General features: G+C 66.2%; 44 protein-coding genes and 4 pseudogenes. 25 read left to right on the top strand and 23 right to left on the bottom strand.

Translation table 11 applies throughout. The annotated features are described in order from the left end of the window. The 4 genes and pseudogenes from ABNX41_RS16755 to gmd form a co-directional block, all read left to right on the top strand. Positions 1-438, top strand: a pseudogene (locus ABNX41_RS16755) (hypothetical protein); the annotation flags it as partial. 224 nt (positions 439-662) lie between these two features. Further along, entirely contained in the window at positions 663-2,414 is a 1,752-nt protein-coding gene (locus ABNX41_RS16750) for a type I secretion system permease/ATPase (RefSeq protein ID WP_438670860.1), read from the top strand. Next, on the top strand, positions 2,414-3,727 hold the full coding sequence (locus tag ABNX41_RS16745; RefSeq protein ID WP_438670859.1) for an HlyD family type I secretion periplasmic adaptor subunit: 1,314 nt from the start codon (positions 2,414-2,416) through the stop codon (positions 3,725-3,727). Before ABNX41_RS16750 ends, ABNX41_RS16745 begins: the two co-directional genes overlap by 1 nt. A 163-nt stretch (positions 3,728-3,890) precedes the next feature. After that, entirely contained in the window at positions 3,891-5,012 is a 1,122-nt protein-coding gene (gene gmd, locus ABNX41_RS16740; RefSeq protein WP_438670858.1) for a GDP-mannose 4,6-dehydratase, read from the top strand. A 50-nt stretch (positions 5,013-5,062) separates the two neighbouring features. On the opposite strand, the gene ABNX41_RS16735 is transcribed toward gmd, so the two are convergent. The 3 genes from ABNX41_RS16735 to fcl are packed head-to-tail and all read right to left on the bottom strand — an operon-like array spanning position 5,063 to position 7,276. After that, positions 5,063-6,079, bottom strand: coding sequence for a glycosyltransferase family 10 domain-containing protein (locus ABNX41_RS16735; RefSeq protein WP_438670857.1), 1,017 nt, complete (start codon positions 6,077-6,079; stop codon positions 5,063-5,065). Next, a complete protein-coding gene (locus tag ABNX41_RS16730) occupies positions 6,076-6,312 on the bottom strand; it encodes a hypothetical protein (RefSeq protein ID WP_438670856.1) in 237 nt (78 codons plus the stop codon). The genes ABNX41_RS16735 and ABNX41_RS16730 overlap by 4 nt, the downstream gene beginning before the upstream one ends. Positions 6,313-6,334: 22 nt before the next feature. Next, positions 6,335-7,276, bottom strand: a complete 942-nt coding sequence (gene fcl / locus ABNX41_RS16725) for a GDP-L-fucose synthase (RefSeq protein WP_438670855.1) — start codon at positions 7,274-7,276, stop codon at positions 6,335-6,337. A 476-nt stretch (positions 7,277-7,752) separates the two neighbouring features. Here fcl and ABNX41_RS16720 point away from each other — a divergent pair, with 476 nt between their 5' ends. The 5 genes from ABNX41_RS16720 (at position 7,753) to ABNX41_RS16700 (ending at position 12,763) form a co-directional block, all read left to right on the top strand. Beyond that, positions 7,753-9,189, top strand: a complete 1,437-nt coding sequence (locus ABNX41_RS16720) for a mannose-1-phosphate guanylyltransferase/mannose-6-phosphate isomerase (protein WP_438670854.1) — start codon at positions 7,753-7,755, stop codon at positions 9,187-9,189. A gap of 287 nt (positions 9,190-9,476) precedes the next feature. Next, positions 9,477-10,241 (top strand): ABC transporter ATP-binding protein, encoded by a 765-nt coding sequence (locus ABNX41_RS16715; RefSeq protein ID WP_438670853.1) that lies wholly within the window; start codon positions 9,477-9,479, stop codon positions 10,239-10,241. Positions 10,242-10,266: 25 nt separating this feature from the next. Continuing rightward, on the top strand, positions 10,267-11,127 hold the full coding sequence (locus tag ABNX41_RS16710; protein WP_438670852.1) for an ABC transporter permease: 861 nt from the start codon (positions 10,267-10,269) through the stop codon (positions 11,125-11,127). Between the two features lie 56 nt (positions 11,128-11,183). Then, positions 11,184-12,245, top strand: coding sequence for an ABC transporter substrate-binding protein (locus ABNX41_RS16705; protein WP_438670851.1), 1,062 nt, complete (start codon positions 11,184-11,186; stop codon positions 12,243-12,245). Positions 12,246-12,310: 65 nt separating this feature from the next. Next, the gene (locus ABNX41_RS16700; RefSeq protein WP_438670850.1) at positions 12,311-12,763 is read left to right on the top strand and encodes an allophanate hydrolase-related protein; all 453 of its coding nucleotides are present in this window, start codon (positions 12,311-12,313) and stop codon (positions 12,761-12,763) included. 78 nt (positions 12,764-12,841) lie between these two features. Here the strand turns inward: ABNX41_RS16700 and ABNX41_RS16695 are convergent, their stop codons facing one another. The 8 genes from ABNX41_RS16695 to ABNX41_RS16660 form a co-directional block, all read right to left on the bottom strand. Beyond that, the gene (locus tag ABNX41_RS16695; RefSeq protein WP_438670849.1) at positions 12,842-13,525 is read right to left on the bottom strand and encodes a GntR family transcriptional regulator; all 684 of its coding nucleotides are present in this window, start codon (positions 13,523-13,525) and stop codon (positions 12,842-12,844) included. A gap of 65 nt (positions 13,526-13,590) precedes the next feature. Further along, positions 13,591-15,750 carry a bifunctional mannitol-1-phosphate dehydrogenase/phosphatase gene (gene mtlD / locus ABNX41_RS16690; RefSeq protein ID WP_438670848.1) on the bottom strand — a complete coding sequence of 720 codons (2,160 nt, stop codon included), beginning with the start codon at positions 15,748-15,750 and terminating at the stop codon, positions 13,591-13,593. A gap of 307 nt (positions 15,751-16,057) precedes the next feature. Further along, entirely contained in the window at positions 16,058-16,951 is an 894-nt protein-coding gene (rfbA, locus tag ABNX41_RS16685; RefSeq protein ID WP_438670847.1) for a glucose-1-phosphate thymidylyltransferase RfbA, read from the bottom strand. Then, positions 16,948-17,793, bottom strand: coding sequence for a dTDP-4-dehydrorhamnose reductase (gene rfbD / locus ABNX41_RS16680; protein ID WP_438670846.1), 846 nt, complete (start codon positions 17,791-17,793; stop codon positions 16,948-16,950). The genes rfbA and rfbD overlap by 4 nt, the downstream gene beginning before the upstream one ends. Next, positions 17,790-18,839 (bottom strand): dTDP-glucose 4,6-dehydratase, encoded by a 1,050-nt coding sequence (gene rfbB, locus ABNX41_RS16675; RefSeq protein ID WP_438670845.1) that lies wholly within the window; start codon positions 18,837-18,839, stop codon positions 17,790-17,792. The genes rfbD and rfbB overlap by 4 nt, the downstream gene beginning before the upstream one ends. Then, positions 18,836-19,414, bottom strand: coding sequence for a dTDP-4-dehydrorhamnose 3,5-epimerase (rfbC, locus tag ABNX41_RS16670; RefSeq protein ID WP_438670844.1), 579 nt, complete (start codon positions 19,412-19,414; stop codon positions 18,836-18,838). Before rfbC ends, rfbB begins: the two co-directional genes overlap by 4 nt. Positions 19,415-19,536: 122 nt before the next feature. Then, positions 19,537-20,703: a nucleotide sugar dehydrogenase gene (locus ABNX41_RS16665; protein WP_438670843.1), complete on the bottom strand. Its 1,167-nt coding sequence runs from the start codon at positions 20,701-20,703 to the stop codon at positions 19,537-19,539. A gap of 164 nt (positions 20,704-20,867) precedes the next feature. After that, positions 20,868-21,878, bottom strand: coding sequence for an NAD-dependent epimerase/dehydratase family protein (locus ABNX41_RS16660; RefSeq protein ID WP_438670842.1), 1,011 nt, complete (start codon positions 21,876-21,878; stop codon positions 20,868-20,870). A 354-nt stretch (positions 21,879-22,232) separates the two neighbouring features. On the opposite strand from ABNX41_RS16660, the gene cysD reads away from it, so the two are divergent. The 5 genes from cysD to ABNX41_RS16635 are packed head-to-tail and all read left to right on the top strand — an operon-like array spanning position 22,233 to position 27,804. Beyond that, the gene (gene cysD / locus ABNX41_RS16655; RefSeq protein WP_438670841.1) at positions 22,233-23,141 is read left to right on the top strand and encodes a sulfate adenylyltransferase subunit CysD; all 909 of its coding nucleotides are present in this window, start codon (positions 22,233-22,235) and stop codon (positions 23,139-23,141) included. After that, positions 23,141-25,084, top strand: coding sequence for a sulfate adenylyltransferase subunit CysN (gene cysN / locus ABNX41_RS16650; RefSeq protein WP_438670840.1), 1,944 nt, complete (start codon positions 23,141-23,143; stop codon positions 25,082-25,084). Before cysD ends, cysN begins: the two co-directional genes overlap by 1 nt. Positions 25,085-25,134: 50 nt before the next feature. Then, on the top strand, positions 25,135-26,151 hold the full coding sequence (locus ABNX41_RS16645) for a KpsF/GutQ family sugar-phosphate isomerase (RefSeq protein ID WP_438670839.1): 1,017 nt from the start codon (positions 25,135-25,137) through the stop codon (positions 26,149-26,151). 13 nt (positions 26,152-26,164) lie between these two features. Then, entirely contained in the window at positions 26,165-26,992 is an 828-nt protein-coding gene (gene kdsA, locus ABNX41_RS16640; protein ID WP_438670838.1) for a 3-deoxy-8-phosphooctulonate synthase, read from the top strand. Further along, the gene (locus ABNX41_RS16635; protein WP_438670837.1) at positions 26,992-27,804 is read left to right on the top strand and encodes a 3-deoxy-manno-octulosonate cytidylyltransferase; all 813 of its coding nucleotides are present in this window, start codon (positions 26,992-26,994) and stop codon (positions 27,802-27,804) included. The genes kdsA and ABNX41_RS16635 overlap by 1 nt, the downstream gene beginning before the upstream one ends. A gap of 25 nt (positions 27,805-27,829) precedes the next feature. On the opposite strand, the gene ABNX41_RS16630 is transcribed toward ABNX41_RS16635, so the two are convergent. The 3 genes from ABNX41_RS16630 to ABNX41_RS16620 all read right to left on the bottom strand — a co-directional run bounded on the left by ABNX41_RS16630 (position 27,830) and on the right by ABNX41_RS16620 (position 31,223). Then, positions 27,830-28,513 (bottom strand): sugar transferase, encoded by a 684-nt coding sequence (locus ABNX41_RS16630; RefSeq protein WP_438670836.1) that lies wholly within the window; start codon positions 28,511-28,513, stop codon positions 27,830-27,832. A gap of 225 nt (positions 28,514-28,738) precedes the next feature. Further along, positions 28,739-29,740 carry a ParB N-terminal domain-containing protein gene (locus ABNX41_RS16625; RefSeq protein WP_438670835.1) on the bottom strand — a complete coding sequence of 334 codons (1,002 nt, stop codon included), beginning with the start codon at positions 29,738-29,740 and terminating at the stop codon, positions 28,739-28,741. 109 nt (positions 29,741-29,849) lie between these two features. Beyond that, on the bottom strand, positions 29,850-31,223 hold the full coding sequence (locus ABNX41_RS16620; RefSeq protein WP_438670834.1) for an AAA family ATPase: 1,374 nt from the start codon (positions 31,221-31,223) through the stop codon (positions 29,850-29,852). Between the two features lie 510 nt (positions 31,224-31,733). Here ABNX41_RS16620 and ABNX41_RS16615 point away from each other — a divergent pair. After that, a complete protein-coding gene (locus tag ABNX41_RS16615; RefSeq protein ID WP_438670833.1) occupies positions 31,734-32,720 on the top strand; it encodes a replication initiator protein A in 987 nt (328 codons plus the stop codon). A gap of 52 nt (positions 32,721-32,772) precedes the next feature. Here the strand turns inward: ABNX41_RS16615 and ABNX41_RS16610 are convergent, their stop codons facing one another. From ABNX41_RS16610 to ABNX41_RS16595, 4 genes are read right to left on the bottom strand one after another with little or no spacing between them, the layout of a single operon-like run. Then, the gene (locus tag ABNX41_RS16610) at positions 32,773-34,986 is read right to left on the bottom strand and encodes a GumC family protein (protein ID WP_438670832.1); all 2,214 of its coding nucleotides are present in this window, start codon (positions 34,984-34,986) and stop codon (positions 32,773-32,775) included. A gap of 14 nt (positions 34,987-35,000) precedes the next feature. Next, a complete protein-coding gene (locus ABNX41_RS16605; protein WP_438670831.1) occupies positions 35,001-35,945 on the bottom strand; it encodes a metallophosphoesterase in 945 nt (314 codons plus the stop codon). Next, the gene (locus ABNX41_RS16600) at positions 35,942-37,417 is read right to left on the bottom strand and encodes an O-antigen ligase family protein (RefSeq protein WP_438670830.1); all 1,476 of its coding nucleotides are present in this window, start codon (positions 37,415-37,417) and stop codon (positions 35,942-35,944) included. Before ABNX41_RS16600 ends, ABNX41_RS16605 begins: the two co-directional genes overlap by 4 nt. Further along, entirely contained in the window at positions 37,410-38,093 is a 684-nt protein-coding gene (locus tag ABNX41_RS16595) for a hypothetical protein (RefSeq protein ID WP_438670829.1), read from the bottom strand. Before ABNX41_RS16595 ends, ABNX41_RS16600 begins: the two co-directional genes overlap by 8 nt. Positions 38,094-38,256: 163 nt before the next feature. Here ABNX41_RS16595 and ABNX41_RS16590 point away from each other — a divergent pair, with 163 nt between their 5' ends. From ABNX41_RS16590 to ABNX41_RS16580, 3 genes are all read left to right on the top strand, one after another. Continuing rightward, positions 38,257-38,787, top strand: coding sequence for a hypothetical protein (locus ABNX41_RS16590; protein ID WP_438670828.1), 531 nt, complete (start codon positions 38,257-38,259; stop codon positions 38,785-38,787). 317 nt (positions 38,788-39,104) lie between these two features. Then, complete coding sequence (locus ABNX41_RS16585) at positions 39,105-39,620, top strand: hypothetical protein (RefSeq protein WP_438670827.1); 516 nt, start codon at positions 39,105-39,107, stop codon at positions 39,618-39,620. Between the two features lie 213 nt (positions 39,621-39,833). Beyond that, the gene (locus ABNX41_RS16580; protein ID WP_438670826.1) at positions 39,834-40,037 is read left to right on the top strand and encodes a hypothetical protein; all 204 of its coding nucleotides are present in this window, start codon (positions 39,834-39,836) and stop codon (positions 40,035-40,037) included. Positions 40,038-40,082: 45 nt separating this feature from the next. On the opposite strand, the gene ABNX41_RS16575 is transcribed toward ABNX41_RS16580, so the two are convergent. Further along, complete coding sequence (locus tag ABNX41_RS16575) at positions 40,083-40,340, bottom strand: type II toxin-antitoxin system Phd/YefM family antitoxin (protein ID WP_438670825.1); 258 nt, start codon at positions 40,338-40,340, stop codon at positions 40,083-40,085. A gap of 197 nt (positions 40,341-40,537) precedes the next feature. Between ABNX41_RS16575 and ABNX41_RS16570 the strand changes: the two are divergent. The 3 genes and pseudogenes from ABNX41_RS16570 to ABNX41_RS16560 all read left to right on the top strand — a co-directional run. Beyond that, a pseudogene (locus ABNX41_RS16570) lies at positions 40,538-40,733 on the top strand (IS110 family transposase); the annotation flags it as partial. Between the two features lie 314 nt (positions 40,734-41,047). Then, entirely contained in the window at positions 41,048-41,374 is a 327-nt protein-coding gene (locus ABNX41_RS16565) for a type II toxin-antitoxin system RelE/ParE family toxin (RefSeq protein WP_438670824.1), read from the top strand. After that, on the top strand, positions 41,371-41,703 hold the full coding sequence (locus ABNX41_RS16560) for a hypothetical protein (protein WP_438670823.1): 333 nt from the start codon (positions 41,371-41,373) through the stop codon (positions 41,701-41,703). The genes ABNX41_RS16565 and ABNX41_RS16560 overlap by 4 nt, the downstream gene beginning before the upstream one ends. A 50-nt stretch (positions 41,704-41,753) precedes the next feature. On the opposite strand, the pseudogene ABNX41_RS16555 reads toward ABNX41_RS16560, so the two are convergent. The 3 genes and pseudogenes from ABNX41_RS16555 to ABNX41_RS16545 form a co-directional block, all read right to left on the bottom strand. Further along, positions 41,754-43,094 (bottom strand): annotated as a pseudogene (locus ABNX41_RS16555) (IS5 family transposase). Between the two features lie 138 nt (positions 43,095-43,232). Further along, positions 43,233-43,355 (bottom strand): annotated as a pseudogene (locus tag ABNX41_RS16550) (IS66 family transposase); the annotation flags it as partial. A gap of 450 nt (positions 43,356-43,805) precedes the next feature. Further along, positions 43,806-44,030 carry a hypothetical protein gene (locus ABNX41_RS16545; RefSeq protein ID WP_438670822.1) on the bottom strand — a complete coding sequence of 75 codons (225 nt, stop codon included), beginning with the start codon at positions 44,028-44,030 and terminating at the stop codon, positions 43,806-43,808. A gap of 317 nt (positions 44,031-44,347) precedes the next feature. Between ABNX41_RS16545 and ABNX41_RS16540 the strand changes: the two genes are divergently transcribed. Further along, on the top strand, positions 44,348-47,932 hold the full coding sequence (locus ABNX41_RS16540) for a glycosyltransferase (protein WP_438670821.1): 3,585 nt from the start codon (positions 44,348-44,350) through the stop codon (positions 47,930-47,932). 95 nt (positions 47,933-48,027) lie between these two features. Here the strand turns inward: ABNX41_RS16540 and ABNX41_RS16535 are convergent, their stop codons facing one another. Next, positions 48,028-49,143 carry a glycosyltransferase family 61 protein gene (locus ABNX41_RS16535; RefSeq protein WP_438670820.1) on the bottom strand — a complete coding sequence of 372 codons (1,116 nt, stop codon included), beginning with the start codon at positions 49,141-49,143 and terminating at the stop codon, positions 48,028-48,030. A gap of 274 nt (positions 49,144-49,417) precedes the next feature. Here ABNX41_RS16535 and ABNX41_RS16530 point away from each other — a divergent pair, with 274 nt between their 5' ends. The 3 genes from ABNX41_RS16530 to ABNX41_RS16520 all read left to right on the top strand — a co-directional run. Further along, positions 49,418-50,620, top strand: a complete 1,203-nt coding sequence (locus ABNX41_RS16530; RefSeq protein WP_438670819.1) for a class I SAM-dependent methyltransferase — start codon at positions 49,418-49,420, stop codon at positions 50,618-50,620. Beyond that, positions 50,613-51,563 (top strand): sulfotransferase family protein, encoded by a 951-nt coding sequence (locus ABNX41_RS16525; RefSeq protein WP_438670818.1) that lies wholly within the window; start codon positions 50,613-50,615, stop codon positions 51,561-51,563. Before ABNX41_RS16530 ends, ABNX41_RS16525 begins: the two co-directional genes overlap by 8 nt. A gap of 112 nt (positions 51,564-51,675) precedes the next feature. After that, positions 51,676-52,387 (top strand): hypothetical protein (locus tag ABNX41_RS16520; RefSeq protein ID WP_438670817.1); only part of this gene is annotated, 712 nt, incomplete at its 3' end.

Here is a 52,387-nt window from a genome sequence, read left to right as displayed (position 1 = left end):
GAGCGCGGGCTGCAACGCGAGACCATGGGGTTGCAGGTCAGCGAGATCGAGCGGCAGGCCCGTGGGCTTGTCGCCGCGAAGACGGAAGCACAGGCGCAGGCCGCCCGTTTCGCGGCGCTGGAGGAGGAATTGCGGGCCGAGATCGCCCTGCGCGGCGCGCTGCTGGCCGAAAACGAGCGTGAGCGCGGGCTGCAACGCGAGACCATGGGGTTGCAGGTCAGCGAGATCGAGCGGCAGGCCCGTGGGCTTGTCGCCGCGAAGACGGAAGCACAGGCGCAGGCCGCCCGTTTCGCGGCGCTGGAGGAGGAATTGCGGGTCGAGATCGCCCTGCGCGGCGCGCGGCTGGTCGAGCTGGAGGCCGAACTCGCACTTGTCTATGCCTCGACTTCCTGGCGGGCCACCGGCCCCCTGCGGCGTCTCCGGCGTAAGCGGGCCTGAGGGGCGATCCCGGGGCTCCCCCGCGCCGGGCCCCATGCGGCGCAGGGCGCGAAAACCGGGCTTCGTGAAAAAGCCTCCGCACAGGATGGCGGATCTGGTAGGAATCGCCCGAAGCGGGTGACCGCCCCGGACAACATGCATCGCGGGCGCTGTCCCGCCCGTCGCACGGGCCTCGACAGCGCTGCCGCCAGCCCGGCCCCGTTCCGGCCGGAAGGAGTGTGACAGTGGCGAAGGACCAGGCCGTCGACGGACACAAGGAGTTGCGGTCGGCAAGCTCGATCACGCGCGGCGCGCTGGTCGCGGCCTTCCTGTTTTCGACCTTCGTCAACCTGCTGATGCTGACCTCGCCGGTCTATATGCTTCAGGTCTATGACCGGGTGCTGGGATCGCGCTCCGAGGCGACGCTGATCGCGCTGTCCCTGCTGATGGCCTTCCTGTTCCTGACCATGGGGCTGCTGGATTATGCCCGCGGCCGCATCCTCGCGCGGATCGGGGCCCATGTGCAGGAGGCGCTCGACCGCCGGGTGCTGTCCGCGGCCTTCCGCCGCCTGACCGTCGCGCCGCGCGACGTCGCCGCCCATGCGGCGCAGCGCGACCTGGAAACCGTGGGGCGGTTCTGGGCCTCGCCGATCCTGACCGCGCTGATGGACCTGCCCTGGGCGCCGCTTTACGTCGCGGTCCTCTTCGTCTTCCATCCCCTGCTGGGCTGGTTCTCGGTGGGGGCGGGGGTCGTGCTGGTGACGATCACGCTGCTGAACCAGCGCGGAACCGAGGCCGTCACCAATGACGCCACGCTGGCGACGCTGGCCGCCGACCGCCAGGCCGACAATCTCAAGGCGGAATCCGAACTCGTCCGCTCCATGGGGATGACCGGCCATGCCTTCCGGCGCTGGCAGGCCTTGCGCCACAAGGCCCTGGCCGGCAGCATGACCGCCGCCGATACCGCGGGCACCTTCTCGGTGACCACGCGGACGCTGCGGATCTTCATGCAATCGGCCATCCTCGGCCTGGGGGCCTGGCTTGTGCTGAACAGCAACCTTTCCCCCGGCGCGATGATCGCGGGCTCGATCCTGATGGGGCGGGCGCTTCAGCCGATCGAGGTCTCGATCAGCCAATGGTCGATGCTGACCCGGTTCCGCGCCTCGCGCGACCGGCTGGCTCAGTTGCTCAGCGATGTGCCGCCCGAGCCCGAACGCACGCCCCTGCCGCGCCCCAAGGGCCGGCTCGAGGTGCAGGGCCTGGTCATTGTCCCTCCCGGCGAAAGCCAGCCCGTGCTGCGCGGCGTGGCCTTCCGGCTGGAACCGGGCCAGGCCATGGGGGTGATCGGCGCCTCGGGTTCGGGGAAATCCTCGCTGGCGCGGGCGCTGACCGGCGTCTGGCGGCCCTCCGGGGGGCATATCCGCCTGGATGGGGCCACGCTCGACCAATATGATCCCGACACGCTTGGCAGCTATATCGGCTATCTGCCGCAGCGGGTGACCCTGTTCGACGGCTCCATCGCCGAAAACATCGCCCGGCTGGACGATACGGCGGATCCGGCGAAGATCGTCGAGGCGGCGAAGAAGGCCGCCGCCCATGACCTGATCGTGCGCCTGCCAAAGGGCTACGACACCCCGGTCAGTTCCATGGGCGGGCTGCTGTCGGGCGGGCAGATCCAGCGCATCGGCCTGGCCCGGGCCTTCTACGGCAATCCGGTCCTTCTCGTGCTGGACGAGCCGAATTCGAACCTCGACAACGAAGGGTCGATGGCGCTGAACCATGCGATCAAGACGGCCAAGGCCTCGGGCTGCGCGGTGCTGATCATGGCGCACCGCCCGGCGGCGATCCAGGAATGCGAGTTGCTGATGGTGATGAAGGACGGCATGGTCCAGACCCTTGGCCCGCGCGACCAGGTCCTGCGCGAGGCGGTCCGGAATTCGGGCGATGTGGCGCGGTCGATCAAGCCGGGCGCCGCCGCCCCCGGGGGGGTGCAATAATGGGCAAATCCGCTGATCCACGCCAGGTCTGGTCGATGCGCGGCCCGCTGGTGGTGGGTTTTCTGTCGCTGGCGCTTCTGGTCTTCGGCTTCGGCGCCTGGGGTGTGATGGCCTCGATCTCGGGGGCAGTCATCGCCTCGGGCCAGGTCGAGGTGGAGCAGAACCGCCAGGTGGTCCAGCATCCCGACGGGGGCGTGGTGGCCGAGATCCTCGTCATCGAGGGCGGCAAGATCGAGGCGGGCGACGTGCTGATCCGGCTGGACGGCACGCTGCTGGTCTCTGAGCTGGTCATCGTCGAGGGCAGGCTGTCCGAGATCCAGGCCCAGCGGGCGCGGCTTGAGGCCGAGCGCGACGGCGCCGCTGAGGTCACCTTCCCGGTCGGCCTGCTGGCCGAGGCCGAACGCCGCCCCGAGGTGGTCGAGCAGATCGAGGGGCAGCGCGGGCTCTTCGAGGCGCGGGCGGCGGCGACGGCCAAGGAGGCCGAACAGCTCGCCCGCCGGATCGACCAGATCGCCAACCAGATCGAAGGCGTGGATGCCCAGCTCAAGGCGCTCGAGATCCAGGTCGGGCTGATCCGCAAGCAGCTGGAGGATCAGCAGAGCCTTCTGGACAAGGGCCTGACCCAGGCCTCGACTGTGCTTGCCCTGCAGCGCGAGGAGGCGCGGCTGATGGGCCAGGCGGGCGAGCTGACCGCGATCCGCGCCCAGTCGGGCGAGCGGATCACCGAGATCGAGGTGCAATTGGTGCGCCTTGACCTGAACCGCCGCACCGAGGCCGCGAACGGGCTGCGCGAGATCGCCCCGGTCGAGCTGGAACTGGCCGAGCGGCGCAGCGCCCTGCGCGAGCGGATCGACCGGCTGGACATCCGGGCGCCGGTTTCGGGCCTGGTGCTGGGGCTTACCGTCAACACCCCGCGCGCCGTGATCCGCCCGGCCGATGCGGTGCTCTACATCGTGCCGCAGGACCGACCGCTCGTGATCGCGGCCCAGGTCTCGCCGATCCATATCGACCAGATCCATGCGGGCCAGTCGGCCGAACTGATGTTCTCGGCCTTCTCGGCCCGCACGACGCCGCATCTGAAGGGCAAGGTCACCGTGGTCTCGGCCGATGCCCTGACCGACCAGCAGACCCGGGCCAGCTATTACCGGATCGAGATCGTGCTGGACGAGGGCGAGATCGAGAAGCTCGAAGGGCTGACCCTGCTGCCCGGCATGCCGGTCGAGGCCTTCATCCAGACGGATTCGCGCTCGCCCCTGACCTATCTGATGAAACCGTTCATGGATTACTTCAACAAGGCCTTCCGCGAAAGCTGAGGCGGATCGCCGGGTCCGGCGGCAGGGTGGCGCGCGGGAATCCGGTTGCGGTGGGGCACGGCCCCATGCACAAGGTCAATTTGCAAGAGCGGGCGGCCCGGGCCGCCCAGACGGAAATGCCCGGGCGGGATGCCCAAGGTGCGTGCAGGATCGGGAGATCTGGATGAAGAAGGCCCTTATCACGGGGATCACGGGTCAGGACGGGTCCTATCTGGCGGAATTCCTGCTGGAAAAAGGCTATGAGGTGCATGGGATCAAGCGCCGCGCCTCGCTCTTCAACACCCAGCGGGTGGACCACATCTACCAGGACCCGCATATCGACAACGCCCGTTTCAGGCTGCATTACGGCGATCTGACCGACACGTCGAACCTGACGCGGATCCTGCAGGAGGTGCAGCCCGACGAGGTCTACAACCTCGGCGCCCAGTCCCATGTCGCGGTTTCCTTCGAGGCGCCGGAATATACCGCCGATGTGGACGGGATCGGCACGCTGCGCCTGCTGGAGGCGATCCGTTTCCTGGGGCTGGAGCAGAAGACCCGTTTCTACCAGGCCTCGACCTCCGAGCTTTACGGCCTGGTGCAGGAGACCCCCCAGCGGGAAACCACGCCGTTCTGGCCGCGCTCGCCTTACGCGGTGGCCAAGCTCTATGCCTATTGGATCACGGTGAACTACCGCGAGGCCTACGGGATCTATGCCTGCAACGGCATCCTCTTCAACCATGAAAGCCCGCGGCGGGGCGAGACCTTCGTCACCCGCAAGATCACCCGGGGCCTCGCCAATATCGCCCAGGGGCTGGAGGGCTGCCTCTACATGGGCAATATCGACAGCCTTCGCGACTGGGGCCATGCCAAGGATTATGTGCGGATGCAGTGGATGATGCTGCAGCAGGACGCGCCCGAGGATTTCGTGATCGCGACCGGCGTGCAGTATTCGGTGCGCCAGTTCATCGTCTGGTCGGCGGCGGAGCTGGGGATCGAGCTGGAATTCTCGGGCGAGGGGGTGGACGAGATCGGCACGGTGGCTGCGGTCGCCGGCGACAAGGCGCCCGCGGTGAAGCCCGGCGACGTGCTGGTACGCATCGACCCGCGCTATTTCCGCCCGGCCGAGGTCGAGACCCTGCTGGGCGATCCCTCGAAGGCGAAGGCCAAGCTGGGCTGGGTGCCCGAGATCACCGTGCAGGAGATGTGCGCCGAAATGGTGGCCGAGGATCTGAAGGCCGCGCGGCGCCACGCCCTTCTCAAGGCCCATGGCCATGAGATCCCCGTCAGCCAGGAGGGGTGGTGAGGCTCCAGATCCTGTGGGCCTGACCTTTCCCCAAGACCTGCCGGACGACCTCAGCCAAGCGCCCGTTGCAGATCATGCCGCAGGGCCGCGCCAAGGCGTTCATATTCGCGCATGATCAGCGATTCATCGGCGAAAAGCGCGGCCAGCCGCGCCTGCACCCGGGCGTAATCCGCCGGATCGGGCCACAGGTCGCGCGCCGACGGGTCGAAGGGCCGGTCCAGCCTGTCCTGCAGGTTGATCCATCCCCGCGACCCGACCAGCCGGTGAACCGCATGGCCCGCCGAGGCGGCATAAAGCGGGATCGCCCCCACCGCGAAGGCGTCCCAGATCTTTTCCGACACGTAATCCGGCTGATGGGTGTTCTCGACCGCCGACATGATGCGGCAGCTCAGGTCGAACCGTTCCAGCTTGTCCAGATGCCAGTCCGGCAGAGCCTGGCGGAGCGGCGCCGTGGTCCAGCCCCGGCCCTCGCGGATCACGCGGGTCCCAAGGCAGGTCTCGGCCAGGCGGCTGCGGCGCACCGACAGCCCATGGAAATCCACCTCGGGGAAGTCGCGCTCCAGCGCCGGGTCGAGGCGGCGCTCGGCCAGGAAGACCGCCTCGTGCCGGGCCTCGGCGAAATGACGCCGCCAGTCTGCGGCGCTCCATCCGGCATTGCGGTCGAAGAGCGGGCGGTAATGCGCGATATAGCGCCGGTCCGTCAGCAGGAAATAGGGGATGGCCAGGCTGCGGAAGATGGTCGAACTGTGGTGGTTCAGCACCGTGAGGTCGAATTCGGCGCCCGAGACCGCCACCCGCTGCCGCAGGGACAGGGGATCGGGCAGCGCGGAAATGTCCCACAAGGGCTCTTCCGACAGCAGCACCAGCCGCGATTGCGGCGCCCGCGCCAGAAGCCCCCTGATCTCGGGGCCGAAAAGCGTGAAATCCCAATGATGGCTGACCAGCAGGATATCGGCCTCCTCGGGCCCCGCGGCCAGCCCGATCGCATCCCCTGCGGCGGCGCGGATCGGCGCATAGGCCAGGGGCTGGCGGTTGCGCCAGCCCCCGAAGGGCAGGACGCGGATCATCGCCCCAACCCTGCCCGCAGCCGGTGGAGCGCGCCCGAGACCCATCGCAGCGGCGCGGTGATCCGCCAGGACTGCGAGCGGCGCAGCGCGTCGATTTCCGCCGCAAGGGCCGCGCGCTCGGCCAGGGCCAGGTCCAGCCGCTTTTGCAGATCCAGCCGCACATGGGCCAGATCGCGCAGATCGGCCAGGAGACGCGACGTCTCGCGGTCCTGAAGCAGGGTCTCGTCCGGCATCCGGCCGGGGCTGTCCCCGGCGCTATCCCCGGTCCCGTCCGTCGAGGAAGTCTGCATAGGCATCTGCGATCCCGTCTTTGAGGGGGCGGGCCCGGTTCCAGCCCATGGCATGCAATCTGGAACTGTCCATCAGCTTGCGCGGCGTGCCGTCGGGCTTGGTGGCGTCGAAGACCAGCTCGGCCTTATAGCCGACCACTTCGGCGATGGTCTGCGCCAGTTCCCGGATCGTCACCTCGACCCCCGAGCCGACATTCACATGGTCATGGCCGGAATATTCCTTCAACAGGAAAACCAGCGCATCGGCCAGGTCGTCGCAATGCAGGAATTCGCGCAAGGGCGTGCCCGAGCCCCAGACGGTGACGGTCCCGGCCCCGGCGACGCGGGCCTCGTGGAACTTGCGCAGAAGCGCGGGCAGGACATGCGAGGAATTCAGGTCGTAATTGTCGCCCGGCCCGTAAAGATTCGTCGGCATGGCCGAGATCCAGTCGCGGCCATATTGCTGGCGATAGGCCTGGGTCAGGCGGATGCCCGCGATCTTGGCGATCGCATACCATTCGTTGGTGGGCTCCAGCGGGCCGGTCAGCAGGCTGTCCTCCGGGATCGGCTGGGGGGCGAGCTTGGGATAGATGCACGAAGACCCCAGGAACAACACCCGCGCGACATCCGCCTCATGCGCGGCCTGAAGGATATTCGCCTCGATCATCAGGTTCTGATACAGGAAATCGACCGGATAATCGCTGTTGGCCTTGATGCCGCCGACCTTCGCCGCCGCCAGAACGATGGCATCGGGCCTTTCCCTTGCCATGAAGTCGCGCACCTGCGCCTGTTCGACCAGATCGACCCGGTCGCGCCCGGCGGTGATCACCTCGCAGCCCTCGCTTGCCAGCCGGCGTGCGACGGCGCCGCCGACCATGCCCCGGTGACCCGCGACCCAGATGCGCTTTTGCGAAAGATCGAAGGTCATTTCCCGGTTCCCGTCATGATGTCTTCCTGCAAGATGCGCCCCCTGCGCCGTGACCCGGCGACAGGCCTTTCCCGGACATGGCCCATGCCCGCCAGGGCTTTCCGGGGCGCGCCGCGAGGCCGCCCGCAAGCCGTTCGTTCCAGGCGACCCACGCGCCCCGTTTCCGCCGATACGATTAACCGCTGTCACGATCGCATGGCAACCACCCCCGGAGCCAACCGCCCGCGATATAGTCCAGAATATTCTTCCGGGATGACGGCATACGAAGACCCGGCCCGGCGCTTTGCGGTAGAAGCCCGCGATGGGGCCGCTGCGCAAAGCCGACGCAAAGGTTGGAAATGGTATGGCGGGGTGCTGGACGGCACCCCCGGGATGCGCCATCTTGGCGCGACTTCGCCAACTTCGTTCCTCGGGCCTGCCATGCATGAAGCGCCTGACCTGGGGCGCGCAACCTCCCGGACCCACAGGGACACGACATGATACATCCCCTTCTCCTGTGCGGCGGCTCCGGCACCCGGCTCTGGCCGTTGTCGCGCAGATCCTTTCCCAAGCAATTCGTGCCGCTGACCGGCGAGGAAAGCCTGTTCCAGGCCGCCGCGCGCAGGCTTTCGGGCCCGGATTTCGCCGCGCCACTGGTGATCACCGGCAATGATTTCCGCTTCATCGTGCTTGAGCAACTGGCCACCGCGCGGATCCAGCCCTCGGCCGTGCTGATCGAACCCGAGGGGCGCAACACCGCCCCCGCCGTCCTGGCCTCGGCGCTGGCGCTGGCCAAGACCGATCCCGGGGCGCTGATGCTGGTCGCGCCCTCGGACCATGTCGTCCCGGATGCGGCGGCCTTCCGCGCCGCCGTGCTGGCCGCGGCGCCCCGGGCCGAAGCGGGGGATCTGGTCACCTTCGGCATTGCCCCCACCCGGCCCGAGACCGGCTACGGCTATCTCGAACTCGCCCCCGGCGGCGATGCGGGGGCCGATACGCCCCAGCCGCTGGCGCGCTTCGTCGAAAAGCCCGATGCCGCGCGGGCGGTCGAAATGATCGCCTCGGGCAATTACCTGTGGAACGCCGGGATCTTCCTCTTTTCGGTCGGCGCGCTGATCGAGGCCTTCCGCCACCATGCCCCCGACGTGCTGGAGCCGGTGGCCCGCGCCGTCGAGAATGCGGCGCCCGACATGGCCTTCACCCGGCTTTCGCCCGAAGCCTGGGCGGCGGTGCCCGATATCTCGGTCGATTACGCGATCATGGAAAAGGCGCCGAACCTTGCCGTGATGCCGTTCAAGGCGGGCTGGTCGGATCTTGGCGGCTGGGATGCGGTCTGGGCCGAGACCGGGCCGGATGCGGATGGCAATGTCGTCTCAAGCCATGCCACGGCGATCGATTGCGGCGATACGCTGCTGCGCTCCGAGACCGGGCGGGTGGAGCTGGTGGGCATCGGGCTGAAGGACATCATCGCGGTCGCGACCGGCGATGCCGTCCTGGTCGCGCATAAATCCGAAAGCCAGCGGGTGAAGGAGGCGGTCGCGGCCCTGAAGGCCAAGGGCGCATCCCAGGCGGTGCAGTTCCCCACCGACCACCGGCCCTGGGGCATGTTCGAAAGCCTGGTGATCGGGCCGCGCTTCCAGGTCAAGCGCATCGTGGTCAAGCCCGGCGCCGCGCTTTCGCTGCAATCGCATCACCACCGTTCGGAGCACTGGATCGTGGTCGAGGGCACCGCCAAGGTCACGGTGGACGATCAGGTCCGGCTGGTGAGCGAGAACCAGTCGGTCTATGTGCCCCTCGGCTCCGTCCACCGGATGGAGAACCCGGGCAAGGTGCCGATGGTGCTGATCGAGGTCCAGACCGGCAGCTATCTGGGAGAGGACGACATCATCCGCTACGAAGATGTCTATGCCCGCGGCCAGGGTGCCAAGGGGTAGGGCGCGCAAGACGCGCGCCCCCGGGACCGGACCCTCCGGCTTCCGCCTCGGCGCGGTCATCTGCCCGTCCGACCGCGCCGTGACCGTCCCCTGAGACGATGTCGAAGGCGATTCCGGGGGCGATTCCGTTTCGCCGGGGGCGATCCGCTGAACCAATGCCCCCGGAATCGGCACTATTTTTAGGCAGATCCGACAAAACTCCGTTTGCTCCTCGCCCCTGCGGGACGGGCGTCTTGCCCTGCCCGTGATGTTGCATGCGTAATTGCATGCAATCTACAGGGACCAATATGACGACGGACATCATCAGCGGGACGGGGATCTCGAAAGTCTATGCGACGGCGACCGGGCCGCTGGTCGCGCTGGACGACGTGAGCTTCGACATCAAGGAGGGCGAGTTCATCTCGCTCGTCGGGCCATCGGGCTGCGGGAAATCGACATTGCTGTCGATCCTGGGCGGGCTGGAGGAAAGAAGCCTGGGCGATCTGACGATCGCCGGCGGGCCCGCAGGCCGCCCCCGGGCCGATGTCGGGATGATGTTCCAGACCTCGGTGCTGTTTCCCTGGCGGACGATCCGCCAGAATGTCCATCTTCCCGGCCAGATCCTGGGGCTCGACCGCAAGCGGCAGGCCGAACGGACCGAGGAACTGCTCGACATGGTCGGGCTCAACGGTTTCGGCGACCGCCTGCCGGGAGAGCTGTCGGGCGGCATGCGCCAGCGCGTGGGCCTCGCCCGCCTGCTGGCCCATGATCCGCGCATCCTGATGATGGACGAACCCTTCGGCGCCCTGGACGAATTCACCCGCGAGACGATGAACCTGGAATTGCTGCGGATCTGGGAGGCGATGCGCAAGACCGTCATCTTCGTCACCCACAACATCGGCGAGGCGGTGTTCCTGTCGGACCGCGTCTTCGTGATGACGCCGCGCCCGGGCCGGCTGGAGGGGATCGTCGAGATCGACCTGCCCCGCCCCCGCACCACCGCGATGATGCGCGATCCCCGGTATTCCGAACTCGTGTTCGAAATCCGCCGCATGCTTGGCGTCGATCACTGAACGCCCCGGAGCTGAAAGACACGACATGACCATGACCGAGACCGGCCTTCCGATTTCCCTTCCGCAGACGACCGACCGGCAAAGCGATGCGATCAGCCGGTTTGTCGAAGCCGAGCGCCGCCGCGCCCGCCGCGAGACGCTGACCAACCGGCTGCTTGCGCTGGGGTTCGGGATCTTCGTGATCGCGGCCTGGGCGATCGCCACCCATGGCGGGTTCGTCCATTCGCTGATCATCCCCACGCCGGTGGCGACGCTTGAGGCCAGCGGGCGGGTGATGGCCGCAAGCTATTTCTGGCCCAATGTCTGGGTCACCCTGCAAGAGATCTTCTGGGGGTTCGCCATCGGCATGGCGGCCGGCGCGATCCTTGGCATCCTTGTCGCCATGTTCGCCACGGTGCGGGCGACGCTCTATCCCTATCTGGTCGCCCTTCAGGCCCCGCCCAAGATCGTTCTGGCGCCGATCTTCGTCACCTGGTTCGGCTTCGACATGGAATCGAAGATCGCGATTTCCGTGGTGATGTGCTTTTTCCCGATGTTCCTGAACACGCTGACCGGCCTGTCCTCGGTCGATCCGAACGCGATCAAGCTGATGCGATCGTTGACGGCAAGCCGCTGGCAGACCTTCCGCTACCTGCTTTTGCCCAATGCCGCGCCGATCATGATGGCGGGGGTCAAGCTGTGCTGGACCCTGGCCGTCCTGGGGGTGATCGTGGGCGAATTCGTCGGCGCCTCGGCCGGGATCGGCTATCTGATCTATGCGATGAACTTCCAGCTCGACATCCCGGCGGTGTTCTTCCTGATCATCCTGCTCTCGCTCTTCACGCTGGTGGTCTACCAGTTGATCGAATGGCTGGAGAACCGGGTGGTGTTCTGGAAATCCCTCTGACGCCCGCCGCCCGTCCTGTTTCAAGGCCCGAAAACAAACCAACAGTGGAGAATGAAATGACCCTTCCCTCACCCGGATTCGGCGGGCTCCTGCGGGCTGCCCTCCTGGGCGGTGCGCTGGCGCTTGGCGCCGGTGCCGCCGCATGGGCCCAGGATCTGACCAGGTTCGACGGCGTGACCGCGCAGGGCGGCCCCACGGCGCAGATGTTCCCGATCTTCGTCGCCCAGGAAATGGGCTTCTATGCCGAAGAGGGGCTGGACGTGACCCTCAACTATTCCAAGGGCTCGTCCGACGCGGCGCGCCAGCTCGCGGCGGGAAATGTGGACTGGGGGATCTTCTCGGCCGCCGCCACGATGCAGGCGGTGCAGCGCGGCTTCGCGCTGAAGGCCATCATGCAGATCTATTACCCCGACACATTCGACATCGTGGTGCCGCAGGACAGCCCGGTGCAGACCATGGCCGACATGAAGGACAAGACCATCGGCGTTTCGGACCTAGCCGGGGGCGAGGTGCCGATGGTGCGCGCCTCGATCGTGGAAAGCGGGCTGGTCGAGGGCGCGGACGTCAGGATGGTGATTGCGGGCGAGGGCGATCCGACGACGATCCGCTCCTTCCAGGAGGACCGGATCCAGGCCTATGCCGGCGCCAAGCGCGACCTTCTCTTGATCCCCGCCCAGGGCATCGAGACCCGCTCGATCACCCCAGCCGCCATCGCCGCCTTCCCGGGCGATGCCCTGTCGGTCCGGGCCGAGACCTTCGAGCAGGACCCCGAGCTTCTGGTCAGGTTCACCCGCGCGACGCTGAAGGGCTGGGCCTGGGGCATGGCCAATCCCGATGAGACCTTCGAACTGCTCAGGACCGAATATGCCGCCGCCAGCCTTGGCGACAATCCGGTTGCGGGCCCGTTCTGGGAACTGGTCCAGACCTATTACACCGCCCCCGAAGGGGTGGAGCCGCACGGCACCTTCCTGCCGTCGGGCTGGGAGACCTACATGTCCTACCTGCAACTGGGCGAGGGCGAGCAGAAGGCCCTGGCCGGTCCCGTCGATCTCGGCGCGCTCCTGACCGACGAGATCGTGCTGAAGGCCTGGGACGGCCTGGACGCCGCCGCCCCCTGATCCGAACCGTGCAGGGGCCCGCCCCGCCGTCGGCGGGCCCGTTTCCCTCTTTGGTAATCCATCCCATGACAGAACATCACGTCCCCGCCGCCCCGCCCACCCCCATCGGCGAGGATTGCATCCCCCTTGCCGTGGTCGGCGCGCATCTTGGCGGCATGCCGCTGAACCACGAACTCACCCGGCCCGGGGGGCGGCTGATCCGCGCCACCCGGACGGCGCCGCTCTACCGGCTTTACGAACTGCCCGGGACCGCGCCGCGCAAGCCCGGCCTGCTGCGCGTCGGCCCCGAGACCGGGGCCGCCATCGAAATCGAGATCTGGTCGCTTTCCCCGGCCGCCTTCGGCGCCTTCGTCGCCCGAATCCCGCAGCCCCTGGGCATCGGCACCCTGGACCTTGCGGAAGGCGGCCAGGCGAAGGGCTTTCTTGTCGAGGAGATCGCCACCCGGGGCGCCGAGGACATCACCCGCTTCGGCGGCTGGCGCGGCTGGCTTGCCGCCCGGGCCAACGCCCCGGCCTGATCCCGGGCGCCATGCGCCGGGTCGTCTCTCCCCCGGCCTTTCCTCCCCCGGCCCCTCGCGCCCCAATTGCCGCGGCCCTCAGCCGCGCAGGGCCGCGGCAACCGATCCGACCGAATGGCGCACCACCTGGATATGGTCGCGCGCCAGGCGGAAGGCGGCCTCGGCGTCGCGCGCAAGGATCGCCTCGACGATGGCGGCATGTTCCTCGATGGATCTGTGGATCCGGCCCGAAGAGCTGAACTGCGCCCGCCGGAACGGCTGGAGCCGGTTGCGCACGCCCCGGGTGACATCGGCCAGAAAGGCATTGCCGCCCAGGCTGTAGATCAGCTCGTGGAAGGCGGCATTGGCCTCGTAATAGCCCGGGATATCCTCGGCCTCGGCCCTCAGCCGACAGTCCTCATGCGCCGCCCGCAACGCGGCGCCGCAACTGTCGGGCATGTTCTCGGCCGCCATGCGGGCGCAAAGGGCCTCGAGCTCGGCCATGACCGAGAACATCTCGTTCAGGCGCTCGGGCGTGAACAGGGGCACCACCGCGCCGCGATGGGGACGGGCCTCGACGAAGCCGATGGCCTCGAGCTGGCGGATCGCCTCGCGCACGGGGGTCCGCGACACGTCGAACCTTTGCGCGAGCGAGACCTCGTCCAGGACGACGCCCGGCCCGATCAGCCCGCGCACGATCTCATCGGCCAGGGTGACGCGGATACGCTCGGTCGATGTCGGCTTCTTGTCGCGCGGGGTCAGGGCTGGATCCGTGGATTGCATGCAACCGAAGCTTTAGAGGCCATTCCACCTCTTGTCCAGAAACGCCCCGATCCCCCCATCGCGGATCATCCGGCCCCTGCCCGCGCGCCCGCATCGCCCCGGGCCGGGTCCGGCAGCGGGAGGGCGCCGGGCGAAAAGGCCTCGAACCCCGCCTTGATGCGCGCGATCAGATCGGCGTCCCCGACCGGATCCAGCCCGGGCATCGGCCGCCCCTCGATCCGTCCGGTCGCCGTCAGCACGTCCTCGATCCGGTTGCGGCGCGCATATATGTCCCGGATCAGGCGGCATTCCTTCTCGTCGTCATGGCGCAGCGCATAGCGAAGCGCCAGCACCACGCCGAATTCCAGCGCCTCGGACCGGATCCCGGCCCGCCTGGCGGCGAAGATGCTGCCCAGGATCCGCTCGTCCCGCTGAAGCTTGCGCAGCGGGTCGCGCCCGACCCGGCGGCAGGTGTCGCTGAAGGATCCGGCGCAACGGTCGGTGAAGATGCGGATGAAATCCCGGATCGAGGGCGCCAGCTCCGGCATGGCCCGGGCAAGAGAGGGGCCGATCTCCTCCTCGGTCAGGCGGCGGACCAGATCCGCCACGCGCGGATCGGCGATGGCCTGGCCGATCGTCGCATGGCCCAGCAGGTCGCCATACCAGGCCAGAACCGCATGGCTGCCGTTCCAGAGCCGGTTCTTCAGCATCTGGACCTTGCCGATATCCTCGACCAGCCGAAGCTGGCGCAACCCGGCCAGAAGCGGCTCGCCCCTGGCAGCGAAGACGGTCATGTCCGGCTCGCTGTGGAAAAGGACGAAATGCACCCGCTCCAGCGTTTTCGCCTGCAAGGCGGTCTGGCGCAGCCGGTCGCAGGCGGTTTCCAGCCAGCCCTCGCGAAAGGCCGGGCGGGGGCCTTCGGACGCGGGCGGGGCCACGCGCGGAGAGGGCCGCAGGAAGGGGCGCAGCTTGATCCGGGCCTGCCGGGCGAGGGATTCGGCCGGGACGCGGCTGACGATGCGGTTCACCATCGCCTCGGGAAAGCGGGTCTGCGCCATGATTTCCCCGGCCAGATCCGGGGCAAGCCGGTCAAGTGCCGCGCGCAGCGCGCGTTCGACAAAGGCGCTGCCGCCGATCTTGTTCAGGATCGTCAGCACGATCAGCGGCCCGGTGCCGCGCCGGTGCCGCTCGATCAGCCCGCGGGCGATCAGCCCGGCCACGCCGGGAATGGCCTGTTCGGGCAGGGCCAGCCCCATCAGCGCGCTGGTGGCGTAAAGCTCGACCACCGCCGCTTCGTCGGCGCTGTCGATCAGCCGGATATCGCCGATCACCTGGTCGAAGCCATGGGCGTCATAGCGGGTGGTGTAGCGCCCGACCGCATTGACCAGTTCGCGCGTCAGTGCATCGCCGGTCACGCCGACGATCTCGGAGGGGCGGGTATAGCCGTCCCAATGCGAAAAGACCTGGGCCAGAAGACCGCCGCCGATGGCGCCGAAGCCGTGGATGCCGACGCGCAGCCCGTTGCGCGCCGAGGGAAACGGATCGAACAGCCGCGGCTCGGGCAGGTCGCGCGTCCGAAGCCGCAGATCCGCAAGGAAATCCATCGTGCTGTCGTAGCGGCGGAAACAGGCCGCCAGAAGATCGGCGGGCGGGTCCTTGATATCGCGGATATAGACCGCCTTTCCCCCCGCCGCCGTCGCGGCGCGCAGGCCATTGGCGGAATCCTCGACGATCAGCGCCTCGTCCATCTCGCAGCCGACAGCCTGGGCGGCGGCCAGGAAGATCTCGGGGTGGGGCTTGCCGTTCTCGACCTCGTCGCCGCAGACCACGGCGTCGAAATAGCGGTAGACATCGGCATTGATCAGATATTCCAGCGCGATGGCCCGGCGGCTCGAGGTGGCGACGGCCAGCCGGATGCCGTTCTTGCGCAGCCGCTCGAGAATATCCGGCAGCCCCGGCTTCACCGGGACGCCATGGCGGCGGACATGGGCCAGTTCCAGCTCATCCGCGCGCTTGCGGATGGCGGCATAGGCGAAAGCCTCGCCGTAATGCGATTTCGCCAGCGCCTCGGCGCGGCGGGCACTGAGGCCGAGCGACCCGATCAGCACCTCGTCCGAGAAATCGACGCCCGAGATTTCGCGCGCCGCCTGGCGGATCGTTTCGAACCGCAGCCTTTCGGTGTCGAACATCGTGCCGTCCATGTCGAACAGGGCCGCAGTGACGGTATGGCCGTCGAAACGGATCATCGGGGATTCCTTCTTCCTTTTGCGCGCAGGCGACCGGCATCGGCCGCGAAGATCGCGGTTGCCTCCCTTCATTCACGCAAAGCGCATGGACTGACGGCCTCCCCAGGGATGCCAGGCATCCCCCCGCCGATGGTGACCCCGGACCCGCAGCCCCCTTCGCCAGGGGCCGCCGCCCAAAAGGGGGCCGCAGGGCGCGCGGATGGCGCCCGGGCCAATTCTGGCGACCGGGGCGCCGAATGTCAAACCGGTGGCGGCGGGCGGATCATGCGGGCCGGAAATGGCCGTCTTGCGGCCCGACCGGATCCCTTCAGTTCTCTCCGGCCAGCCGAAGCAGATACTGGCCGTAATCGTTCTTGCGGTAAGGGGCGGCGATGCGGATCAGGTCCTCGCGCGCGATCCAGCCGTTCTGGAAGGCGATTTCCTCGGGGCAGCCCGATTGCAGCCCCTGGCGCATCTCGATGGTGCGGACGAAATTCCCGGCGTCGAGCAGACTGCCATGGGTGCCGGTGTCAAGCCAGGCAAAGCCCCGGCCCAGGGTCTCGACCCCCATCGCGCCCTCGTCGATATAGGATTGCAGCAGATCGACGATCTCCAGCTCGCCGCGCGCCGAGGGCTTCACCCGATGCGCGCGGTCCGGCGCCGTGCCGTCGAGGAAATAAAGCCCGGTCACCGCGAAATTCGACGGCGGCACCCGGGGCTTCTCGATGATCTGCGTCACCCGGCCGCCTTCGTCGAAGGCGACGACGCCATAACGTTCGGGATCGGCGACGCGGTAGCTGAAGACCGTGCCGCCATGGGTCCGGGCATCGGCATCGGCCAGCCGCTCGGGCAGGCTGTGGCCGTAGAAGATATTGTCCCCCAGCACCATGCAGGATGCGGCGCCGTCCAGAAAGGACTCGGCCAGGATATAGGCCTGGGCCAGCCCGTCGGGCGAGGGCTGGGTGATGTAGTCCAGCCGGATCCCCCATTGCGATCCGTCGCCAAGCGCGCGCCGGAACTGCTCCTGATCATGCGGCGTGGTGATCAGCGCGATCTCGCGGATCCCCGCCAGCATGAGGACCGAGAGCGGATAATAGATCATCGGCTTGTCATAGATCGGCATGAGCTGTTTCGAGACGCCGAGCGTGATCGGATAAAGCCGCGTGCCCGAGCCGCCGGCCAGGATGATGCCCTTGCGCCCGCTGGTCTGGCGTTCCGTCATCGCCCAAGCTCCTTCAATGCGGCGGCCAGCCCCTCGCGCCAGTCGGGGCGGGCCAGACCGAAACGGGCCAGCCCGGCGCAATCGAGCCGACTGTTCGCCGGGCGGCGCGCGGGCGTCGGCCAGGCGCTGGTCGGAATATCGTCGATGCTGCAGGGCAATCCGGCCTGCGCCATGATTTCGCGCGCGAAACCGGCCCAGGACACATCCGGCGCGCCCGAGAAATGGCAGGTTCCCGAAAGCGCGGGCTCGTTCACCAGCCGGGCCGCGAGGACGAGGCAGGCCGCGGCGATATCCCGCGCGGGCGTCGGGCCGCCGATCTGGTCGGCGACCACGTTCAGCCTGTCGCGCTCGGCCCCCAGCCGCAGCATGGTCTTGAGGAAATTGTTGCCATGGGCCGAGAACACCCAGGAGGTGCGCAGGATGACATGGACCGCGCCCGAGGCGCGGACGCCCTCTTCCCCCACCAGTTTCGAACGGCCATAGGCGCCAAGCGGCGCGGCGGGATGATCGGGCGCGAAGGGCGCCTCGCCCGTGCCGTCGAAGACGTAATCGCTCGAGATATGGACGAAGGGCACCGACAGTTCCGCGCAGGCCCGCGCCATGGCGGCGGGGGCCGCGCCATTCACCAACACCGCCGCCGCCTCCTCGGTTTCCGCAAGGTCGACGGCGGTCCAGGCGGCGGCATTGATCACCGCCTGCGGGCGATGCGCCAGGATCCGGGCGGCGCAACTGGCGGGATCGGCAAGATCGGCCTCGTCGCGGCCGAGAAAGACCGCCCCGGGAGAAAGCCGCGCCAGTTCGGTCGCCACCTGGCCGGTCCGGCCGAAGACCAGAAGCTTCATGCCCCGACCCCCAGCCGTTCGCCCACGCCCCTGCGCGCCAGAAGCGGGCGCCACCAATCCTCATTGGCCAGATACCAGTCCACCGTGCGCGCCAGCCCCTCCTCGACCGTCACGCTCGGCCGCCAGCCGAGTTCGTCGCGGATGCGGTCGGGCGCGATGGCATAGCGGGCGTCATGGCCGGGCCGGTCGGCCACGAAGGTGATCTGGTCGCCGTAGGAGCCTTCCGCCTTCGGGCGCCTTTCATCGAGAATGGCGCAAAGGGTGCGGACAAGCTCCAGATTGCTGCGCTCATTCTCGCCGCCGATGTTGTAGCTGCGGCCGGTCGCGCCCTTTTCCAGCACCAGAAGCAGCGCCTCGGCATGATCCTCGACGAACAGCCAGTCGCGGATGTTCGAGCCGTCGCCATAGATCGGCAGCGGCTTCCCGGCCAGCGCGTTGAGGATGATCACCGGAATCAGCTTTTCGGGGAAGTGGTAGGGGCCGTAATTGTTCGAGCAATTGGTCAGAACGACCGGCAGGCCGTAGGTCTCGTGCCAGGCCCGCACCAGATGGTCCGAGGCCGCTTTCGAGGCCGAATAGGGGCTGCGCGGATCATAGGGCGTGTCTTCGTGGAACCTGACCGAGGGATCCCCGGGCAGAGAGCCGAAAACCTCGTCGGTGGAGATGTGATGGAAGCGGAAATCCCCGGGCCGCCCCTGCCCCTGCCAGTAGCCGCGCGCGGCTTCCAGCATGTTGTAGGTGCCGGTGATATTGGTCGCGATGAAATCGCCCGGCCCGTCGATCGAGCGGTCGACATGGCTTTCCGCCGCCAGATGCATCACCCTGTCGGGGCGGTGCGCGGCAAAGATCCGGTCCAGCGCGTCGCGGTCGCGGATATCGGCCTGCTCGAAGGCGTAAAGCGGGCTTTTGGCCACCGGGGCCACGTTCTCAAGGCAGGCGGCATAGGTCAGCGCATCGACATTCACCACCGAGATCCCGCGCCCGACCGCCAGCCGCACCACGGCCGAGCCGATGAAGCCCGCGCCCCCGGTCACCAGGATCTTCATGCCGCCCCCCCGCATGGCGCCCCGCCGAAGGCAAAGGGCCGGGGCGCGTCGCGCAACAGCGGCGCCGCGCGGTCCTTGTCGGACAGAACCGGATCCTCCACCCCCCAGTCGACGCCGATCTCCGGGTCGTTCCAGGCCACCGCGCCGTCGCAATCGGGGGCATAGAGGTCGGAACATTTGTATTGCACCTCGACATCCGGCGTCAGGGTGACGAAACCATGCAGGAAGCCCGCCGGGATCAGCAACTGCCGCCCGTTCCCGGCCGAAAGCTCCACCCCCACCCATTGCGCGAAGCGGGGACTGCCCTCGCGGAAATCCACCGCCACATCCAGGATGGCACCGCGCGAACAGCGGACCAGCTTGGCCTGGGCATGGGGCGGGCGCTGGTAATGCAGCCCCCGCAGCGTGCCCTTCGCCGCCGAGAAGGAATGGTTGTCCTGCACCCAGTCCGTGTCGATCCCGGCCTCGCGCATCCGGGCCGCGTTGAAGGTCTCCGCGAACCAGCCGCGCGCATCGCCGAAGCGGCGGGGCGTCAGGATCATAACCTCGGGAAGGGTGGTCGCCTCGATGTTCACGGCTCTCTCCGGTCGGAATTGCGGATCCGTTCTAGAATCTTCGCCCCATCGACACCAGCCTGCGGGCACCCTCGGGGCAATGCCGTGACCATCCTGCGGCGGCGCACGGCTGCAAGATAGGATCAGTCGGCGCCGAAGATGTCGCGGGTGAAGACCTTCTCCGCGACATCCTCCAGATCCGCCGTGCGGCGGTTCGCCACGATCAGGTCGCTTGCGGCCTTGAAGGCCTCAAGATCGCGGATCACCCGGCTGCCGAAGAAATTATCCCCGGCCAGGGCGGGCTCGAAGACCACGACCTCGATCCCCTTGGCCTTGATGCGTTTCATGATGCCCTGGATCGAGCTTTGGCGGAAATTGTCCGATCCCGCCTTCATCACCAGCCGGTAGACGCCGACGCAGCCGGGGCGGCGGGCGATGATCTGGTCGGCCAGGTAATCCTTGCGGGTGCGGTTGGCCTCGACCACGGCCTGGATCAGGTTTTGCGGCACATTGGCGTAATTGGCCAGCAACTGCTTGGTGTCCTTGGGCAGGCAATAGCCGCCATAGCCGAAGGAGGGGTTGTTGTAATGCGCCCCGATGCGCGGATCCAGACAGACGCCCTCGATGATCTGACGCGGATCCATGTCGCGCGACAGCGCATAGCTGTCGAGTTCGTTGAAGAAGGCCACCCGCAGCGCCAGGAAGGTATTGGCGAAGAGCTTGATCGCCTCGGCCTCGGACGGGTCCGAGAAGAGCACCGGCGCATCCTTGGTCACCGCGCCCTCAAGCAAGAGCGTGGCGAACCGCTCGGCGCGCGCCGAGCGTTCCCCCACGATGATGCGGGACGGGTGGAGATTGTCGTGAAGCGCCCGGCCCTCGCGCAGGAATTCGGGCGAGAAGATCACCTGATCGGTGGACAGTTCCTCGCGGATGCGGGCGACATAGCCCACGGGGATGGTGGATTTGATCACGATGGTCGCATAGGCGTTCACCGCCGTCACCGCCCGGATCACGGCCTCGACGCTGGAGGTGTCGAAGTAATTCGTCTGGGCATCGTAATTCGTCGGCGTCGCCACGATGACGAATTCGGCGTCCCGATAGGCCGATGCCGCATCGGTGGTGGCGGTCAGGTCCAGCGGGCGGTTGGCAAGGAAATCCTCGATCTCGGCATCGACGATGGGCGAGCGGCCCGCATTCACCAGGGCCACCCGCGCCTCGGAAATATCGACCGCCATGACCTCGTGGCGCTGCGCCAGCAGCACGGCGTTCGAGAGCCCCACATAACCCAGCCCCGCAACGGCGATCTTCATTCCTGTCTCTCCCGGCCCATCCGGGCCTTCTTTGCGCCGGGTTGCGCATCAAGGCAAGGCCGACGGGGTCCCCCACCCGCAGAATGCCGCTTTCGCAATGCCGGGGCGGATCCGGCCGAAACGCCGCCCGCGCCCCCGTCAGGAGATCGAGGCACTCCCGCCGGTCATGCGCCGTAATACGCGCGATACCAGGCGACGAAGGCCCGCACGCCTTCGGGCACCCGGGTTTTCGGCGCATAGCCGGTCAGCGATTTCAAAAGCGTCGCATCGGCCCAGGTCGCGGGCACGTCGCCGGGCTGCATCGCCATCAGGTTGCGGATCGCGGTCCGGCCGGTGGCGGTCTCGATCGCGGCGATGAAATCGGTCAGTTGCACCGCATCGGAATTGCCGATGTTCACCACCCGGAAGGGCGCGACCGGCGAAAGGCTGTCGCCCTCGGGCACAAGCCCGTCCTTGGGCCGGACCGGCGGGGTATCGATCAGAAGCCGGATCGCCTCGACCAGATCCTCGACATAGGTGAAATCGCGCTTCATCTCGCCGTGGTTGTAGACGTCGATCGGATCGCCGTTCAGGATCGCTTTGGTGAATTTGAACAGCGCCATGTCGGGCCGCCCCCAGGGGCCGTAGACGGTGAAGAAGCGAAACATCGTCACCGGGAGGTCGAAGAGATGGGCATAGGAATGCGCCATGCTCTCATTGGCCTTCTTGGTCGCGGCATAGAAGGACATCTGGTGATCGGCGCGGTCGGTCTCGGCATAGGGCATGCGGCTGTTCGCGCCGTAAGCCGATGAGGTCGAGGCCAGCAGCATATGCGCGGGCGGATGGGCCCGGGCGGCTTCCAGCAGTTCGAACGTGCCCTGGATATTGCTTTCCAGGTAGGAGCGCGGGTTCTCGATCGAATAGCGCACCCCGGCCTGGGCGGCGAGATGGACCACCACATCGGGACGGTGCCGCGCGAAAAGATCCATCAGAAGGCCCGGGGTCTCGACATTGTCGTTCACCACCGAAAAGCCGGGGCTGCGCGCCAGTCGCGCCTGGCGGCTGCGCTTCAGCCCGGGGTCGTAGTAATCCGAAAGATTGTCGACCCCCACCACTTGCAGCCCCTCGGCCAGAAGCCGCTCGCACAGGTGGTAGCCGATGAAACCCGAAGATCCGGTCACCAGGGCTGTCCGCATGTTCCTCACCATTTCCTGACACCATCTCCTGACACTGTATTTCCCGACACGGGCCGGGGGCGGCATAGCGGCTTTCGGCGCCGACACCAAGCTCCCGCCCCCCTATCGGCCCCGCTTGCGGGGAAATCGGGGCATGAACGGCCATTCCTTGCCCATCCGGCGCCCGCCCCCGCAGGCGCCGGGCCGGTTTCCCTCGGCCCTCGGCGGATGCGAAATCCTGTTCCGCGGTTCTCGTCCGGCCCGGACTTTCCGGCCTGAATGGCGCCGCGCCCCGGCTTTGCCCCGCCCCCGCCTTTGCTTTGCCCGGCACCTGTGGCATCAGGCACGGGATTTCATCAGTGCCATGGCAGGGCGATGACGGCTAGAACCACGCTGACCCATCTTCAACGGCTTGAAGCCGAAAGTATCCATATCATGCGCGAGGTGGTGGCCAATGCCGACCGCCCGGTCATGCTTTATTCGGTGGGCAAGGATTCCGCCGTGATGCTGCATCTGGCGAAAAAGGCCTTCTACCCCGCGCCGCCGCCCTTCCCGCTGCTTCATGTCGATACGACCTGGAAGTTCCGCGACATGTATGCGCTGCGCGACCGCGCCGCCAAGGCTGCCGGGATGGATCTGATCGTCTATCAGAACCCCGAGGCGGTCGAGAAAGGCATCAACCCTTTCGACCATGGCGGCCTGCACACCGACATGTGGAAGACCGATGGGCTGAAACAGGCGCTGACCATCCACGGTTTCGACGTGGCCTTCGGCGGCGCGCGGCGCGACGAGGAGAAATCCCGCGCCAAGGAGCGGGTGTTCTCCTTCCGCTCGGCCAGCCACCGCTGGGATCCGAAGAACCAGCGCCCGGAATTGTGGAAGCTCTACAACACCCGCAAGGCCCCGGGGGAAAGCATCCGCGCCTTCCCGATCTCGAACTGGACCGAGCTGGACATCTGGCAATATATCCATCTCGAAGGGATCGAGATCGTGCCGCTTTACTTCAGCGCGCCGCGCCCGGTGGTGGAGCGGAACGGCCTTCTGATCATGGCCGACGACGATCGCTTCCGCCTGAACCCCGGCGAGGTGCCGCAGGTGAAATCCGTCCGCTTCCGCACCCTTGGCTGCTATCCGCTGACCGGCGCGGTGGAATCGACCGCCACCACGCTGCCGCAGGTGATCCAGGAAATGCTTCTGACCACCACGTCCGAGCGCCAGGGCCGCGCCATCGACCACGACCAGGCCGCCTCGATGGAGAAGAAAAAGCAGGAGGGTTATTTCTGATGTCCGCCTTTCAGGATCAAGCCCCCGAAGATCACGGCACCGAACATCACGCCTATGAGGCCGACCGGCTGATCGCCGAGGATATCGACGCCTATCTGACCGCGCATCAGCACAAGACCATGCTGCGCTTCATCACCTGCGGCTCGGTGGATGACGGCAAGTCGACGCTGATCGGGCGGCTGCTCTATGACAGCAAGATGATCTTCGAGGATCAGCTCGCCAGCCTCGAACACGACAGCAAATCCGTCGGCACCCAGGGCGGCGGCATCGATTTCGCGCTCTTGGTGGACGGCCTGGCCGCCGAGCGCGAACAGGGCATCACCATCGACGTGGCCTACCGCTTCTTCGCGACCGAAAAGCGCAAGTTCATCGTCGCCGACACGCCCGGGCATGAGCAATATACCCGCAACATGGTCACCGGCGCCTCGACCGCCGATCTGGCCGTGATCCTGATCGACGCGCGCCAGGGCGTGCTGACCCAGACCCGCCGCCATTCGTATCTGGTGAACCTATTGGGCATCCGCAACATCGTGCTGGCGGTGAACAAGATGGACCTGGTCGGCTATTCCGCCGAGCGTTTCTACGAGATTGTGAGCGATTATTCACATTTTGCCCGCCAGATCGGCATGGAAAGCTTCCTGCCGATCCCGATCTCGGGGCTGATGGGCGACAATATCGTCACCCGTTCGGAAAACATGGCCTGGTATCAGGGGCCGACCCTGATCTCGCATCTGGAAACCGCGCCGATGAACGACACCCGGCTTCAGGATGCGCCCTTCCGCATGGCCGTGCAATGGGTGAACCGGCCGAACCTCGATTTCCGCGGTTTCGCGGGCCAGATCGCCACCGGCAGCCTCCGGCCCGGCGATGCCGTCCGCATCCTGCCTTCGGGCCGGACGACCAGCGTGAAAGGCATCGTCACGCTGGACGGCGATCTGGAGCAGGCGGTGGCGGGCCAGTCGGTCACGCTGACCCTGACGGATGAGGTCGATTGCTCGCGCGGCGACGTGATCACCACCGCCGACGCGCCCTGCGAAGTCGCCGACCAGTTCGAGGCAACGCTGGTCTGGATGTCGGAGGCCGAGATGCTGCCGGGCCGCCCCTATCTCTTGAAGATCGGGACGCAGACCGTCACCGCCTCGGTGACCGAGCCGAAATACGAGGTCAACGTCAACACGCTGGAGCATCTGGCCTCGAAGACGCTGGCCCTGAACGCGATCGGGGTGGTCAATATCTCGACCGACCGGGCGATCCCCTTCGAATCCTATGCCACCAACCCCGATCTGGGCGGGTTCATCCTGATCGACCGGATCTCGAACGCGACCGTGGCGGCGGGGATGATCCATTTCGCGCTGCGCCGCAGCCAGAACATCCATTGGCAGGCGGTCGACATCAACCGCGAGGCGCATGCCGGCCTCAAGGGCCAGCGCCCGGCGGTGGTCTGGTTCACCGGGCTTTCGGGATCGGGGAAATCGACGATCGCCAATCTGGTCGAGAAGAAGCTTCATGCCATGGGGCGCCATACCTTCCTTCTGGATGGCGACAACGTCCGCCACGGGCTGAACCGCGACCTGGGCTTCACCGATGCCGACCGGGTGGAAAACATCCGCCGCGTGGGCGAGGTGGCCAGGCTGATGACCGATGCCGGGCTGATCGTGCTCACGGCCTTCATCTCGCCGTTCCGGTCGGAACGGCGGATGGTGCGCGACCTTATCCCCGAGGGCGAATTCATCGAGGTCCATGTGAACACGCCGCTTGAGGTGGCCGAAGCGCGCGACGTCAAGGGACTTTACAAGAAGGCCCGCGCCGGACAGTTGAAGAACTTCACCGGCATCGACAGCCCCTATGAGGCCCCCGAAAGCCCCGAACTGGTGGTCGATACCGTCTCGCTTTCCGCCGAGGAGGCCGCCGAGCGGGTGGTCGAGGCGCTGCTCGCGCGTTGAGCCTTTGCGTTGACCCCAGGCCTGCGGGGGACCATATCCGCAGCACGAGCATGGCGAAGGGGGCGATGGTGATGGCGGCGAAAGACGGCAGGGACAGCGCGGCGCCCGATCCGGCGGTCGACCCGGTGGCCGTCGCCGAGCGCGTGCTTCGGATCGAGGGCGAGGCGCTGCTTGCGCTTTCCGCCGCGCCGCCCGGGGATTTCGCGGCGGCCGTGGCGCTGATCCTGGCCTCCAGGGGCCATGTCATCGTCTCGGGCATGGGGAAATCCGGGCATGTCGGCCGCAAGCTCGCGGCGACGCTGGCCTCGACCGGGACGCCCGCCTTCTTCGTCCATCCCGCCGAGGCCAGCCATGGCGATCTGGGCATGATCGTGCCCGGCGATACCTGCATCCTGATCTCGAACTCTGGCGAAACCACCGAACTGGGCGACATCATCGCCCATTGCGCGCGGTTCGGAATCGCGATCATCGGGATATCGAAACGCCCGGGCAGCAGCCTGATGCGGGCGGCGCGGCTGAAACTGACCCTGCCCGACCTGCCCGAGGCCTGTTCGATCGGCATGGCCCCCACGACCTCGACCACGATGACGCTGGCGCTCGGCGATGCCCTCGCCGTCGCGCTGATGGAGGCGCGCGCCTTCCGCCCCGAAGAGTTTCGCACCTATCACCCCGGCGGCAAGCTGGGCGCGCGGCTGGCGCCGGTGGCGCGGCTGATGCATGGCGGCGACGAGGTGCCCCTGGTGCCCGAGGGGCTGGGCATGCCCGATGCGCTGCTGGTGATGACCTCGCACGGTTTCGGCGTGGCGGGCGTCGTCGATGGCGCGGGTCGGCTTGTCGGCGTGATCTCGGACGGGGACCTGCGGCGCAACATGACCGGGCTGATGGAGCGGGCCGCAGGCGAGGTCGCCACCCGCAACCCGGTCACCACCAGGCCCGACACCCTTGCCGCCGAGGCGCTGGCGGTGATGAATGCGCGCAAGATCGGCGCCCTGATCGTGGTGGACGACCAGGATCGGCCCGTCGGCATATTGCATATCCACGACTGCCTGCGCGCGGGCGTGGCCTGAGCGGGAGCGGAACATGGACCCAAAGACCGTCACCATCGGCGACATCCCCTTCGGGGGCGCCCATCCGATCGCGCTGATCCTTGGCCCCTGCCAGTTGGAAAGCCTGGATCACGCCAGGATGATGGCCGAGCGCATCGCGGCGGCCTGCGCCCCCACGGGGACGAAATTCATCTTCAAGGCCAGCTACGACAAGGCCAACCGGTCGTCGCTGTCGGGCAGGCGCGGCCTCGGCATGGAAAAGGGGCTGGAGGTCCTGGACCGGATCCGCAGCGAATTCGGCGTGCCGGTGCTGACCGACGTGCATGAGCCCGGCCATTGCGCGCCTGCGGCCGAGGTCTGCGACGTGTTGCAGATCCCGGCCTTCCTGTGCCGGCAGACCGACCTTCTGCTGGCGGCGGGCGCCACGGGGCGCGCGGTCAACATCAAGAAGGGCCAGTTCCTGGCGCCCTGGGACATGGACAATGTCGCGGCCAAGGTGGAATCGACCGGAAACCGGCGCATCATGCTGTGCGAGCGCGGCACCTCTTTCGGCTACAACGCGCTGGTGACCGATTTCCGCGGCCTGCCGCGGATGGCCGAGACCGGCTGGCCGGTGATCTTCGACGCCACCCATTCGGTGCAGCGGCCCGGCGGGCTTGGCGGGGCCACCGGCGGGCAACGCGAATATGTCGCGGTGCTGGCGCGGGCCGCCTGCGCGGTCGGCGTGGCGGGCCTGTTCATCGAGACCCACCAGGACCCCGACAACGCGCCCTCGGACGGGCCGAACATGGTGCCCCTGGACCGGCTGGCCGACCTGATCGGGCAGTTGCGCGCCTTCGACGCGCTGTCGAAGGGGCTGTGATGGACACGGTCATCATCATCCCTGCCCGCCATGCCTCGACCCGCTATCCGGGCAAGCCCCTGGCGATGCTAAAAGGCGCAGGCGGCGTCTCGCGCAGCCTGCTGGAGCGTTCGGTCATCGCCGGGCGCCGCGCGGTCGAGGAGGCGGGCGGCGGCATCGGCCTTTACGTCGCCACCGACGACAGCCGCATCGCCGACGAGGCGCGGCGCATCGGCGCCGAGGTGATCATGACCTCGGAAAGCTGCCGCAACGGCACCGAGCGCGTGGCCGAGGCCGTCGCCAATGCCGGGCTGGCGCCCGAAATCGTGGTGAACCTGCAAGGCGACGCGCCGCTGACGCCTCCCGGTTTCGTCACCGCGCTGATCCGGCACATGCACGCCCGTCCAGAGGCCGGGATCGCCACCCCGGTCCTGCGCTGCGATGCGGAATCGGTCAGGAACTTCATCGCCGATCGCGCGGCGGGACGGGTGGGGGCGACCACCGTGGTCTCGGACCGGCTGGGCCGGGCGCTCTATTTCTCGAAGGAAGTGATCCCCTTCACCAACGGGCGCGGCGTGGTCGATGGCGCGGTGCCGGTCTTCCACCATGTCGGGCTCTACGCCTACCGCCCCCCCGCGTTGGCGGCCTATACCGGCTGGGCGCCGGGACCGCTGGAAAGCCTGGAAGGGCTGGAACAATTGCGCTTCCTGGAGAACGGCCATCCGGTCGAGACCGTCGAGGTCAGCGCGCCCGGCGCGAAATTCTGGGAATTGAACAATCCCTCGGACGTGCCCCTGATCGAGGGCTATCTGGCGCAGATGGATTGGGCGTAAACGACCGGGGGGCGGGCCCGGGCCGTTACCGTCCGGTCCGGGCGATGACGGCGAAGAAGGTCTGGAAGATGATGCGGAGATCGGCGACCAGGCCGATTTCGGACACATATTCCTTGTCCATCGCGATCCGGTCGGCATAGCTGACGTCATTGCGTCCGCTGACCTGCCAACGGCCGGTCAGGCCGGGGCGCACGGCCTCGTAATAGCGCCGCGCCTCGCCATATTGCAAAAGCTCGACCTCGGTGACCGGCCTGGGTCCGACAAGGCTCATCTCCCCCTTCAGCACGTTCCAAAGCTGCGGCAGCTCATCAAGGCTGGTCGCCCGCAGGAAGGCGCCGAAACGGGTGACCCTGGGATCATCCGTCAACTTGAAAGTGGCGTCCCATTCGGCCCGCGCCTGCGGGTTTTCGCGCAGGTGACGGGCCAGACGTTCCTGGGAATCGATCACCATGCTGCGCAGCTTCCAGCAGCGGAACGGCTGGCCATTGACCCCGATGCGCCGATGCCCGAACAGCGGCGCGCCGCCCGACAGGCTGACAAGAAGCGCAAGCACCAGGATGACCGGCACCGTCACCGGGGCGGAAAGCAGGACCAGCGCCACATCCAGCCCGCGCTTGCCGAAACGGCGATAGGTTCCGGCCTCGAATCTCAGACAGGCGTCTTCACCCCTCAGCGCGGCGCCAGCATTGTCGGCATATCGGCCTTTCACTGACATCTCCCGGAAAATTTCAGGTTTTTGGGCAAACCCGGGATCGGCGGCATGCATGCAGCGCATTCCGGCATGGAATCGCAAGATCGGACATAACTTCTAAATTTTGAGTTAATAGCGATGCAGCGGCAGCGGCCCCCGGGGAGCGGAAATCCCCGGGAAACCCGATGACCGGCAGATGATCCGTCGACAGGCTACCGGAATCCCCTCCCGATCCTGCCGCCCCTAGCGGGGCATCTTCCCCAGCCATCGCATAAGCTCGGCCTGGAAGGCCGGATCCACCGACTCTCCGGTCAGGACGGCCCGGCCGGGCCCGGTTTCAAGCCACAGGCCCGGACGGATCTCCACCCGGGCGCGCGGCACGACCTTCGCCTTGCCCTGCGCCACCGCATCTTGCAAAAGTCCCAGTTCCGCTGCGGCATCGACGGGGCCGGGGTCAAGCAGCCGCTCTCTCAGCCCTTGCAGCTTTTCGGGCTCCTGGGCGATGGCCTGCGCCAGTTTCAGCCCCAGCCGCTCGGGGATGGCGGAACCGAAGCGCAGCCGGTCGCCAAGCGCGGCATGGAGCGACAGGAAACTGCCGATCTTCGAGCGCTTCGCCTTGCTGGCCGCCGCGAACAGCGCCGCGATCGCGGCACGGGCGTCCGTGAAGGCGCCCGCCTCGGCGGCAAGGGCGGCGATGCGGGCGCGCTCGTAATAGCTCAGCCCCGAGCGGATCTCGTTTTCCTCGACCATGGCGCGATAGGCCTCGCCCGAGGTTTCGGGGCGGCGCAGGATCGCCAGCACGGTGGCGAAACGCGCCTCGCCGGTTTCGCCATGCAATTGCCGCAGCGCCCTCAGCCGCCGCCAGCCCGAGATCAGGCCGTAGCGTCCGCCGTCCTGCGCGACCAGCTCAACCGGGGCCTGCTGGCCGCGCGCCCGGATCGAGGCGATCAGATCCTCCATATCGCCGGGATCGGCCTCCATCCGGTCACGGTGTAGCCAGGTCTCGTCCACCGCGGCCAAGGGGATAGCCTGGATCATCCGGCCCGAGACGCGAGCGCGCTCCACCTCGGCGGCAAGGTCTTCCAGCGCAGCGCGGGCGGCGGCATCCCCCGCCACCTGGGCGATGGGTGCCGGGGAAAAGCCCGCCGTCCGGCCCAGCCCCGGGGCGGGGGGCGGAGCATCGCCGCCGCCTGTCAGCGACAGGGACTCATCGCCGGAAGGAAGGCTCAGACGTTTGCGGGCCATGCTTTTCCCCCCTGCCGGAACGGTCCGGTTTCGCATGCGAAACCATATCCGGCATCTGCCCCAGAAGTCACGGCGCCGAAGGCGGATCGCATGGCAGGGCCGGTGACCGTCATCCTGCCGCCGCCTTTTCGTCGCGCCGCCAACTGCCGATCAGCAGGCGCTTCACCATCGCATAGGTGTCGTCGAAGGTCTCGCGGCCCCGGATATAGGTCTCGCGGTTGAAGTCGCGGTAGTCGGCCTCGTAGATCCCGGCGACCTGTTCGGCGGCCTGGCCGATCAGCGCGGTGAAGCCCTGGCGCACCGTCGCCAGATTGCGCCCCATCCATACCTGCATCAGCGCGGCCATCTCGGCCTGTTGCGCGCCGTCGAACCGCGTCACCACCGCGCGCACCGCATCCCATTCGAAATGCAGTTCGGCCCGGCCCAGGGCGCGGGCGGCCAGGTTCTCGCCCTCTTCGATCGAGGAGAAGGTCGAATGCAGCATGTCGAAGAACCGTCCCGTGGAATCGAACTCCAGGAACGAGGCGCCGGTGGGCACCAGCAGGATATCGGCCGCCGCCAGCCCGTTGATGGTCAGATAGCCAAGCGCGGGCGGGGTATCGAGGATCACGAGATCATAGCGGTCCAGCACCCCGTCCTCGGCCAGCACCTCGGTCAGCGCATCCCACAGCTTCCAGCGCCGGGCCTGCATCCGCCAGACCGGGATCTGGAATTCGGCCCAGTAAAGGTTCAACTGCGCCCCGATCAGGTCGATATTCGGCCAATGGGTGTTCTGGATCACATCGTCCGCGCCCAGCTTCAGCGCCTCGGCCAGGGTTTCGTCCACCGGGATCGGCGGCTCGCCCCGGTCGAGCCGGACCGCATTCTCGGCATGAAGGTGGCGGGCGTAATGGCGCGCCAGCAGCGGAAACACCGTCTGCCATTCGTCCTTGACCCGGCCGCCGAAGATCGAGGTCATCGAGCCCTGGCTGTCGAGATCGATCACCAGCACCTTGTAGCCGTCGAGCGCCGCCGACATCGCCAGATGCGCCGCGGTCGAGGTCTTGCCGACGCCGCCCTTGAAATTCGCCACCGCGACCAGTTTCGCGGGCAGGCCCTTCGGACGCCAGGGCAGGTATTCCTTCGACTTGTTGCCTTCGGCTGCGAAGAAGGCGCGCAGGCGCAGCACCTCGTCGAGCGTGAACCAGCGCGTCCCGCCCTCGACCTGGGCGCGGCCCTGCGGCAGGTTGGGATTGGCCTTCAGCACGCGGCGGAAATGCGCGGTCGCCACCGGGATCAGGTAGCGGGTGATCTCCCAGGTCGAGAATTCGCGCAGGCGCCGCGTGCCTTGGTCGTCGAGGCCCCGGGCGGCCAGATCGTCCCGTCCCCGGGCGCAGGCGGCGGCGAGATTTGCGAAAAGCCCGGTGGTGGCGGGGGAGCCAAGATCCTCGAGACTCGCGTCGGGATGGATGTTGAAATAGGGGGGAAGATCGGAATTTGACATCACCTGCCGCCATGTTCGCATTTTATGCAGATATACGCAAATTATCGGCACATGGAAATGTTTTGATGATCTTCTCTGCGATTTCTATGCATTTTCAACGCGGATGGGACCGCAGGAACCCGGTTTCGGGTATCGCGCGCAGATCCTGCTCAAGTTATTTTTGGTTATAGATTCTGTTAAGGAAAATCTTCCTTCAGGCAATGTCATGATATTGAAAGTAAATATCGTGAAATTCCGGCCAGGGGCGACTCTGTAACCACGAATGTGGCGATTCCGATCCCCCGAAGGGGCGACTCTGATCCCTCGAAACCTGCGGTTCGGGTTCTGGACAGGGTCTGTGGATAACTTTAGGGTGGCGTCACTGAAACCCCGAATCCGGAGATCTCGAATCCGAGGCAGAATCTGGGGGCAGGATCCGGGGCGCAAGGCGGCCCCGCGAGGCAGGCGCAGAGGCGGGATGACGGCCGGGCTCCGGGGGTGTGGCACGGGCAGGGGCGGGAGAGGGCGGCGATGACGACATTACTGCCCGACCGCCATCCGCAGGGCGATTTCTTCATCTGCGACATCTTCGACGCCCATCCCAAGGACGATCTGGCCTCGATGGAGCATCCGCTGTTCTCGCTGTCGACCAAGCCCGACCTGCGCATCCTCGACTATGCCCATAACGGCGCGCGGATCACGGTGACGCCTTCGGTCAAGGGGCTGGCGACGATCCATGACAAGGACATCCTGATCTATTGCATCAGCCAGTTGATGGCGGCGCTGAACGCGGGGCGGCAACTGGCGCGGACGCTGCATCTGCGCGCGCATGACCTGCTGGTCGCCACCAACCGCGAGACCAGCGGCGATGCCTACCGGCGGCTGTGCGAGGCTTTCGAGCGGCTGTCGGGCACCCGCATCACCACCAATATCGCCACCGGCGGGATCGAGGTCACCCGCGGCTTCGGCCTGATCGAATCCTGGGAGGTGGTGCGCAAGTCGAAAGGCGGGCGGATGGTCTCGGTCGCGGTGACGCTGTCGGAATGGCTTTACCGCGCGGTGCTGGCAAAATCGGTGCTGACGCTTTCGCGCGATTACTTCCGGCTGCGAAAGCCGCTGGAGCGCCGGGTCTACGAGCTGGCGCGCAAGCATTGCGGCCATCAGCCGGAATGGCGGGTCTCGGTCGCGGTGCTGCACCATAAATCCGGCTCGGCCTCGCCCCTGCGGGTGTTTCGCAAGATGATCCGCGACATGATCGCGGCCGATCTGCTGCCCGAATACCGTATCGAGGAACAGCCCGGCGACATCTTGCGCCTGCGGCCGAGGAAGGCCCCAGCCGACCTGCCGCTGGTTTCCTCGGGCGCGATGGAGCGGGCGCGCGATCTGGCCCCGGGCGAGGATCTTCACGCCCGGGTGGCCGAATGGCAGGATCAGTGGCAGGCCGGGGGCCGGGTGCCCTTGCGGGCGCCGGACCGGGCCTTTCTTGGCTGGCTGGCCCGGCGCGCCGCCGGGGCCTGAGGCGGGTCGTCACGCGGTCGGCGGGCCCGGGTGCGCCTGACGCCGGGGCGGTTCAGTCCTCGTCCTTGCCGTAATAGGAATAATAGCGGCCATATCCCTTGCCGTCGCGCTCGGCATGGCTGAGGACGGCATAGATCCGGGCATCGGGGCGTTTCATCTCGGCCAGTTGCCCGGCGGCCTCGCGCGCCTCGCCCTGGGTGGTCGTGCCGTAGCGGACCACGAGGACCACGCCATCGGCATGGCGGGCCAGATAGCGGGTATCGACCACCGGAAGAAGCGGCGGGCTGTCGATGATCACGATGTCGAACTGCTGCCTGGCCCCGGTGATCAGCCCGTTGAAGGCGGGGCTGTTGACCAGTTGATCGGTGGGCGTGGCGCTGCGCCCGCCCGCCGTCAGCACGACAAGCGCCGACAACGGGTCGCGCGCCACCTGAAGATCGGTCGCCGTTTCATCGCCGGGCGCGCTGAGGTAGTCCAGAAGCCCCACGCTGCTGGAAACCCCCAGCCGGTCGGCGATGGCGGGCTTGCGCAGGTCGGCGTCGATCAGCAGCGTGTTCAGCCCGGAAAGCGCGTAGGTCCGCGCCAGGGCGACGGCGGTCGTGGTCTTGCCCTCGGCCTGAAGGGCCGAAGAGATCAGCAGGACCCGGCCGCGTGGACTGCCGCGCCCGGCATGGCCGCGGGGGCCGTCGATATCGCTCGCCTCGCCCCTTGCATCGCCCCGGGCATCATCCATGTCGATCACGGCGCGCAGCTTGCGGAAGGTCTCGGCATAGGGCGACATCGGCGCGGTGACGATGGTATCGGCCAGCGATCCGCCCTCGGGGGGCTCGCTCTGGGGCACGGTTGCCGGCACGCGCAATTGCAAGATGTTGCGCAACTGGCTCTCCGAGGTGATCCCGCCGATGTAGAATTCGCGCAGGAAGGCCAAAGCCACGCCAAGGCCCAGGCCCCCGACCAGCGCCAGCATCAGGATCATGCGCCTGTTCGGCGCGGCGGCGCCATCGGGCGGCAGGGCTTCCGAGACGATGCGGGCATCGGCGACCTGAAGGCTGGCCAGGGTGCCCATGTCCTGCTCGCGCGCCAGCAGGGTCTGATACTGGTTGCGGGCATTGGTCGCGGTCTGTTGCAGGTTGAAAAGCTCGCTCAGCATCTCGGCCGAAAGCCCCGATTGCAGCAGGGTCGAGCGCAGTGCGTCCCGCGTCTCGGCCTCGAGGCTGCCGCCCAGGGCCAGGCCCTCCTCGAGTTCCGCCCGCGCAAGATCCGAGCGCGCGGAGAGATCCGTTTCGATCCGCGCCAGTTCCGAGGCGAGATCCACCGCCTCGGTCGTGCCCGCCACCGTCCCGGCCAGGCGCCGCTCAAGCTCCGTGCGCTGGCGGGCCAGCTCGGCCATGGCGGCATCGCCGAGGCTGCTGGCGGCCGCGTCCCAGTTTCCGGCCGCGATCGCGCCCTCGGCCCCGGCGAGGCGCCCGGCCATCTCGGCCTGCCGGGCCTGGGCGGCTTCGAGGCTGCGGCGCAGCTCGGCCACGGCCGGATCGCCGCTTTCGCGTTCCAACTGTGCCAGGTTGGTCTCGATGAAGCCGTTCACCGCATTCTCGGCCAGGACCAGGCGGTTCTGCGCCTCGGCCAACTGGCGGTTCAGCACGTCGCGCGCATCCAGAAGCGATCGCGTCTTGGCCGCGATCTGGCGCTGGATATAGGTGTCGGCATAGATATTGGCGATCGCCGCCGCGCGTTCGGGGCTGGCCGATTCCGCCGAGACCGCGATCAGATAGGTCAGGCCCTGGCGGCGGATGGTGATCGCGCCCTTCAGCCTGCCGATGCTGGCCTTGACCAGATCGGCCTCGCTCTGGGGGGGGCGGGGCGAAAGGCCGAACCTGCGGCGCAGGTCGTTGCCGTCGGTCTCGATGCCAAGCGCGATCCGGGTCTTTTCCAGCCAGCCCAGCTGGGGTCCGAATTCGGGATCGCGGATCAGATCCGCCGCACCGACCACCGCCAGCACCGTGGCGTCCGAGCGCAGGATCTCGACCTCGCCATCGACGCGGGCATTGAGGACCGCGCTCTGGGCCTGGCTCCCCGTGCCGGGGTCGAGCAGGTTGGTCTCCCGCCCGTCCAGCAGGAGGAGCGTCGTCGCCCGGTAGAGCGGCGTCGCGGTCAGGATGAAGGCAAGGGCGAGCCCCAGGCACAGGCCGATCGTGGCGACGATCAGCCGCCGTTGCCGTTTGAAGATGGCGACGATTTCCCTCAGGTCGATCTCGGTCGTATCCAAAGCGATACCCTTCGTTATTGTGCTGAAATGCCGGTGGAAACGATTGGCGGGCCCAAGGCGGAGGGCACGGCGGCGCCTGCCTGGACGAGAAGCTGCGCAGGATGGCCCGGAACAAGGCGGAGCGCGCTCAGTCGGCCAGTTCTCCAGGCCCCGGTGTCGACCCCGATATCCTGGGCCGAAAGATCCACCTCGTCGCGGATGACATGGCCATGGACCAGCCTGCGGGGGGGGGTGCCTTGTCCGTGGCCCTCGGTCCTGCCGGATGTCTGGCCGGGGGGCTGGCCCCAGATCAGGACGTCCGGGGGCTGGTCGGCCAGGACCCGGGCCGGGTCCTGGCCCGCATGGGCAAGCACCCAGGTCGTCTCGGCCATGGGCAGGAAGAAGCCATGGGGCAGGGCGCGCAGCCATGCCAGATGGCTTTCGGGCAGATGGGCCGCCAGCATCTGCCCCAGGCGCCGCCCTGACAGCCGCGCCAGCCCGGCCGGGTCGAGCGCCAGCCCGTAGGAGCGCAGGGTCTCGTAACCGCCATGGGTCAGCCAGTCGCCGCGCCGCTGCGGATCGGCCAGGAAAGCCAGCATCATCGCCTCGTGATTGCCACGGATCGCCAGCCGCTCGCCCCAGGGCAACGGGCGCAGGATGTCGTCGATCAGCCCGGCCACATCCGGCCCGCGGTCGATCATGTCGCCCAGCAGGACGATGCGGGGCCTGCCGGGGAAGGCGGCGGCATCGGCGCGGATCACCTCCTCCAGCCCGGCCAGCAGGCTGCGGCAGCCATGGATGTCGCCGACCGCATAGACCGGCCCGGCATCGGGATCGAGCGGCGCCAGCGCGACGCCCTCGCCGCCCCGCCCGAAAAGTCGGCGTCCGAGAAGGGGGGAGCCGAAAAACCGCTTCCACAGAAGCCGTCGCCATGGGTTGGTCTGTCCCCCCGGGACAGGCGGATGGCCCGGACCGCTCATGGCCTGTCCGCCTCCGGCCGGGGCGGAAGGGCCAATCTGGCGCCCGGCCCGGCCTCCGGCGAGGCCGGGGTTGGTGGCAGGGGCGGGGGCTCGGCGGGGCGGGACCGCCGGGCCAGGCCCATGCCGAGGATCACCACGAAGACGAAGACATTGGCCGGAATCTCCAGGCTGAAATCCGCCAGGGAATGCACAGCCGCCAGCACCAGCGCCCCCAGCCCGGCGGCGGCGGCGGCGGGGAAATCCTCGCCCGCGCGCAGCCGGTGCCAGAGCAGGATGCCGCAGACCGCCAGAAGGACCGGCGGGATCGACCCCACGACCAACCCCAGCTCGGCCCAAAGCGCCAGATAGCTGTTATGGGCCAGGTCGTAATGCACCCCGGTGTTCAGGGGCGGCGCGCGGAAGGCCTCATAGGCGGGGCCGAAGGCATCGAAGCCGAAGCCGGTCAGGGGCCGCACCGCGATCATGCCGAGGATCTGGCGATAAAGCGTCAGCCGCTCGTCCCCGCTGCGCTCGACCAGAAGCAGCCGCTCGCTCAGCCCGTCCTGGCCCAGAAGCAGCAAGAGCGCGGCGGCGGCAAGGCAGGCCCCGAACAGGATCAGCCCGGTCCGCGGGCTCAGCCGCCGATGGGCCAGCAGCAGCGAGAGCGTGGTAACCGCCAGCCCGGCCAGCGCCGCGAGGCTGCCGAGCCGCGACTGGGTCGCGACAAGGGCAAGCGCGATCAGAAGCATCGAGACCAGCACGAGGGCGCTCCCGGCGCCGAGCCTTTCGGCCAGCCCCGGCAGGCGCGACTGCCGCTGCGCCGGCTGGCCGAGGCGGCGCCCCAGCAGGGTGGCGCCCAGGACCAGCCCGAAGCCCAGGAAGGTTGCCAGCGAATTGCGGTTGACGAAACTGCCCGTCGCCGCCCCCTGGTAGCTTTGCTTCTCGCCGAAGAGCGCGATGTCGCCAAGAAGCTGCAAGGCCGCCAGGGCCCATATGGCCTGAAGCGTGATGCCGATGAAAAGGATCCAGCTCATCCGCAGCATCCTGTCGCGCCGGGTGGTGACCTCGATCACCAGCGCCAGCAGGATCAGCCAGGCGGTGAAGCGCACGGCCCCCAGCCAGCTTGCCCCGGGCAGGACCGAGATCGCCTGACCGCGCAGCTCCTCCATCCCTGGGCGCATCCGGGTCAGGACATCGGGCAGCCCCCCCGCCAGCGGCAGCGACTGCAGCACGGCGAAGGCGGGCACCAGCAGGGCCAGGCCCAGAAGCGGCAGGAAACCCGCCATGCGCAAGGGGCGCCGCGGCGCGATCCGGCCCGCGCGCCACAGCCACCAGCCCGCCAGCGCGGCGATCAGCCCCGACCAGAGCAGCCACAGGCTGGGCCGGGCGCTGGCCACCGGCACCGCGCTCAGCACCGCCATCACGGCGATCAGCACGGCGATGCGGTCGTTCAGCCGTCCCATCCGGCTTTGGCGGCGTTGCGTTTCAGCCATCGGAGGCCCCGCTCCGCAGGATTTGCAGGAAGGCGCGCTGTTCCTCGGGGGGGCGGGTCTCGGCGGCGGCCAGGATCACGTCGCGCAGGCTTTCCTCGCGCAGCCAGATCCCGGCCAGCAGCTCCCGCCCCCAGATCGAGCGCAGGCCGTTCGCCGCATCCTCGCCGATGGCCCGCGTCAGGGCATCGGGCAGATCCGCGCCCGTCGCCGCCAGGCGTTCGGCCGCCAGAAGCCGCGTGCCGAGCGGCCAGGGTTCGAAAGGCGCGGCGGCCTGGGCCAGCCGATAGTCCCCGGCGCTGATCTGCGGCGTCGCGATCAGCGCCATGGCCCGGGCCCGGGCCGAGGCGGGGCTGCGCGCCAGCACCGCCCTGGCTATGGCCGCGCAGCGGGCCGAAACCTCTTGCTGGAGTGATTCGTTCAGCCGCAGCGCAGCATTGCGGGGAATGACATATGCACAATGCATGAGCAGTTCGCGCAGCGAGCGTGCGGTTTGCGGGGCCGATTCCGGGTCGAACTGGCGCATGTCCAGCAGCGTTTCGGTATAAGATCCGCGCAGAAAAACCGCCGCCCGGTATTCCCGCAGGAAGCCCGCCCCCGCCGCAACCAGAACCAGAAAACAGATCGTGATAGAGCAAGCCGTTATATACGAATGACTTTTTTTGTCCCGACGTTTCATGCCGCGCATCTCTGCCGCCTCAATTTGCAGTCCTACCATCGAATGTCGCGTTGACACAGCGTCAATCGGACAATCCACCGGAACGTTCGGCAAGGCTTATAGGATTTGCATGATAACGGTTTGCAAGATAATGTCTGACCATCTTGCGAGGCCACGGTTTTGAATGGCCAGAGTGCAATTGACTGGTGATTTTACTCATATCTTAGGAGAAAGCGAACAGATGCCTGCCTTCTTTGATTTTCGCGCGGTGGCCATCGCAGCAGCCTTCGCATTCACCGCGCCGGGCCTTGGTTCGGCTCAGGATGTGTCGGGCCTGAGCGAGGCGCAAGTCGCACAGATTCAGGCCGCCTGTTCCGGTGGAAGCTCGGATGCCTGTGTTGCGGTGGTGCAAGCCATCATCGCGGCTGCACCGCCTGCCCAGGTCGCATCCGTCCTGTCTGCGGTCGCGGCCGAATTGACCCAGGTCTCCAATAGCGTGATCGGCACCCCGGCGGCTGTGGCTGTCCAGGCTGCGGTCAGCCAGGCCCTCTCGACCGTCGCCAGCACGGCCCGGACGAACGGCCTGACCGGGCTGGCAACGACCGTGACCAACCTGGCCAGCGCCATCTCGGCCGGTGAGGCCGTGTCCTATGAGGCGGTCGCCTCTGCGGTCGAGGCGCCGGCGGCGCCGGCGGTCGACGCCAGCGGGACCTGATCCTTCGCCACGGCTTTCCCGTTCCGAGAGCACCGAACGAATTCCATGACAGACGCGCCGGGGACAGCCCCGGCGCGTTTTTTCGTTGCCCCGTCTCGTTGTGGCCCCCGGGGCGCGGCCCTGGGCGGCTGAAATGCCGTGATTGAGACAAGTCGCGGCGGTTCGCCATTGTGCTGGCGCAGTCCGGCCATAAAGCCGCCGCCGCGACGGTGTTCCCTTCCCCGACCTATCGAGCTTCCACCGCGCGGGCATCTGCCTTGACCTGCTGCGCGCCTGGGGGCGCGAGGGTTTCGCTTCGGTGACAGGGAAGGTGTTCCATGTTCAGAGTTCCGGTATCCCGTGATGCTCATGCGATCGGCAAGTCGCCGTCCCCGTCGGCCTGGGGGCCTGCCGTCCGCCGCGGGTTGCGGCGCGCGGTTCTCGCCGCCTGCGTGGTCTTGCCCCTGGGGGCGCCACCCGCCCCGGCCTTCGTCGTGCGCCACGATCTGGGCGGCGGTGTCGAGGAACGGATCCGCAGCGTTGAGCGGCTGCGTGCCCAGGGCACGCGGATCCGCATCGAAGGCATCTGCATTTCCGCCTGCACGCTTTATCTCGGCCTGCCGCAAACCTGTGTCAGCCCTTCGGCCCGGCTGGGTTTCCATGGGCCGAGTTCGAGCCTGCCGGGCCTGCCGTTGCCACGAAGCGAATTCGAGCGCGTCAGCCAGACCATGGCCAGCTATTATCCGGCCGCGATGCGCCGTTGGTTCATGTCCGAGGCGCGGATGATCACCCGGGACTATTATCTGATCTCGGGGCATGATGCGATCGCCCTGGGAGCCAAGAGCTGCGACTGAAGCGTCGCAACCGCGCAAAACCCCGCCATTGGCAAGGGACGCTGACCCTCACCTCGGGCGATGCGGTCATATCCCTGACCATTGATGGCGGGTCGATCCTGCCCTCGCACAACCCCGATGCCTGGAACACTGGTGTAGCGATCCTGTTTGGCAGCACCCCCTACACCATGGTGCTTGGCGATATGACCGCGACCGTGGCCGTTGAGTGCAAGCATGATCCAGCTTTCGGTATGGCTGTCGAGTTTGATCCGCCTGGCTTCGATCTGGGGAACGGCGATGGCGGCGCGGCCTGCCTGCGGGGGCTGGGTGGTGATCGCCACGATGAACAGGATCGTTTCGCCTTCCCGGCTTGCCGTGGTGATGGCGACGCAGACCGGGCGAGATTTCCGGCCCTCCGTTTCCCCGGCGAGTTACTGACGCTTCCACAGGAACGGATACCTGAACACGTCCCCAGCGAGGGGCTTACTCGTCTTCTTCACCAGCCAGATCCTCCTTCAGCGCCGCGATCATCATGGCTTTGAGATCGGCGGGCATGTCGTCCAGTGTGTGGGCCTGCTGGCTGCTCTGGCCGGTGATCTGTTCGTAGCGGCCAATGCTCATCAGCACGAACTTGGGCTTGCGGTGCTTGGTGATCGCGACCGGCGACCGAATGGCTGCCTCGAACAGCCCGGGCGTGTTCCGGGTCAGATCGGCGGCCTTGAACTCTGGCAGGTTGGGCATGATGCACCTCCTTTTCCTGTAATGTGCAGATATTCAGCAAGTGGAAAGGGTCGCCCGCGAAGGGTAGCAAGCCGCTGGTGCGGGCAGGGCGTTAAGCACAGTCACCACCTCGCTTTCTCGCGCGCGGCGATCAATATCGGCGTCCAGTGCACCGATCTGCCGGTCAAGCTCGGCGAGCATCCCCGCCAGCACGTCCAGAGAAGCTGCGGCGCGCACAGGTGTTGGATTTTTGCGATGTTGCAGCCTCGCGTCGTGGCGATGGAGGCCTGTGGAGGTGCGCATTTCTGGGGTCGGGAGCTGGCCAAGCTTGGCCATGACGTCAGGCTCATTCCGCCCGCTTACGTGAAGCCTTTTGTCAAACGTAAGAAGAATGATGCGGCGGATGCCGAGGCGAGGGGGTCGCCTTCATTTCACAGGGGACCGCCTTTGGCAATCGTTGATGGCGCGTCTGCGGTGCAGATCGCGGCTTCGGCCATCATGGCCGAACCTGACTGCCACGGGGGCAGTCACCGAGGGAAGAAGTAGGCGGGGGCAGTCACCGAGGGAAGAAGTAGGCAGGAAATGTAATTTGTATTCGTCGCCCCCATCTACGGCCTTAACCCCCCTTTGAATATTGACGAAAAAATGTGTGCCTGTGGTCGATATGGCGAAGAACGCTCGAACGGTCATGAGCTTGATTTTTGTAACCCGATGGGCTACATTAACTCATGCAGTCAGTAGCAAAAACACCGATCTTCACCCGGCAGATGGAGAAGCGTGAGCTGATCGACTTTCTGGCAGAGAACCCGCTGTCTGGCGATGAAATCCCCGGTACGGGTGGGGTGCGCAAGGTCTGCTTCGCGGCCTCAGGCCGTGGCAAACGCGGCGGGGCGCGGGCGATCTACTACTATCTGGACGAGACCATGCCGCTCTACGCGCTTCTGGCCTATGCCAAAAACGCGCAAGACAACATGACCCCGGATGAAAAACGCATCGTGGCATCCCTCGCAGCCGCTCTTAAGGCCGAGTGGAAGGACAGGAAGGAACAGAAATGAACAGCTTTGGCGACGATCTGATCCAAGCAATGGGCGAAGCTCTGGCCCATGCGAAGAGTGAAGGCCCTGCAATCCTGCACACGCCTGTCGATCCGCACGAAGTCAGGACGCGGGCAAAGCTGACACAGGCCCAAATGGCTCCGCTGATGGGCATGAGCCTGTCAGGATACCGCAAAGTGGGAACAAGGACAGCGACGCGTTTCCGGACCAGCTGCGGCTCTGCTGCGGGTAATCGAGCGGGAACCGGCGGCAGTTCAGCGGGCCTTGGCGGGCTGGCGGAAGGGTTGAAGCGCATGGCTTCAGTTCACAGAGCTGTCTCTGTGAACTGAAATATAAGTGTTGCTGTGACCCCCTTCTTCGTCGGTTCTGAACAAGGTCCTCATGCGGCACTGAGCATGCGAAGTCGTCGGCCATTGGGGGCGCTGATCGTCAGGATGAGACGCGTGACGAGAGCGCAAAGAGGCCTGATATGGGCGAGGATCTTGCGGATGTTGTGGCCGCAGGCGCAGAGCACGGCGAGGAGCGCATCGCCGTCCCTGCTCTTCAGGGGGCATCTGGCCGGTCGCCCGTCTGATTTCATGTGGCCGATCTCTGGTTCGATGGCGCTTCGTCGTTTGAGGAGCTTCGCCAGAACCGGGGTAAGGCCGCGCCGCTGGCCGCTGATCAGGACGCGGTAGGTCTCGACGCCATGGCCGCGATAACCGCAGTCGACCACGGCAAGATCGGGCCTCGTGCCGGTCAGGATCCCGACCTGCTCCAGCGCCGGTGCCAGGGTGTGGCCATCATAGGGATTGCCCGCAAAGCTGCGGGTGCCGACGACAAAGCCACCATCGAGGGTGGTGGCGAGGCTGACCTTGGTGCCGAATTCGTATCGCACCCGGGCCTTGCCCTTGGAGATGCCGTCGGCCTCGGGTTCGTGCAGGGAATAGATCTTGTCGCGTCTCTTCGGCGCTTGCTCCAGCAGGCGACCGACCAGCCAGAAGCGCCTCCAGAACCTGATCCCGCAGGGGGCCTGCGGGAATATCCTGTAGGTATCTGCGCGGGTCACGGCGCACCCGCCCGGTGTAACCCTTGAGTGTTCTCAGAGCTTTACGCATGCGATGGAACTGGCGGGTATGGGCGCAGCGGCCAACCTGGACCGCGAGCCGCGGCGCGAGGCGGGCGTAGCTCTGGCGCAACTCGATCCCGGCCTTCTTCGCCAGACCGGCCAGCAGGGCACGCACCCGCTCGTAAAGCCGGGCATCCGTCGGATGCGCGATGTTCTTCTCCATCACGCTGGTATCGATGACTACCTGCTTCAGGCTGCTGTCTGTGATCGTCCCGGATGCGCTCCGCTTCGATCGCCTTGGTCAGCAGCCATTCGACACCCTCTTCGCCAATCCACTTGCGCCAGCGCACCAGCGAAGACGGATCGATCGGCAAACGGTGTTGAAAAACGTCTCTCCGGTGAAGTGCTGGAGGGGTTCTCGACCCAGCGAGCGACCACCGCCTCGTCCGACAGGTTGAAAGCGTGCTGCAGATAGATCAGACCGGCGACCAGACGCGGCGATGTCGCCGGGCGCCCTGTCGCCGAGGGGAAGAACTCGGCCCATTACCGCTCGAAGAACTCCCAGTCGATCAGCGCCGCCAGCGTCACCAGTTCGTGCCGGGCGTCGATCATGTCGACCAACCGGGGGCGCATAAGATCATCCTGTTCGCGGACGCGGGAATGCGGCTTCATCGGCGATCCGAAATTGAAGGGTTTCTGCGCCCAGATTACGAAATCTTGCGATACAACGCCAACAAAACCGACGGATATTCAAATAATATCAATGTGTTCAGCGCTATTCAGAGCCGACTAATTCGTCCATCTGATGCTAGGGTCGTCCCCGCCCCATGGCTGGTCATCGCGGGACACCGCCCAGAGATATCCGGTCTTAGTCGCGCCGAGCCCCGGATCCAGCACCGGGGCGGTGGCTTCGTCCATGAACAGCTTGCCGGATCGTTTCCGGGAGGCGCTTCATGCAGGGCCTTTCCCGTTGATGCGAAGCATCGCTGCACAGTTCTGGCGCGCTCAGCATGACGAGAGCGTCCGCCGGATCGCCGAGAAAGCTGGGAAACAACGCCAGTCTCACAAATACCGACTCACCCAATCTCATCAATACCGCTTTGGAATCTCATGAACCCCGGTCATCCGACACAGGCCTGTCCGATTGCCGCGCCCTTTGGTCTTCTGCTAGCAACATCCGATAATTCAACATTATCGGATGTTATATGCAGATGACAGGCACGGCGCTTATTTGCGAAAAATGTAGAATAATGCGCCGATATTTATCGACCTATCGATATGTTTCGTACCCCCAAATCTCCTGTCGCCCCGTCTCAAGGCCGCTGCGACACTCTCCACCGAACCCCGTGGGGCGGGGCGTAACGACATTGAACTGGCAGTCTTTCACCGGCGCTGCTTGATCCCATCGCGCAAAATGGCGCAGCATAGCTGCTTGATACTCTCGCGCGGTGCTCGCGGGGGATGATCCGGTCCGGCGCACGGGACAGCAAACGCCGTCACGCCGAAGCCGCTGAGGCAAAAATGAACCGCTTCGATGCGCTCTGCACCGACGAGATCGGGCTCGTGGCGTGAAATCAAAAGGGAAAGGGATGCATCAGATCGGGCCATGACCTCCCGATGCGGTCCCGCCTTGGCGCGTCGATGCCGTTCGGGGCAACGACAGCACCAACCGCCGACGGGCGCCTTCGACAGACTCAGAGGGTTCCCGCCGAACGAGGTTTTGGGGCCTGACATTCCCGCATCAGATCAAGTATTCGGGAGCGATCACACCTGTCCTCACCCGGTTCGGTAGCAAAACTATGGAATTTCTTCTCGCCGCTGAGGCGATCCGCGAAGCCTTCTCGCATTATTCTCGTGCGGCCAGCTCGCCAGGGCAGCAGCCTGGCGGCCCATCCCGGCAGGCATCGACGGGTGAGACCGGGCAGGTGAGGCAGATCCTGTCGCTTTACGACCGATTGGCCGCATTGCACCTGGAAACCGGGGCCGACGGCAGCCATCCCATGGGGAAGGCCGAGGCTTTGGCGCCGAAGACCTGGTTCTACGGCAATGCGTCAGACTTTCGTGCCGGTATGTTCGAGAAGTTGCCGGACATCACCGGCCGCCGCCAGCTTGAGGGCGGGATGCGGTTGACCGGAAAACCGGAGCGGCGAGAGGGGCCGCTGGTCTCGATCGTGACGGCGGTGTGGAACAATGCCGTCACGCTGCAACGCTGCATCGATTCCGTGCGGGCGCAAAGCTGGGGCAATATCGAACATATCATCATCGACGGCGGCAGCGACGAACCCACGCTGGATGTCATCCGGGCCAATGCCGACCACCTGGCCTATTTCGTGTCGGAGCCGGATGGCGGCATCTATTCGGCGATGAACAAGGGCATTGCCGCGGCGCAGGGCGACTATATCTGCCTGCTGAATTCGGACGACATGTATGATCCCGAATTCGTCAGCCGCACCCTGGCCCGGGCGCAGGAGGCCGGGGGCGAGGTCATCGTCCATACCGATTATTTCGCGGACAAGACGCCCTTGCCGACGATGCCGATCAACGAGGGCATCCTGTTCGGCCATCTGCATATCTGCCACAATACGTTTCTTGCGCCCAGGGCATGCTATGATCGTGTCGGCCCTTATGACGAAGGCTACAGGATCGTAAGCGATGCGGTCTGGATGCGGCGGGCCTTCTTGATGGGAGAGCCCTTCCTGCCGCTGGCGCAGCCGCTGTTCACCCTGTCGTCCGGCGGGCTGTCGTCCGGCACCAGTGAGGCCCATCGCAAGCTTTTCATCGGCGAGGTGGTCCGCAGCTACCGGCAGCTTTTCCCCGGGATCACCGAGGCGGATGCCGAGGCAATCTACATGTTCCGGTTCAACAAGGCCAGGACCGCGGCGCTGCATGATGTTGCGATGAAATATCATGATCAACCTGCCGTCCTTGGTGCCCTGCGCCGCTATGCCGAACATTGCATGCGCGACCGCGGCAATTTCCGCCTCAAGGCGGCGGAAGCGGTGACGGTCTTCCCGGATTTCATCCGCCTGGCCGATCTTCTGCATATGGACCGCCGCTGCTTTCAGATCGAAACCAAGGCCGGGCCGCTTTCCGAGATTCTCGGCCGGATCGAGGCGATCCTCTCTCGCCGCAAGCCATCGGCCCGCAAGACGATCCTGCATTTCATCACGGTGTTTTCCGCGCCGTCGGAAACCTTCGTCTATGATCTTCTGAGCCGACTGGAGGCTGAGCCGGATCTGGACAGTTTCATCCTGTTCGAACATGCGCAACTGCGCGAGGAACGGCCTTTCGACAAGGCGATCCAGGTGTTCTGGAACGATTTCCCGGAAATCATCGCAGGCCAGATCTACAAACATATCGTCGAGCGCCTGAAGCCGGATCTTGTGATCGGCCATTTCGCACTCAACGAATGGAAATGGGCCCAACGCTCCCGCAGTCTCGGGATCGAGATTCCCACGATCAGCATGTGCCACGGGATCGACGCTTTCTCGCTGCGCGACAAGCAGGACTACCGCCAGCACGTCGTGGAACGGTTTTCCAGACGACCTGACACCGCCTTTACTGCCGTTTCCGGTTACCTGCGGCAGGAACTATTGGCCAATGGCGTGCCCGAAAGCCGCATCCAACTGCTGCACAACGTGGTCAATGACCGTTTCTTCGCGCATCGCAAGACTGGCGGTTATTATGACCACAGCCGGACACTGAAGCTGCTCTCGATCGGGCGTCTGATCGATTGGAAGGGCCATCGCTTCCTGATCGACGCGCTCGACCGCTTTCGCAAGACCTGCACGCCGGATGTGCATCTGACCATCGTCTATGGCAACGGTGCCGACGAGTTGGAAAGCCTGAAGGCCCAGGTTTCATCGCTGGGTCTGGGCGCGCATGTTTCCTTCGTTCCCTTTGTCGATTTCAGTGCCGAGCCCGGCTTCATGGCGGGCTTCGACCTGTTCGTGCATCCATCGACCTACAGCAGCGGCCCAGTGGTCAAGTCCGAAACTTTCGGGGTTGCGCTGCTCGAGGCGATTGCGGCCGGTCTGCCGGTGATCACCACGGATGCCGGCGGCCTGCCCGAGGTGATCGGCGACGAGAAGCGGTTCGCCCGCATCGTTCCCCATGCCGATGCCGGCGCGCTTGCCGGGGCGCTGGCTGACATGTGGCGCGACGGCTCTACCTTTGCCGACAACCGGGCCTATGCCGAAGAGCGGCTGGAGCGATTTTCGGCCGACGCGCAGATGGCGGGGTTGCGTGCGCTGATCGACAAGGTGACGGCCCCCCGGATCCGGGCGGCGCTGTTTTCCTCCTCGACAATCCAGGGGGCGGGTTACGCGGCGTTCCGGGTCCACCGGGGTCTGCGGGAGACCACGGTCGTCCCACATATGTTCACCACTGTCCGCAACCATGAAAGTGAACCCGATGTCACCGTGATCAGGCATCCGTCGGGCGACAATGCCAACTGGCGCCGCCTGCAAGGGCCGCCGAAGCCCGGGCTGACGATCTTCACCATCAATGACGATCACATCCCGAATGCCGACCTCCTGCGCATGGTCGAACCCTATGACGTGATCAACCTGCACTGGCATGCGCGCTTTCTCTCGCTGGAAAACATCGCGGCGCTGACCCGCAGCGGCAAACCCGTGGTCATGACGATCCGCGACATGATGCCGATCACGGGGGGGTGCCATTTCTTCCATGGCTGCGACCGTTGGCGGCAGGATTGCCGCAACTGTTCCCAGCTTGCGCCCGACCATGCGGATTACCCGTCGACCGTGCTGGCGATGAAACGGGCCTGCTACGATTTTTCCAATCTGACGCTGGTGGCGATCTCGAACCATTCCAGCCGCATTCTGGCCCAGGCGCCGCTGTTCCGGGACTGCCGGATCGAGGTCATCCCGAATTCGATCGAGACCGATGTCTTCCGTCCCTATGACCGTATGGCCCGGCGCAAGGAATTCGGCCTGCCCCTCGATCGCAAGATCATCGGCTATGTTCCCTCCTTTTCCAGCGAGGTGAAGGGCTACAGGGAAATCGTCGCGGCGATGAAGCTGCTCGACACGAAGGCCATGGGCGGCGATCCCTTCGTCATGCTGGTCGGGAACGAGACCCCGGCCACGGCCTCCATCCCTTTCGACAAGAAGGCGCTTGGGTATATTTCGGACAACAACAAGCTTGCCCGGGCCTACTCCTGCGCCGATGTGGTGGTCGTGCCCTCGCTCGAGGAAACCTTCTCCAATACGGCGGCCGAGGCGATCGCTTGCGGGGTGCCGGTGGTCGGCTTCAAGACGGGTGCGATCCCGGATCTCGCGGTCGACGGCAAGACGGGCTACACGTTCGAGGTCGGCGATGTGCCGGGTCTGGCGCGCGGCATTGCCCAGGTGCTGACGGGCCGGAGCATGAAGGCCGCCTGCCGGGCCCATGCCGAAGAGATGCTGGCCTTCCCGACCCAGGCCCGGCGTTACGAGGCCCTGTTCCGGGAACTCGCGGCGAAGACGGGCGGTCTTCGCAGGGATTGACCGGAGTTATTATAGGCGTTTGTTCTTATGGTTTGATGCCCAGAATATGCATGCTTGGGCGTTAGCACCCTCTACACCAACCATCGAAACACCCCTCACTCAACCGCGGCCGTTACTTTGCTTACGTCAATCAGCCAGCCATTTTCTTGAGAGGTTCCAAAAAGTGCAGCGTATTGCAGCTTATAGTATTTGGAGATCGCGCAAAATGCGGCAGTGCCGACGTTAGGGTCAAAAATCTCGACAACTCTTGTGCCTGCCCGGCAGCAGAAGAGTGATGTTAGTCCAGCCCCATGCGGAGCCACAATAATATCCGCGCCAGAGAAGATATCGATTTGCTTTTCCGGGCTCAATTCGCTAAGAACAACAACTTCAAAACCCAATCGTTTCAGCGCATCTTCCAATTCACCCTCATTCAATAGAGGTCGAGCTGTTGCATCTTTTCTAGAGATATACAATTTTCCGACAGACGATGGCCGACCTGCCGGAATTTTTGCGCGAATAGTGGACATAATGGTATGATCGCAGAAATGTGCGGGATGAGAAAGATGTTTGAAAGAGTCTCTAGATAAAATTAATTCGTCAAAGTAATATGATTCTTCACGCGCCAACTGACTTGAAAACGGAATTACACTTTTTCTTATATATTGATTGTATGGCCGATTGGATCGCGTAATGAATACTTCACTTTCATGGGAGATTTCATCGTGGACTGCAAGAATACCTCGGCCGATATGGTCGTAAGTGTAGTGGCAAATATTGTCACAAGAAAACCTATCAGATGAGAAATACCCCCTTCCATACCTTGCGCCAATATTCCTTTTCCCCTCAAAATTCCACCTCGGAAGAGCCGTAGAATACCTTGATATCCCATCTGCATGTTCAAGAATGTATCCAGAACCTAACGGGGTAATTATGGCATTTCTAAATAAATGATACTGGCGCTCGTTTGTTCTTCCTTGCTTCATTCCAAGAAGTGAAATTTTTGTCCCTGCAAACAAGGCTATCTCATTTTCGAAATTCACGTCTCTAGGAGAAAATTTTCCAATAAGATTTGGCTCCTCATCTGATACTTTCCATCCTGAAAAATGCGGGAATTCTCTTAGAACAATCTCGTCTGAAAGCGCAGCCCTGATCCAGTTGGGATCCGTAGGGGGGGGAGAGAAATATGACGCGCTACATGCCTGTAATGTATGCCATTTTCCATAGAACAAACTCCGCTCAGCCAGCTTTCGCCCCTATAACACCAGGTCTGACTTAGAGCCAGTAGAAGATCAGCGGACAAAGCACGATATCCATCGCAAAAACCGTATTCACACCCAATGGTGGCGCCGACGCCGGGGCCGTGCATCCAGTGACTGTCCAGCGCCATGCCCTTCCCGCCGCGCGGTTCTCGAAAGCGCTGGTGCCGACGGCGGAGGCCATTATGATGCACGGGCCCCGGCGCCCCAGCGGCCCCGGGGCCCAGCGAATCCGGGACGATGCCTGATGCCTTTGCGCAAACCTTTCGACCATGCCGCCACAACGATCGTGATCGGGGCGGGCGGTGCCCATGATGCCCCGGCGGGCTCCGGCCAGCGGCTTGTCCTGGTCGAGCCGGACCCGGAGCTTGTGGCGCTTTTGCGCAGGCAGCACGAAGGGGCGGCGAATGTCACGATCCTGGCCGCGGCGGTCGGCGCGGCCGATGACCGCCAGGAACTGCGCCGGTTCAGCCTGGCGCGGCTGAACGGGATCCAGGCCCCGGATCGCCTGACCGAGCTGATGCCGGGGGTGCGCCCGCTGCCCGGCCTGAGGGTCGATGGGATCACGGTCGGGACCCTGCTGCGCGAGTTGGGGAATCCGAAGGGCCCGCTGCATCTGGTGATCGACGCGCCCGGCAGCGAGCAGGACATTCTTGACGGCTGGAAGCAGGCCGATGCGCTTGGCCTTGTGGGTTCCATCGAACTGCACGCCCCGGCCGAACCGCTTTATGCCGCGTCTCCCGGCATGTCCGCCCTGTCGGACTGGCTGGGGCAAGAGGGCTTCGGGATCTGCGGGGCGGACCGGACCGATCCCGACTGGCCGGTGCTGTGGTTCCTGCCGGAAACCGCATTCGGGGTGCGGGACCAGCTTGCCACGCTGGCCGCCGAACGCGATACCGCCGAGACAGCCCGCCAGGCCGCAGTCCAGAAGCTCGACGAAACCCAGGTCGACCTCGCGGCGGCAACCGCCGAACGCGACGCGGCGGTCCGGCAGTTGGACGAAGCCCGCGCCGGTCTGGCGACGGCGACCGCCGGGCGCGATACCGCCGAGACGGCCCGCCAGGCCGCGATCCAGAAGCTCGACGACACCCAGGCCCGCCTCGCAGCGGTGACCGCCGAACGCGACACCGCCGAAACGGCCCGCAAGAGCGCGCTCCAGAAGCTTGAGGAGGGCGGGCGGGATCTGAGCCTTCAGATGCGTCTTCAGGCGATGGCGCAACTCGATCTCGACGATTTGCGCCGCAGCCTCGCCCAAAGCGAGGCCCGCCGCCGCGAGATCGAGGATCTGCTGCGCAAGCTGACCCCCCATCTGCAGGTGGCGGCCGAGGAATTGCACCGCCTGCAGCTTGTGGCCCCGCAGGCGGATGCGGCCCCGGCGACCGCGCAGGTCGCGGCGCAGGACCCGGAGCGGCCAGTCGCCAAGGCCCGGCGTCGGAGCCGCAATGGCTGATCCCCGCTCTCCGCTTGCGCCCCTGCTGCATCAGGTCGAACAGGCGCTGGATCTTCTGGACGGGTTTCGCAGCCCCGCCCTTGCGGCCCTGCCCGCCGAGCCGCTGCCCAGCCTGGCCGAGCAATGCAGTCGGCTGGCGGCCCGGCCCGAGGCGGGTCCCCCGCCGCTGCGCATGATTCACCACATGGCCTGCACCGGCGGGACGCTGATCTCGAAGGCGCTGGCCGTCCTGCCCAATGTGGTCCTGCTGAGCGAGATCGACCCGCTCAGCACCCTGCGCGGCAACCCGGGCAGCAAGGCGCCGTTCGCGCCGTCGGATCTGATCCTTGCCATGCGCCATGCGCCACGGCCCGTGCCCGAGGACGTGCTTGTGGCCACGTTCCGGGCCGGCACCCTCGCCGCGCATGGCGTGCTGGCGGAAAAGGGCATGCGGATGGTCATCCGCGACCATTCGCATTCGCATTTCTGCACCGGGGTCGATCCTGCGGCGCGGGCTTCGCTGCGCGAGATGCTGGCGGGTGAACTCCCGCTGCTTTCGGCCGTGACCGTGCGGCATCCGCTGGAATCCTTCCTGTCTCTGGGCAACAACCGCTGGACCCATTTCAGCCCCTTCACCCTTGAAGAATATAGCCAGCGCTATTCGGCCTTCCTCGACCGGCATGCCGGGCTTGACATCCTGCGCTACGAGGAATTCGTCCTTGCGCCCGAGGCGACGCTGCGCCGCCTGTGCGACATCCTGGCGCTGCCGTTCCATCCGGCGGCGCTGGACCTGCTGTCCGCCGCCCGGCTGACGGGCGACAGCGGGCGCAGCAGCCCCGTCGTCGGGCCGCGGCCGCAAAAGGCCGTGCCCGAGGAGATGCTGCCGGATTGCCGGGGCGCCGCCTATGTCGGGTTGTGCGGGCGGCTGGGATACGATCCCCTGCCGGATGGGGCCGCCGCATGAAGAGGGGGTCATCACATGAAAAGGCGCGTCCGGGGCGTTCCGGCTGGAAAACCGCAGGCCGATATGATTATCGGAGGGCCCGATCCACGATCCAGCAACGGCAGGCAGCCCGATGAGTGTTGAGACGTCCTTCGTCGGCCTTCGCCTCGTTCCGGGGGATCCGGCGATCACGCCGGAGATGCTGGCCGGGGTGCGGGACATGTTCGGGGGGCGCCCCCTGACGGCCGCCACGCCTGAGGCCGCCCTGGAGGCGGGGGGCACGGCCCTTGTGCTGCTGCGCGATCCGGCCCAGGTCCTAGCGACGGCCCTGCTGTCCGCGCCGGGGGCAGAGGCGGCGCTGCATGACTGGCGGCAATGGGCGCAGGCCCTGTTGCGTCGGCGCAGGCAGGACCGGGGCCGGATGCATCTTGTCGATATCGACCTGCTGGCGGATCCCGAGACCGGGGGCCCCGATGCCGCGGCGCTTGGCAGGCTTGGCGCGCTGGTCGGCATGGCGATCCTCCGGGCCCCGGCGGTGCCGATGCCTGGGCGGGCCCCCGATCCGGTGCTGGCCCTGGCCGAGGGTCTTCTGGCCCGCGACCGGCAGGATGCGCTTCTGGTCGCGGAACTGGAGGCCGAGACCCATCGTCCCGCCCGCGAGGCGGACCCGTTCGAGCGGGTGGACCGCGCCCTCTCGGCGCTGCGGCTGGCCGAGCGCGAGCGCGGGCTGCAACGCGAGACCATGGGGTTGCAGGTCAGCGAGATCGAGCGGCAGGCCCGTGGGCTTGTCGCCGCGAAGACGGAAGCACAGGCGCAGGCCGCCCGTTTCGCGGCGCTGGAGGAGG

Source organism: Pseudogemmobacter sonorensis, from assembly GCF_042762395.1.
Taxonomy (GTDB): domain Bacteria; phylum Pseudomonadota; class Alphaproteobacteria; order Rhodobacterales; family Rhodobacteraceae; genus Pseudogemmobacter; species Pseudogemmobacter sonorensis.
This window is presented reverse-complemented; position numbering and strand designations above follow the sequence as displayed.

Coding starts and splice junctions, on each gene's coding strand:
- ABNX41_RS16590 (WP_438670828.1), top strand. CDS start 38,257: ATGGCCAGAGTGCAATTGACTGGTGATTTTACTCATATCTTAGGAGAA.
- ABNX41_RS16575 (WP_438670825.1), bottom strand. CDS start 40,340: ATGCCCAACCTGCCAGAGTTCAAGGCCGCCGATCTGACCCGGAACACG.
- rfbA (WP_438670847.1), bottom strand. CDS start 16,951: ATGACGGAACGCCAGACCAGCGGGCGCAAGGGCATCATCCTGGCCGGC.
- ABNX41_RS16695 (WP_438670849.1), bottom strand. CDS start 13,525: ATGCAATCCACGGATCCAGCCCTGACCCCGCGCGACAAGAAGCCGACA.
- ABNX41_RS16545 (WP_438670822.1), bottom strand. CDS start 44,030: ATGGCCCGATCTGATGCATCCCTTTCCCTTTTGATTTCACGCCACGAG.
- gmd (WP_438670858.1), top strand. CDS start 3,891: ATGAAGAAGGCCCTTATCACGGGGATCACGGGTCAGGACGGGTCCTAT.
- ABNX41_RS16705 (WP_438670851.1), top strand. CDS start 11,184: ATGACCCTTCCCTCACCCGGATTCGGCGGGCTCCTGCGGGCTGCCCTC.
- ABNX41_RS16565 (WP_438670824.1), top strand. CDS start 41,048: ATGCAGTCAGTAGCAAAAACACCGATCTTCACCCGGCAGATGGAGAAG.
- ABNX41_RS16745 (WP_438670859.1), top strand. CDS start 2,414: ATGGGCAAATCCGCTGATCCACGCCAGGTCTGGTCGATGCGCGGCCCG.
- ABNX41_RS16660 (WP_438670842.1), bottom strand. CDS start 21,878: ATGCGGACAGCCCTGGTGACCGGATCTTCGGGTTTCATCGGCTACCAC.
- ABNX41_RS16615 (WP_438670833.1), top strand. CDS start 31,734: ATGACGACATTACTGCCCGACCGCCATCCGCAGGGCGATTTCTTCATC.
- ABNX41_RS16730 (WP_438670856.1), bottom strand. CDS start 6,312: ATGCCGGACGAGACCCTGCTTCAGGACCGCGAGACGTCGCGTCTCCTG.
- ABNX41_RS16525 (WP_438670818.1), top strand. CDS start 50,613: ATGGCTGATCCCCGCTCTCCGCTTGCGCCCCTGCTGCATCAGGTCGAA.
- ABNX41_RS16605 (WP_438670831.1), bottom strand. CDS start 35,945: ATGAGCGGTCCGGGCCATCCGCCTGTCCCGGGGGGACAGACCAACCCA.
- rfbB (WP_438670845.1), bottom strand. CDS start 18,839: ATGAAGATCCTGGTGACCGGGGGCGCGGGCTTCATCGGCTCGGCCGTG.
- ABNX41_RS16530 (WP_438670819.1), top strand. CDS start 49,418: ATGCCTTTGCGCAAACCTTTCGACCATGCCGCCACAACGATCGTGATC.
- ABNX41_RS16625 (WP_438670835.1), bottom strand. CDS start 29,740: ATGGCCCGCAAACGTCTGAGCCTTCCTTCCGGCGATGAGTCCCTGTCG.
- ABNX41_RS16715 (WP_438670853.1), top strand. CDS start 9,477: ATGACGACGGACATCATCAGCGGGACGGGGATCTCGAAAGTCTATGCG.
- ABNX41_RS16720 (WP_438670854.1), top strand. CDS start 7,753: ATGATACATCCCCTTCTCCTGTGCGGCGGCTCCGGCACCCGGCTCTGG.
- cysD (WP_438670841.1), top strand. CDS start 22,233: ATGACGGCTAGAACCACGCTGACCCATCTTCAACGGCTTGAAGCCGAA.
- ABNX41_RS16735 (WP_438670857.1), bottom strand. CDS start 6,079: ATGATCCGCGTCCTGCCCTTCGGGGGCTGGCGCAACCGCCAGCCCCTG.
- ABNX41_RS16580 (WP_438670826.1), top strand. CDS start 39,834: ATGATCCAGCTTTCGGTATGGCTGTCGAGTTTGATCCGCCTGGCTTCG.
- ABNX41_RS16645 (WP_438670839.1), top strand. CDS start 25,135: ATGGCGAAGGGGGCGATGGTGATGGCGGCGAAAGACGGCAGGGACAGC.
- ABNX41_RS16700 (WP_438670850.1), top strand. CDS start 12,311: ATGACAGAACATCACGTCCCCGCCGCCCCGCCCACCCCCATCGGCGAG.
- ABNX41_RS16620 (WP_438670834.1), bottom strand. CDS start 31,223: ATGTCAAATTCCGATCTTCCCCCCTATTTCAACATCCATCCCGACGCG.
- mtlD (WP_438670848.1), bottom strand. CDS start 15,750: ATGATCCGTTTCGACGGCCATACCGTCACTGCGGCCCTGTTCGACATG.
- ABNX41_RS16665 (WP_438670843.1), bottom strand. CDS start 20,703: ATGAAGATCGCCGTTGCGGGGCTGGGTTATGTGGGGCTCTCGAACGCC.
- ABNX41_RS16600 (WP_438670830.1), bottom strand. CDS start 37,417: ATGGCTGAAACGCAACGCCGCCAAAGCCGGATGGGACGGCTGAACGAC.
- ABNX41_RS16560 (WP_438670823.1), top strand. CDS start 41,371: ATGAACAGCTTTGGCGACGATCTGATCCAAGCAATGGGCGAAGCTCTG.
- ABNX41_RS16585 (WP_438670827.1), top strand. CDS start 39,105: ATGTTCAGAGTTCCGGTATCCCGTGATGCTCATGCGATCGGCAAGTCG.
- cysN (WP_438670840.1), top strand. CDS start 23,141: ATGTCCGCCTTTCAGGATCAAGCCCCCGAAGATCACGGCACCGAACAT.
- fcl (WP_438670855.1), bottom strand. CDS start 7,276: ATGACCTTCGATCTTTCGCAAAAGCGCATCTGGGTCGCGGGTCACCGG.
- ABNX41_RS16710 (WP_438670852.1), top strand. CDS start 10,267: ATGACCATGACCGAGACCGGCCTTCCGATTTCCCTTCCGCAGACGACC.
- ABNX41_RS16595 (WP_438670829.1), bottom strand. CDS start 38,093: ATGAAACGTCGGGACAAAAAAAGTCATTCGTATATAACGGCTTGCTCT.
- kdsA (WP_438670838.1), top strand. CDS start 26,165: ATGGACCCAAAGACCGTCACCATCGGCGACATCCCCTTCGGGGGCGCC.
- ABNX41_RS16635 (WP_438670837.1), top strand. CDS start 26,992: ATGGACACGGTCATCATCATCCCTGCCCGCCATGCCTCGACCCGCTAT.
- rfbD (WP_438670846.1), bottom strand. CDS start 17,793: ATGAAGCTTCTGGTCTTCGGCCGGACCGGCCAGGTGGCGACCGAACTG.